Here is a 57,024-nt window from a genome sequence, read left to right as displayed (position 1 = left end):
CCGGGCCCGGTAGAGGGAACTGGGCCAGTCGGCGCCGATCTCCAGCTTCCAGTCGCGCGTGGCCGTACCGGAGAAGAGGACGCGCTCGTCGGCGGCGTCGGTGACCTCGACGTCGGCGGGCGCGGAGAGCGTGAACCGCAGCGAGGACCCCTGCGCGCAGGAGGTGGCGGCGGCGTAGGCGCTGACGGTCATCGGCGGGCCGTCTCGACCAGCAGGGACTCCAGGTCCAGCAGGTAGCGCTCCATGGCGGCGCGCGGCAGGTAGCGGGTGTCGGCGGTCAGCGAGACGCCCTCGCCGGTCACGTGCACGCAGAACCTGCAGTTGAGCATGTCCTGGCTCATCGGCCACTCCAGCGCGCTGTCCTCCAGCGCCTTGTCCAGTTCGGCGGCCGTGCAGGGCGCCGGGCCAGGGTCGGCCAGGCGCATGTCGTTGAAGCAGCAGTTGGGGTGGACGGGCTCGCCCCTGCGCTCGCTCTCGGCCGAGACCACGCGCGTCCGGTCGGCCGGGTCGTGGTAGGCGGAGCGGTAGGCGCGCATCGCGGCCGGTCCGGCGGCGCGCAGCACGTCGGTGAACTCGCCGCTCACGTCCAGCGTGAACAGGCCCTCCTGGGAGAGCGTGCTGACGATGCCGAGGCTGTCGCGGCGGAAGCGGTTGGCCACGATGGGCAGCATCGCGCAGGTGTCGTGGCCGGAGTGCCGCCCGGCGAGCAGGGCGGTGGCGGCCAGCAGGACGGTCGAGGTGGAGGTGTGCCGGGCGTGCGCGATCGCGCGGACGGCCAGGCCCAGCGCGGGGGAGTGGAGCATGGCCCGCCAGATGGGCGGCGTGCTCCCGTCGCCGCCCGGCTCGGCGAACATCGTGGACGGCGCGCGGCGGTGCTCCTCCGCCCAGTGCGCGGCGGCCGCCTCGGCGACCCGGCGGCCTTCCGCGCCTTCCTGCCATTGGGCCAGTTCGAGCGGCTGCGGGGCGCGGGGACCGGCCACGTGGCCGCGCAGGATCAGCGCGCGCAGGTCGCGTACGGCGATCTCGGCGCCGAGCCCGTCGGCGGCGAGGTGGCAGAAGACCAGCACCACGTGGGTGACCGCGTCGTCGTCGGCCACGAGCGCGACCCGCATCGGCCACTCGGCGGAGTAGTCGAAGCGGGTCGCGGCCAGCTCGTCCAGCACCTTGTCCGGGTCGCCGGCGACGACCTCGACGGGCAGGCGGCCCTTGGCGAAGAGCCGCTGCTCGGCCCGGTCGCCGAGGCGGGTGCGCAGGGCGCCGTGCCGTTCCGCCAGAGCGCCCAGCGCGCGCGTGACCTCGGCGGCCGGGCGCCGGCCGGGCACTTTGAGCACCCGGCCGAAGTTGAAGTAGTGGTCGTCGGGGGCGGTGCGCTGGATCGCCTCCCAGATAGCACGCTGCCCCCAGGTCAGCGGCGCCGTGCCCGAGTCGCACGCGGCGAAGTCGGCGCTCATCGCGCGGCCAGCCGCCCGGCCAGCGCGTCGAGGTCGTCGAGCAGCGCGACGCCCTCGTCGGTGAGGTCGATCTCGACGCCGAACTCCGACTCGATCGCGTCGATCAGGCGTAACTGCGCGATGGAGGTGAGTCCGAGCGCGCTGAGCGGTACTCCCGCCGTCAACGCCTCCTGGGCGCTGATCTCGCCGTCGGATGACTCCGCGACGAGCTCGGCGAGCCTTTCCTTGATCATCACTTGCCCGGCCTCCCGGATGGAGAGAGCACCTTACTGGAAAGATTCTTTACTGTTGAGTGTTCCATGGATCTTCCGAAGACCGCAAGGCCAGCAGTGCAAGGGTTCGGGGCTTGTCTCCGCCGCGGCAGCATGCGAGACTGACGCTCATTGAAATAAAAGGAAAGTTTACTAATAGAAAGACGTACGAGCCTGGGGGCGATCGTGAGCGTGACGCTTCCATCCCTTCTCCGCGCGCGAGCCGCCGCGGACCCCGGTCGCGTGGCGATGACCGTCCACGGCACGGGCTCGCTGACCTTCGGTGAGTGGGAGACCAGGTCGACCGACCTGGCCGCCGCGCTGGTCGAACGGGGAGTCCGCGAGGGTGACCGGGTGGGGCTGGTCTATGGCAACGGCGACTGGCTCGACTATGCCGTCGCCTTCTTCGGGGCGGTGAAGGCGGGCGGCGTGGCCGTACCGCTGTCCGACCGGCTCGCGCGGGCCGACATCGACGCGATGCTCGCCCACTGCGGCGCGAGCACGGTCTTACGCCCGGGTGAGGTCCCGCGTGTCCTGGCGGCCGCCGCCGCGCCGCCGCCGCCCACAGCCGGGTCCCTCGCCCAGATCCTCTACACCTCCGGCACCACGGGACGCCCCAAGGGCGTCTCAGCCACCCACGCCAACCTCGCCCACGGCTGCGGCGGCCGGCGCCGCCCCTTCGCCCACAGCAAGCACCTGGCCCACGCCTTCCCGATCGGCACCAACGCCGGTCAGTGGATGCTGGTCAACGCGGTGGACGCGCACCCCGAGACGGTGACGCTGCCCCGCTTCACACCCGGCCGCTTCGCCCAGCTCATCCAGCACTACGAGGCCGGCACGGTCTTCCTGGTCCCCGCCATGGCCATCGAGATGCTCGCCGCCCGCGTGCACGAGCGCCACGATTTGTCGAGCGTGCTGCTGCTCGGCTCGGCCGCCGCGCCGCTGCCCGCCAAGATCGCCGTGGGGCTGGGCGACGCCTTCCCCAACGCCACGATCACCAACTACTACACCTCCACCGAGGCCGCGCCCGCCCAGACCGTCATGATCTTCGATCCTGACCGGCCGTCCAGCGTGGGCCGACCGGCCTCGGGCGGCGCCGTGAAGATCGCCACCGCGCAGGGCGAACCCCTGCCGACCGGCACCACGGGCGAGGTCTGGATGCGCTCACCGGCCGCGGTCCGCGCCTACTACGGCGACGCCGAGGCCACCGGCGAGGTCTTCCGCGCCGGCTGGGTCCGCATGGGCGACCTCGGCTACATCGACGAGGACGGCTACCTCTACCTGGTCGACCGCGAGAGCGACGTCATCAAGTCCGGCGCCTACAAGGTCTCCACCATCCACATCGAGGACGCCGTCTACCAGCACCCCGACGTCACCGAGGCGGCCGCCTTCGACGTGGCGCACGCGACGCTCGGCAAGGCCGTCGCGGTCGCCGTCGTCGGCCCGGTGACCCACGAGGAGCTGCGGATCTTCCTCAAGGAGCGCCTGGCTCCCCACGAACTGCCCGTCCGCCTCATCTCCCTCGACGCTCTGCCGCGCAACCACAACGGCAAAGTGGACAAACACGCACTTCGAGAGGTTGTTAGATGACCGAAGCGACCTTCACCCAGCACGGCATGTGGATCATGGAGACCATGGGCGCCGGGTCGGCTTACCACATGCCATTGACCGTCCGCTTCGCCGCACCGCCCGACCCTGAGCGCCTGGCCGCCGCCGTGACCAGGCTCGTGGAACGGCATCCGCTGCTGGCCTGCGCCGTCGAGGAGCGCTCCGGCGTGCCCCACCTGATCCCGGCGGCCCTGCGGCCCGCGCTCGACGCGCAGCCCGTCGACGGGCCCTTCGACCTGGAGAAGGGGCCGCTGATCCGCTTCACGCTGGCCGGTGACCGCCTGCTGGTCCTCGCCCACCACCTGGTCTTCGACGGCCAGTCCAAGGACGTGCTGGTCGCCGACCTCGCCGCGTTCTACGAGGGCCGCGAGCCCGGCCCCCTGCAGGCACTCGACGTCGCCGCCGACCAGCGTGAGCGCGTGGCGGCCCAACTGGAGGACGCCAAGGCGTTCTGGTCGGCGCGCTGGCGGGAGCCGGGCGAGGTGGCGGTGCCCGGCGGACGGCTGCGCTCACGCCGCGCGAGCGAGGGCGGCGTGCTGGAGTTCACGCTCGAACCGCCGGAGCTGCCCGGCCTGACCAGGTTCGAGGTCGTCCTGGCCGCCTTGCACACGCTGCTGCGCTCCTATGGCAACGAGCACGTCGTGACCGCGGTCGACCTGTCCACCCGCACGCCTGCCGAGACCGGGCGGATCGGGGCGTTCGTCAACGAGGTGCCGGTCTTCGGCGAGCCGTCTCCTGACGCGTCCTTCGCCGACTTCGCCGCCGCTCTGCGTGCTGAGCTGCGTCTCGTGTACGGCTATCGCGAAGTGCCCGTGGCGCGTGCCGTACCGGGAATCAGGCCGCACGCGGCGCTGGCCCCCGTCAGCGTCAGCTACCGCAAGGCCGGACCCGAGATCCCGGGCTGGCAGGTCGAATGGCTGGCCTTCAACCAGGCCGTACGCGGCGCCCTGCAGCTCCAGCTCCTCGACGGACCCGGAGGCCTGACCGCCAGCCTGCGCCACGACCCGCAGGAACTGCCCGACCCCGGCCGCGTCGCCGCCGACCTCCAGGCGCTCCTGGCCCGCATCGAGCCCGGCCGCTCCCTGAAGGACCTGGCCCCCTTCCACGACCTGGCCGCCGCCACTCCCGAGGCGTCCCGGCAGGAAGCCGCCGAGGCCGCGCCCGACGACCCGCTGCTCGCGGAGATCACCGCGATCTGGGAGGAAGTGCTCAAGTTCTCGCCGGTCGAGCCGCACGACGACATCTTCGACCTCGGCGGGCACTCGCTGACCATCACCCAGATCATCGCCCGCATCCGCAAGCGCCTCGGCGTCGAGATCGAGCTGGACGACTTCTTCGACAACCCGACCATCGCCGGGCTCGTCGAGGTGATGCGCCGATGACCACCACGCTCGACCGGGCGCTGGTGCCGAAGCTCGACGACGCGGACCTGACCCTCATGCTGGAGATCAGGGCGTTCGAGCTGAAGCTGCTCGACCTGTTCTCCCAGGGCCTGCTCAACGGCACCACGCACACCTGCCTCGGCCAGGAGTACGTGCCCGTGGCCCTGCGCCCGCTGCTCACCCCCGGCGACCACGTCTTCAGCAACCACCGGGGCCACGGCCACTACCTGGCCCGCTTCGGCGACCTCGAAGGGCTGCTGGCCGAGATCATGGGCCGCGAGGGCGCCGTCTGCGCGGGCGTCGGCGGCAGCCAGCACATCCGCCGCGACGGCTACCTGTCCACCGGCGTCCAGGGCGAGAGCCTGCCCGTCGCCGCCGGCGTCGCCCTGCACCTCGCGCGGGCGGGCTCCGGCGCGCTCGCGCTCGTCTACATCGGCGACGGCACCTTCGGCGAAGGCGCCGTCTACGAAGCGCTCAACATCATCGCGCTCTGGCGGCTGCCCGTCCTCGTCGTGGTCGAGAACAACGGCATCGCCCAGTCCACCCCGATCGCCGCGAACCTGGCCGGCACGATCGCCGGCCGGGCCGCCGCCTTCGGCATCGGCCACCACCTGGTGGAGGGCTTCGACCTGCCGGCCATCCGCACCGCGCTCGAACCGCTCATCGCGCGGGTACGGCAGGGCGAGCCGCTCATCGCCGAGTTCGCCACCCACCGGATCGGCCCGCACAGCAAGGGCGACGACACCCGCCCGCCCGAGGTCCTGAGCGAACTGCGTGACTGGCGAGCCCTCTACGCCGCCGCCCACCCCGAGCAGTCGGAACGCCTCGACCAGGCCGCCCGCGCCCGCGTCGAGGCCGTCGCCGCCGACGTCATCGCCCGCCCGCCGTCCCGATGGGCGGGCCCATGAGAGTCGCCGAGAACCTCAACAGCGCCCTCCACACCCTCATGGACACCCGCCAGGACCTCTACCTGCTCGGCGAGGACGTCCTCGACCCCTACGGCGGCGCCTTCAAGGTGACCCGCGGCCTGTCCACCCGCCACCCGGGCCGCGTGCTGACCACCCCGATCAGCGAGAGCGCGATCACCGGCGTCGCCGCCGGCCTGGCCCTGTGCGGCGACAGCGCCATCGTGGAGATCATGTTCGGCGACTTCGCCGCGCTCGCCTTCGACCAACTGCTCAACTTCGCCTCCAAATCCGTCTCCATGTACGGCTCGCGCGTACCCATGCGCATGATCGTGCGCTGCCCCGTCGGCGGCGGCAGAGGCTACGGCCCCACCCACAGCCAGAGCCTGCAGAAGCACTTCGTCGGCATCCCCGGCCTCGCGTTGTACGAGATGTCGCACCTGCACGACAACCTCGCCGTCCTGGAGGAGATGCTGGCCCGCGAGGAGCCGTGCATCCTGTTCGAGGACAAGGTCCTCTACACCCGCCCCATGCACGCCGTCCGGCCGCCCTTCACCGTCGAGAACACCGGCGGCGTCGCCCGCGTCTCCCTCGACACCCGGCCCGACTGCGTGATCGTCGCACCCGGCGGCATGGCCCACCGGGCGCTGGCCGCCATGTACTCGCTGCTGATGGAAGAGGAGATCTCCTGCACCCTGCTGGTCCCCTCGCGCCTCTACCCGTTCGACGTCGACGTGCCCGCCGCGCCGCACGTCTTCGTCGTCGAGGAGAGCACCGCGGGCGGCACCTGGGGGGCGGAGGTCGCCCACGCCGTCCACCGGCGGCACTGGGACCGGCTGGCCGGCCCGGTGACGCTCGTCCACTCCGCGGACTCCGTCATCCCCACCGCCGCCCACCTGGAGCGCGAAGTGGTCGTGGACGAGACCGTGATCCACCGCGTCATCAGAGAGGTCATCCGTGGCTGAGCTGCGCGTGCCCAAGCTGAACAACAACGACACCGAGTACATGATCGTCGAGTGGCTGGTTCCCGACGGGGCCGAGGTGCACGAGGACGACGCGGTCGTGCTCGTGGAGACCTCCAAGGCGACCGAGGAACTACCCGCCGACACCACCGGCGTCCTGCGCCACGCGATGAAGGCCGGCGCCTGGTGCCGCCCCGACGAGGTGATCGCCACCATCGGCCTCGACGCCCCCGTTCCGACCCCCACCACCGTTGACGTCCTTCCCGCGCCCGCCGTGCCTTCCGTTGGTGCGCCTTCCGGGGGTGACGAGGTGGGCGGGCCGTTGGTGACCGCGCCCGCCCAGGTCCTCATCGACCAGCACGGCATCACGCCCGAGCAGGTCGCGAGCCTGGGCGTGCATCTGGTACGGCGGGCCGACGTGGAACGCCTGCTGACCCAAGAGGACAGGCGCGAACTGCCCCGCGTGCAGCGTGCCGTGGCCAGGGCCGTGGAGCTGTCCCACCAGACCATCCCGGCCGCCTACGTCGCGGTGCGCATGAACCTGACGCCCGCGCTGGAGCGAGCCCGCGCCCTGACCAGGGAGGTCCGGCGACCGGTAGGCGTGGCCGAGATCTTCGTCCAGGCGGTCGCGGGGCTGCACGGGGAGTTCCCGCTGTTCTTCGCCAGGCTTGATGGCTCTCATGCGGTTCTGTCCACCACGCCGGACATCGGGGTGACGGTGGACCTGGGGGAGGGTCTGTACGTGCCGGTGGTGCACGACGCGGCCGGCCGTACCCTCAAGGACCTCGCGGGGACGCTCATGAAGCACCGGCTGGCCGCCACGACCGGCGACTTCAAGGAGGCCGACCTCACCGGCGCCAACTTCGTCGTGACCCTGCACACCGAGGGGGAGGTCGAGATGGCGATCCCGTTCGTCTTCCCCGGGACGGCCGGCGCGCTGGCCGTGACATCACCGGCCGACGGGACTCCGGCGCTGATCGGGCTGGCCTACGACCACCGGCTGATCAACGGCCGGGACGCCTCGCTGTTCCTCGCCGCGTTGCGGACGGCCGTGACCGGCTGGACGGGCGGGACGCTCGCGTAGCGGGCCCAGGTCCCCGGGCCCAGGGGTTCGGGCCCGGAGGGCAGGCGTTCAGGCGGCGTGCACGCAAACCCGCCGCCTGAACGCCGACCCACTTACACAAGCCAAAGACACCAAGCATCACCCTGAAGTCCGACCCCCACATAGACCGTCGGGGCCGGGAGCCTGTCGCTGTCATCCCCCCGGTCACATCAGGGGTGGGATGTCAGGCGGTGAGGAGTTCGACGGCGGCCATCGCGTTGGCTCTGGCCGCGCCGTACGTGGCGATGTAGGCGGCGCTGTCGGGCTGCCACACGGGCAGGCCCATCTCGATCACCGTGGTGTCGGGCCGGGCGGTCACCAGCATGGTCACCAGCCGCCGGCTGGCCGTGTGCCGGTGCGCGTCCTTGACGACGACGATGAGCGAGCGGCCTCTGGCGCGTTCCAAGATCTCCAGGGCGTCCGCTTCGTCCGGCTTCAGCCTGACCGTCTCCGCCTCGGGCAGTTCCAGGCCCCAGGGCACGTCGCCGACGGCGATCGTGGGCGGGGTGTCGAGTTCGACCACGAGGGGGTTGGTGAGCGGGTTCGTGGCGCCGGTCAGGCGGACCGCGCGGCGTGCGGCGGCCAGGCCGATGACGTTCAGCTCGGCTGTGGGGGCGGTGCCTGAGCCGAACCACTCGCGCAGCGCGGCCACCCGGGCCGCCGCCTCCTCCAGCCGTTCGACCGGCACGGTGGCGGCGATCTCGGCGATGACGCGCTGGACGTCGTCGTAGCCGGGGACGGGGCCCAGGCACAGCATGTCGGCACCGGCGGCCAGCGAGCGCGCGGCGCCCCCGGCCAGGCCCACGCTCTTGGTGATCGCGTGCATGTCCAGGGCGTCGGAGACGACGACTCCGTCGTACCCGAGCTCCTGGCGGAGCAGCACGCTCAGCGCGGCGGCCGACAGGGTGGCGGGGGTGTCGCCGGTGAGCGCGGGCACCGCGACGTGCGCGGTCATGATGGACTTGGCGCCCGCCTGGATGGCCGCCTGGAAGGGCGCGAGCTCGCGTTCGTACAGGACGTCCATGGTGACGTCCACGACGGGGATGGCCAGGTGCGAGTCCATGCGGGTCGCGCCGTGGCCGGGGAAGTGCTTGACGCAGGCGGCCACGTTCACCGACTGCAGGCCGCGTACGGCGGCCACGGTGTGGCGGGCCACCAGCGCGGTGTCGCTGCCGAACGAGCGGGTGCCGATGACGGGGTTGTCGTCGGCGGTGTTGACGTCGGCGTCGGGGGCCATGTCCAGGTTGATCCCGCACGCGGCGAGTTCCGAGCCGATCGCCCGGTAGACCCGGTGCGTCAGCTCGACGTCGTCCACCGCGCCCAGAGCGGCGTTGCCCGGGTAAGGGCTGCCGACGTGGTAGGCGAGACGGGTGACGTCGCCGCCTTCCTCGTCCAGCGAGATGACGGGCTCCCCGGCGGCCCGCAGGCTGCCGGTCAGCTCCGCCACCTGGGCGGGGTTGCCGACGTTGAAACCGAAGAGCGTGACGCCGCCGAGGCCTTGCTCCAGTTCCCTCAGCACCCAGTCGGGCGCAGTGGTGCCCTGGAAGGCGACGAGCAGTGTGCCGGCCGCCAGGCGGCGCAGCCCCCGATCACTCTGACTCATATCTCCTCATCACGGAGGTTGGTAGCTCGCGCCGCGGCCTGTACGGCGGGCGGCGCGAGCCGCTTGCGGGGTGCTAGCCCTTGACGGCCCCGGCCACCAGGCCGGAGACCATGCGGCGCTGCACCAGCAGGAAGAAGATCAGGACCGGGATCGTCATCAGTGTCGACGCGGCCATGATGCCGCCCCAGTCCGTCGAGCGCTGCCCGACGAAGAACGACAGCGCCCTGGGCATCGTGAACTTGTCGGAGTCCTCGATCAGCGTGAGCGCGAAGACGAACTCGTTCCAGGCGGTGATGAACGAGAAGATGCTCGTGGCCACCAGGCCTGGCGCGACCAGCGGGAACAGGACCCGCCAGAAGGTGGTGAAGCGGCTTGCGCCGTCGATCCAGGACGCCTCTTCCAGTTCCTTCGGGACGGCGGCCACGAAGGTGCGCAGCATCCACACGGAGAACGGCAGTGTCAGGCCGACGTTGATGACGATCAGGCCGAGCAGCTCGTTGTAGAGGCCCATCTGGCGCACGTTCAGGAACAGCGGGATGAGCAGCGCCTCGGACGGCACCATCTGCACGATCAGCAGCAGGATGAGGAAGCTCGTCCGGAAGCGGAACCGGAAGCGCGCGACCGCGGTGGCGGCCAGCAGCGCGAACACGGCCCCGATGATGATCGTGCTCACCGACACGATCACGCTGTTCATCATGTAGGTCCAGATGGAGTTGCCGTTGATGCCCTTGGTGAAGGCACGCTCGACGTGCTCGAGCGTCGGCGGCATCGGGAACGGGATGAACGTGGTGCTGTTGAGCTGGTCGTTGGGCTTGAAGGCAGCCGTGATCATCCAGTAGACCGGGAAGATCGCGAACAGGAAGACGGCGATCCCGGCCGCGTTGAGCCCGAACTTGCCGAGCTTGCGCCGCGTCTTGGGGTTCATCGCACGTCCTCCGTCTTCACGATCTGCCGGACGTACACGAACGTGATCAGCAGCAGGATCACGGTCAGCACGACGGCGATGGCCGAGCCCAGGCCCATGTCGGGCGGCGGGCTGAAGGCCTCGATGTAGCTCCACACCGAGAAGTTGAAGGCCTCACGGGGCATGTTGGTGCCGCCGGCCAGGATGAACAGCTGGGTGAAGACCTTGAAGTCCCAGATGATGGAGAGCACGACCAGGACCGAGAAGACCGGCCGCAGCAGCGGGAAGGTGATCTTCCTGAAGGTCTGGAAGGCGGTGGAGCCGTCCACTCGGGCGGCCTCGTACAGCTCGCTCGGGATGCTCTTCAGACCGGCCAGGATCGAGACCCCGATGAAGGGGAACGACGCCCACACCACGGTGACGACCAGCACGAAGTAGATGTCGAGCGGGTCGTTCAGCCATGGCACGCCGGCCCACTCCGCGCGGCCGAAGACCAGTTGCGAGAACCAGTCGGGCAGCATGTTGAGGAACCAGTTGACCACGCCGGCGTCGGCGTCGAAGAGCCACTTCCAGACCACGGCGGCCGACGTCGGCGGAACCGCCCAAGCGGCCATGGTGCCGACGATGACGGTCGTCGACATCTTCGGGCCGAGCTTGTGCAGGAGCAGCCCGACAAGCGTGCCGAGGATCAACGTCAGCGCCACGGTGACGACCGCGAAGATCACTGTGTTGCGTACGGACACGCCGAAAAGGTCGGACTGCAACGCCGCCGTGTAGTTGTCGGCGCCGACGAACTCCGCGGGCAGCGGGTTCCTCGGCCGGATCTGCCGCAGCCCGACCTTGTGGAAGGACATGTCGACCATCTGGTACAGCGGATAGAGCAACAGCACCGCGATGACCAATAGGCCGGGCAGGAGCAGGGCGTACGGGACAAACCGCAGAGGCAGTCCGCTGGGCCGGCGCGGGGGCTTGGCCCGCCGCGCCGAGGCGGAGGCGCGGTGGCCCCCGCCTCGGGCGATGGTTGACGTATCACTCATCGTTACTGCTGGTTGAGGATGGACTCGAGCTCGGTGTTGGCGGCGGCCAGAGCCTCGTCGACGGTCGCCTCGCCCTTGATCACCTTGCGCGCCGCGTTCTGCAGCACGGCCTTGGTGTCGTTGGCCTCAGCCCAGTTGGGGCTGGCCGGGAAGCCCTTGGCGACCGCGAAGGTGTCGGTGAACGCCTTCTGCATCGGGTCCTCGCCGAGCTTGGCCAGAGCCTCGGGGTAGAGCGGGAGCAGGCCCTCCGAGGTGGCGTAGGTGGTGCCGAACTCCTTGCCGGCGGCGAGCTTGATGTACTCGGCCGCGAGCTCGGGGTTCTTGGTGTCCTTCCAGATGGCGATGTCGTTGCCGCCCTGGAAGGCCGGGGCCGGTCCGCTGCCGTCCTTGTTGGGGAGCGAGAAGAAGGCCATCTTCGACTCGTCGATCTTGCCCTTGCTCTGTTCCTTGACGGTCGTGATGTCCCAGCCGCCCGTGACGAACATGCCGACCTTGTTGGCGGCGAAGCGCTGGCCGATCTCAATCGAGTTCAGGTTGAGCCTGGACTTGCCGGACACGCCTTCCTTGGCGACCAGGTCCGTGTAGAACTGGAAGCCTTCCTTGAAGCCGGGGTCGGTCAGCTTGCCGACCCACTTGCCGCCCTCGGAGGCGGCGAAGTCGCCACCTGCCGACCACACGAACGGGGAGAGGGACATGTTGGCGTCGGAGCCGCCGTTGAAGGCGAAGCCGTCGACGTCCTTGCCCTTCTTCTCCTGGATCTTCTTGGCGGCCGCGACGATGTCCGCCCAGGTCTTGGGCGTCTCGATCTTGAGCTCGTCGAACCAGTCCTTGCGGTAGAGGACAGCGCGGGTGCCGCCGCCCCACGGCACGCCGTAGATCTTCCCGTCGATCGTCTCGTAGCTCCACAGGTTCTGCGGGATCGACTGGAAGTCGGGGGTCGACTTGGCGAGGTCGGTGATGTCCTGCAGCGCGTCCTGCTTGACCCAGGCGGCGACCTGGTCGTTGCCGAACTCGGTCACGTCGGGGCCCTCGCCGGCGGCCAGGGCGGTCGTCCACTTCTTCTGGGCGTCGGGCCACGGCACGAACTCGACCTTGACGTCAGCGCCGGTGAGCTCCTTGAACTTGGCGTTGATGTCGTTCATGAGCTTGGTCGAGACGTCCTTCGGCGTGCCCAGACGCCACATCGTGAGCGTCTGACCCGCGAACTTCTGGCCCGGGGCGGCGCTCGACGCGCCTTCGGACGGTGCCGCGGAAGGCTTCGGCGCCTCGGAGCCTCCACAGGCGGCCACGCCAAGAGCCAGAGCGGCTGTGGTGACCGTAGTGGCTGTGATCTTCGCGATCCTCACAGGGTTCTCCCTTCCATGGTGCTGGCCTACGGTCGGCACCAGGCTGGCTGATCGTCAGTCCGAACGATTGCTGCTAAACTAACAAGAAACTTTATTAAAAGAAACAGACCGTTAGCCGATCGTGACGAGAGGAGGCGCATTCATGAGCCGAAGCCCGGGAACCCCGCGGCTGCTGCGCCGGCTGAACGACAGATCGGCACTCGAACTGCTCCTTTACCAAGGACCGTTGACCCGCGCCGAGCTGGGGGAACAGACGGGGCTCTCCAAGGTAACCGCAGGTCAGCTTCTCGCCCGACTGGAAGATCGCGGACTCGTGGAGGTGGTCGGCGAACGCGCCGGAGGAAGAGGTCCGCACGCCGCCTTGTACGCCGTGGTTCCGTCGAGCGCCTACGTCGCCGGATTGGAAGTCCTGCCCGACAGCCTGACCGTCGGTGTGGCCGACATCACAGGTAAAATCGTGGTCGAGGTCACGGTCAATCCGCGGGGCACCAAGGATCCGGTCAAAGCGGTGCACTCTGCCGTACAACGGGCGTGTGCTTCCGCCAACATCAGCCAGTCGCAGCTGCGCTCGTTCGTCATCGGCACCCGCGGCGTCGTCGATCCCCGCTCGGGCGACGTGCGCTTCTCCCACGACCTGCCCGACTGGCACGTCGGCGTGCTGGCCAGCCTGCGCCACACCCTCGGCGCCTCGGTGACGATAGAGAACGACGTCAACCTCGTCGCGCTGGCCGAGCACCGCTACGGCGCCGCCGCCGGGCACGACGACTTCGCGGTCATCTGGGCCGGCATCGGCCAGGGCCTCGGCGTCATGCTCGGGGGCCGGCTGCACCGCGGCCTCACCGGCGGCGCGGGCGAGATCGGCTGGCTGCCCGTCCCCGGCGAACCGCTGCCCACCGACGTACGCCACCCGCAGTCCGGCTCGTTCCAGCGGCTCGTCGGCCACGAGGCGCTGGAGGGCCTGGCCAAGCACCACAACGTGAGCGGCCTGTCCGTCGCCGACCAGGTCCGCAACGGCGGCGACCGCTACCTGGACGAGGTGGCCGCCCGGCTGGCCGTCGGCTGCGCCGCCATCGCCGTCGTGCTCGACCCGGGGCTGATCGTGCTCAGCGGCGACATCGGCCGCGCGGGCGGGGCTCGCCTCGCGGCCAAGGTGGAGCAGGCCGTGGCCCGCGTCTGCCCGTCGCCGTCCCGGGTCGTGACCACCGGCGTGGCCGGCAATCCGGTGCTGCGCGGCGCGCTCGTCGCCGCGCTGGAGCAGGCCCGTGAACAGGTCTTCTCCGACACTGTGTGAGAATTTATGCCCATGGCGGCTGACATCGTGCTGATTTCGGACCCTCGGGTGGCGGCGATTCCGGTTCGGGAGAGCGGAGAGCCACTCGCCGACGTACGCGGGCGGCTGCGCGTGGACGACCGGCTGGCCGACGCGATCGGCGCGTACGCGCACCTGCGCTCCGGGCTGCTGGCCAGGCTGGAGAAGGCCGAGAACCTCCTGCCGTCCGGCTACCACCTGCTGATCGTCGAGGGCTATCGCCCGATCCCCACCCAGCGGCACTACTTCGACGAGTACCGCGACCAGCTCCAGGCCTCCTTCCCGGAGATGACGCCCGCGGAGGCGCACGTCGCGGCCAGCCGCTACGTCTCGCCGGTCGAGGTCGCGCCGCACACCGCCGGGGCCGCCGTGGACCTGACGCTGTGCTCGCCGGAAGGCGTCGAGTACGACATGGGCACCGCCGTCAACGACAACCCCGAGCAGAGCGACGGCGCCTGCTACACCGCCGCCGCCAACATCGGCCCCGAGGCCCGCGAGCACCGCGCCATCCTGGGCAAGGCGCTCGCGGAGGCCGGGCTCATCAACTACCCGACCGAGTGGTGGCACTGGTCCTACGGCGACCGCTACTGGGCCTTCACCACCGGCGCCTCCTTCGCCCTCTACGGGCCTACGCCTTTCTGAGGTTTCCCAGCAGCACGTCCAGGTCGGCGGCGTAGGCGGCCAGCCGCTCCGGCCGCATCCCCTCGAACAGCGCGGCCGCCGCCGCCGCGCGTCCTTCCTCCATGGCGCGCACGGCCGCCGTGCCCCGCCCGGTCAGCGTGACGAGCGTGGCCCGCCGGTCGTCGGGGTGCGGCTCACGGGTCACGAACCCGGTGGCCGCGAGCCCGTCCACCAGGCCGGTGATGTTGCGCGCGCTCACCGCCAGCGTGCCCGCCAGCTCCCGCTGCTGCAGCGGTCCGCGCCGGCCGAGCTCGCGCAGCACCTGCGCGCGGGACGGCGTCAGGCCGTCGGCCGCGAGCCTGCGCTCCATCTCCTCGCCGAGCAGCACGGCCAGCTCCAGCGTCCGCTCGAATGCTTCGATGGTCATATAGTGATGCACCTTCACTATGTGTTAGATTCACGATATGCGAAACCTACCATTCGAGCGTCCTGCCCCGTTCGGCCCGACGCCGGTCCACGACGAGCTGCGCCGTACCGGACCCATCGCGAGAGTCGTGACCGCGGACGGTCAGCCCGCGTGGGTGGTCGTCGGGGCGGCGCTGGCCCGCCAGGTGCTGTCCGACGCGCGCTTCACGATGGCCCCGCCCGGCACGCCCGAAGGGCCCGCCTCGCTGCTCAGCGACGGCGCGCCGCACGCGCGCCTGCGCCGCCTGCTCTCCCGCGCCTTCACCCCCCGCAATCTGGAACGGCTGCGCCCCGCCGTCACCACGCTGGCCGGCGAGCTCGTGGCCGACCTGCGGAAGGCCGGACCCGGCTCCGACCTGGTCTCCATCGTGGGCCGCCCGCTGCCGCTGGGGGTGACCAGCCACATGCTCGGCATCAGCGTCACCGACCGCGAACGTTTCTACACCTGGGCCGACGCCGCCTCCGGCATCACCGGCGGCGGCGAGGGCTTCGAGCGGGCGTGGGGCGAGCTCACCGCCTACTTCCCGAGCCTGATCGCGGCCAAGCGCGCCGACCCGGGTCCCGACCTGCTGAGCGAGGTCATCGCCGTACGCGACGCCGAGGACGGCCGCCTCAGCGACGAGGAACTGCTCACCACCGCCATCTCGCTGGTCTTCGGCGGCTACCTCACCGTGGCCAACACGCTGTCGATCGGCATCGTCCACCTCGGCCAGGCCGGCGGGCTCGCCCGGATCGAGGACGTCCCCACGGCCGTGGAGGAGATGCTGCGCTACTCCGCCGGCCTCCACGGCGAGGCCTTCGCGCGCTACGCGCGGACGGACATCGACCTCGACGGAGTACGGCTGGCCGCCGGCGACCAGGTCCTCGTCCGCCTGGAGGCCGCCAACCAGGACCCCGATCTCATCCCCGACCCGGCCCGCTTCGACCCCGCCCGCACGCCGAACCCGCACCTGGCCTTCGGCCACGGACCCCACCACTGCATCGGCGCCGCGCTGGGCCGCATGGAGCTGGTCGCCGTCGTCGGCGCGCTGGCCGAGCAGCTGCCGGGCCTGCGGCCGGCCTGCGCCCCCGAGGACGTCCCGTGGACCGGCAACCCCCTCGACAACGGCCCCGCCAGCCTTCCCGTCACCTGGTGACCGGCTGGTGGGCCGGGAACCCTTTTGAACGGGGCTTGCGATTTTTGAATGGCCGTTTAAACTTCTGAACGTGCCATCAGAAAGCCGGACGTTCATTGAAGAGGCGCGCCGCGCGCAGATCATCGACTGCGCCATCGACGCACTGGCGACGCTCGGCTATCAGCAGGCATCGATGACCAAGATCGCCAAGCTGGCCAAGATCAGCCCGGGCGTCATCTCCTACCACTTCGGCGGCAAGGACGAGCTGATCAAGGCCGTCGTCACCCACGTGGTCGAGCTCGCCGTCGGCCTGATGGTTCCCCGCATCATGGCGCAGACCACCGCGGCCGCCGCGCTGACCGCCTACATCGAGTCCAACCTCGAGTTCATGCGCCTGCACCGCAACCCGCTGATCGCCCTGGTGGAGGTCATCCTCCACGACCGCGACGGCCCTTACTCGGGCCAGCAGGAGACCGCCCTCACCGACCTGGAGAAGGTCCTCGACTGGGGCCAGCAGACCGGCGAGTTCCGCGACTTCGACCAGCGCTCCATGGCGATCGCCATCCGCGGCGCCATCGACGCCGTCCCCACCTACCTGATCAGCAACCCGGACTACGACCTCGGAGCCCTCACCACCGAGCTGACCACCATCTTCTCCCTCGCCACCAGGAGGCCGGCATGACGCCCGCACTGGACATCAACGCTCTGACCAAGCGATTCGGCGACAAGCTCGCGGTCGACGACATCGCGCTGGCCGTGCCCCAAGGCTCGTTCTACGGCCTCGTCGGCCAGAACGGCGCCGGCAAGACCACCGCCCTGTCCATGGCCGTCGGCCTGCTGCGTCCCGACAGCGGCAGTGCCCGGATCTTCGGCCAGGACGTCTGGGCCGACCCCGAGCAGGCCAAGGCGCTGGTCGGCGTGCTGCCCGACGGCCTGGCCATGCCCGAACGGCTCACCGGGCGCGAGGTGCTCACCTACCTCGGGCTGCTGCGCGGCCTGGCCAAGGACGTCGTCACCGCGCGGGCCGAGGAACTGCTGGCCGTACTCGAACTGGATCAGGCGGAGAAGACGCTGGTCATCGAGTACTCCACCGGCATGCGCAAGAAGATCGGCCTGGCCACCGCGCTGCTCCACGCGCCGCGCCTGCTCGTGCTGGACGAACCGTTCGAGGCCGTGGACCCCGTCTCCGCCGCGACGATCAAGACGATCCTGCGCGGCTTCGTCGCGGGCGGCGGTTCGATCGTGCTGTCCAGCCACGTGATGGCGCTGGTCGAGCAGCTCTGCGACCACGTCGCGGTGATCGACAAGGGCCGCGTGGCCGCCGCGGGCCCGCTCGACGAGGTTCGCGGCGCGCGGTCGCTGGAGGACACGTTCGTCGAGCTCGTCGGTGACCAGAGCAACGGGATCAAGGAGCTGTCGTGGCTGTCGCGCTGACCATGGCCCAGATGAAGATCGCGGTCCTGCGCCACTCCCTGCGCGGCGAGCGCGCCCAGATGGCCGGGACCGGCGCCGCCCTCGGCGCGTGCCTCGCCGCCGGCACCGTCTACCTGGGCTTCCAGGGCGCAGACCTGCTCGCCGCCGGCTACGCCGTGTGGATGCTCGGCTGGATGCTCGGCCCCGTCTTCATGGGCGGCGGCGACGAGACGCTCCGCCCCGAATACTTCTCCCTGCTCGGCCTGCCCCCGCGCCGCCTGGCCGCCGGCCTGCTGGTGGCCGCCTTCGTCGGCCTCTCGCCGCTCGTCAGCCTGGTCGCACTGCTCGGTCTCGTGATCTTGGGAGTACGGCTCGGCGTGGCCAACACCCTGATCGCGTTACCCGCGGCGGTGCTGCAGCTGGCCGTGTTCGTGCTGCTGTCCAAGGTGTCGGTGGGCCTCGTCGGCCTGGCCCTGCGCTCGCGGGCCGGGGCCATCGGCTCCGGCCTGCTCAACGGCGCCATCCTGGCCGGGCTCGGTCAGATCTGGGTGTTCTTCTGGGCCTTCGGGCAGATCGGGGTGCCCTCGGCCGTCTGGTACCTGCCGTCCGGCTGGGGCGTCCTCGCCGTCCAAGGCCAATGGTGGGCGCTGGGCGCGCTGGCCGTCCTCGTCTTCCTGCTGCTGGGCGCATGGGCCGCGCTGCTCAACCGCCGGGCCGGCGCCGTACGCCCCGCCACCCGCGGCCGCCGCCCCATGACCGCCTCCACCCCCGGCGGCGCGATCGTCGCCAAGGAACTACGCACCTGGTCCCGCGACCTGGCCCGCAACCACCAGCTCACCTTCGCGCTCTCCTACGGCATCTGCTTCGCCGCCAGCCCCCTGATCCTCGGCTGGAACGGCATGCTGCCCTTCGCCGGCCCGATCTTCGTCGTCATGGCCGCGGCCATGGCCGCCAACCTCTACGGCACCGACGGCACCGCCCTCTGGCTCACCCTCATGACCCCCGGCACCGGCGACGTACGCGGCCGCCAGCTCGCCTGGCTCTCCACCCAGGCTCCCATCGCCATCCTGCTGACCGTGGCCTTCACCAGCATCACCGGCGGCCCCTGGCCCCTGATCCTCGCCCTCCTCGCGGCACTGCTGGGCGGCGCCGCGGGTTTGGTCCCCCTGATCTCCCTCTACGCCCTGGTCCCCGGCACCGACCCCCACCGCCGCGCCGGCAACCCGCTCCGCACCACCGAAGACGACGGCGGATTGACCGGCCTCGCCTACGTGATGCTCGCCCTGGTGGCCCTGACCGGCGCCCCCGCGGCCCTGATAGCCCTCCGATACGGCTGGATAGGCGTACCCGCCGGCATCCTCACCGGCGCCCTGTACTACTGGGGCTTCGGCAGGCTGGCGGAACGCCGCCTGCGCACCCACGGCCCCGAACTCCTCAACACCATGCGCACCGGCCGCAAGGCCGAAACCACGGTGACCTCCCGCTACGACTCCCTGTCCAAGAAGCAGAAGACCATCGCCTGGTGGTGCCTCGGCTTCGGCGCCATCCCGTTGTTCCCGCAGGGCATCGTGGCCGCCGTCTTCGTCGCCAACGACATGCTCCGCCACACCTGGTTCCTGGCCACCTACATGCCCCCCGGCCTCCGCTACCCGGTAGCCGCCGCCATGATCGCCCTAGGCCTAACCATGTACACCGTAGGCGCCTGGATCCTAAAGAGCCCCAAACCCCCCAAAACCCCCTAGCCACCCCATACCGCTCCCACCCCCCACCCACGGCTTTCCTGCCTGCGGCTCCCGCCCACCTCCCACGACCACCGCCCACAGCCCACCGCCCACCTCCCATGGCCCTCCTCCCACGACCACCGCCCACCGCCCACCGCCCACCTCCCATGGCCCACCTCTCGGGGTTCACCTCCCGCGGCCCACACCCGCGGCCCACACTGCCGTGGGCCGCGGCCCGCGGCCTACGGCCACTGCCCGCGGCCTACGGCCACTGCCCGCGGCCTACGGCCACCGCCCACCCGCCCCATCCCACGCCGCACACCGCCACCACGGCCTGCGACCCGCTAGCCAACGGCACCCCCCGTCCCGGACCCCGGGCTCCGCGCACCCCGGTCGTACGCCTCAGCACACTGTCCGAAGCCCACTGTCCGACCGCCCGTGGACTGTCGAGCCTGGGTAGGTCAGTCCCACAGGAGGTCGAACCTGGGTGGGGTGGGCCGGGGGAGGTTGGGCCCGGGTGGGGTGGCCCACGGTGGGCCGGTGATGCCGGGGCGGTGGGGGTGGGGGTGGGGGTGGGGGTGGGGGTGGGGGTGGAGCTAGGCGACGGTGGCGACGATGAGGTCGTCGACCACGTCGGCGAGGTCGTGGTCGCGCTGGTGGACGCTGCGCTGGCGGACCGCTCCGGAGCCGCGGCGCATCAGCCGGTCCAGGCCCTCCTCGACGAACGGGAGGTCGCCCGCGTCGCCGACCGCCGGCCGTACATGATGGAGGAGGCGGCGCGCCATCTCCGGGGCCGGAACCAGCTCGCCCGCCCGCAGATCGAGACAGGCGCCTTCAAGCCCGTCGCGCGCCGCACGCCAGTACGCGGCGCGCATCACCTCAGCGCCGATCGGCAGCCCGCGATCGCCCCGCGCCACCTCGCCCAGCGCCGTGACCACCAGCCCCCGGATCAGCCCGACGATCGTGAGGCTGTCGTTGACGTCGAGTGGCACGTCGGCGACGCGTACCTCGATGGTGGGCAGGATGGAGGAGGGACGGGCGTCCCAGTAGAGGGTCTTGATGTCCATGAGCGCGCCCGACTCCCACAGCGTGCCGACCGCCCGCTCATAGTGCTCAAAGCTGGCAAAGTACGGCGGAGCCCCCGAAACCGGCCACCGGCTCCAGCTGATCACCCGCCAGGAGGCGTAGCCCGTGTCCCGGCCGACGAAGAACGGGGAGTTGGCCGCGAGCGCGATGAGCGTGGGCAGCCAGGGCCGTAGATGGTTGCCGACGTAGACGGCAAGCTCCTCGTCCGGCACGTCCACATGTACGTGGAGAGCGCAGATGCATAGTTCGTCCTGGAGAGCCCGATAGCGCACCTGCCCGTTCTCGTACCGTGGATCGTTGGTGAGCGGAAGCGGCCCCGGCTGGCCCAGTACCGGCATCGCGCTGGCGACCAGCGCCAGCCCGCATTCCTGTGCCGCCTTCGCCACCTCCGTGCGGGCGGCGCGCAGTCTCGCCCCCAACTCGGAGAGGTCGCTCGACGGCGCGGTACGGGCTTCGATCTGGAACTGGCTGATCTCCTGGGTGATGTCCTCACCCATCACGTTCGTCGCTGCGGCCAGAACATCCGCCGCCCGGGGTGCCACATGTCGTGTGTGGGGATCGACGATTAGGTACTCCTCCTCGATCCCGATGAGGGGAGTCACGAGTGGTTTATACCCATTTCAACCCTTACGGCAACGTCACCATCCTGAGCCCGCCCCCACCACCCCCTGACCAGCCCCAACACCACACCGACCCGCCCACACCCCATGCCCACACCTCACGGCCCTGCTCCACGGTGGCACCCCAAGGCCGCGCCGCACGCCCGCACCCCCACTGCCGCACCTCACGCCCGCGCGCCAAGAGCCGGGTCAAGCGCACGCACATGACCCGGTCTTGCGCACACACGCCCAACCAAGCACGGTGCCTTCCCGGCCCCGGCACACAGACGCAGGCGACAACCGGCGTCGGCCGCAGCGAGGCCGAGACCGCCTGCCCCTCCAAAAGCGCAGGCGACGGCAGCCTCGCAGGGCCCAGGCGACAACCGTCTCGCCGGTCACACGCGCAGGCGGAGGCTGGGAACCCGCGGTCCCGGTCAGGCGCGCAGCCGCAACCCCCGGGGAGTCGGGTGGAATCCGGCGGACTCCAGGGCGGCCGCCAGTGGCGAGTCGTTGATGTGGCCGCCGTCGGCCCGCTCCACCGTCAGCTTGCCCAACGCCCCATCCCGCACCGCAAGAGCCAGCGCGTCCACGGCAGGCTGCAGCCGGGTGTCGTCGGCGAAGGAGAGCAGCGTCGTGCCGCCCCGCTCCACGTAAAGCGCCAGGTGCCCGTCCACCAGCACCACCAGCGCGCCCGCCTTCCGGCCTGGTTTGTGGCCGCCGGGATGCGCGGGCCAGGGGAGGGCCGCGCCGTAGGGATTGGCGGGGTCGGCGGCGGCCAGGACCACCGCGCGCCGGGCCCGCTCGGCTTCTGACCCGCGGCGCGCATCGACGTGCGGGCCGGACAGGGGTTCGGGGCGGGGCTCGGGTTCGGCGGACATCGCGCGCATCCGGTCGACCGCGCCGGGCAACGCGAACTGGGCGCCGCCCAGCCCCTCCACGAAGTAGCCGCGGCGGCAGCGCCCGCTCTCCTCGTACGCCCGCAGCACCTGGTAAATAGGCGTGAACCCACCGGGCAGGCGCTCCGAGGTGACGGCGCCCCTGGTGACGACCCCGTGGCGTTCGAGCATGACCTCGGCCTGTGCCTGAGCCCGCTGGGCCGGCTGGTCGGAGGGGGCGGGCAGCAGCCACCAGCGCCCGGCGACCGTGGGCGGCCCGCTCCGGCTGGGCAGTACGGCCCGCCGCCGCCGGTTCGTCGCCGGCCGGTGCGCGGGACGCCCGGTGCCCAGGGCGGCGCGCATCGGGGCCAGCGTGTCGCCGGAGACCCGCCCCGCCCACACCAGGTCCCACAGCGCGGTGGCCAGCGCCCCGTCATCCAGCGACCCCAGCTGATCGGACAACCCGCGGAAGAACAACGCGCCACCCCCGCCGAGCGCCCCGAGGATCTGCTCGTGCAGCGGCGTCAGGGTGATCTCGGCGGGTTCCGGCATGAGGAGGGGAGCCGTGTCGGTGAAGTAGAGGGAGATCCAGCCGTCGCCGCCGGGCAGCGAACCCTGGCCTGACCAGATCACCTCGCCGGCCGCCGTCAGCTCGTCGAGCAGCGCGGGCGAGTAACCGGGGACGCGGGCCGGAAGCATGAGCGTCTCCAGAGCCGAGGCCGGGACCGCCGCCCCCTGCAACTGGTCGAGCGCGCCGACCAGGGCATCCATCGCCCGCGCCGCGCCACCGCCGTCACGCCCAGGACCGGGGCCGGGGGAGGTGATGCCATGCCAGGCGGGCAGGAAACGACCCAAAGTCTCGGGTGAGACCGGTTCGACCTCCTTGCGCAGCCGGGCCAGCGACCTGCGCCGCAACATCCGCAGGACGCCCGAGTCGCACCACTCCTCCCCCCGGCCGCCGGGACGGAACTCGCCGCTGACCACCCGCCCGGTCGTCGCCAGCCGCCGCAGCGCGTCGGTGACCACGGCGACGCCTAGGCCGAAGCGGGCGGCAGCCGTACCGGCGTGGAAGGGGCCGCGGGTGCGGGCGTGTCTGGCCACGAGGTCGGCCAGGGGGTCGGCGACCGGTTCGAGGAAGACGTGCGGGACGCCGACGGGCAGCGGCGCGCCGAGCGCGTCGCGCACCCGGGCGGCGTCCTCGATCGCGACCCACTGCTCCTCGCCGGCGATCCGCACCGGGAGGGCGCGGCGGGCGCTCTCGAGCGCGGTCAGCCAGGCGGGGTCGCCGCCGCGCACGCTGACGTCGGCGGCGAGCAGCGGACCGTGGGAACGCAGCAGGTCGGCGAGGTCTTCCTGGTCACGCAGCGGCCGGTCGAGCCGGGCCAGCTCCCGCTCGGTGTCGGCGATCACGTCGGGGTCGAGTAGTTCGCGCAGGTCGGCCTGGCCGAGCAGTTCGGCCAGCAGGGAGGTGTCGAGGGCCAGCGCCTGGGCGCGGCGCTCGGCCAGCGGGGCGTCGCCTTCGTACATGAACGCGCCGATGTAGTGGAAGAGCAGCGAGGCCGCGAACGGCGAGGCCTGCGAGGTCTCCACCTCCACCACCCGCACCTTCCTGGCGGCGATGTCGCGCATGAGCGCCACCAGGCCGGGCACGTCGAAGACGTCCTGCAGGCACTCGCGCATGGTCTCCAGCACGATCGGGAACGAGGCGTATTGGCTGGCCACGCCCAGCAGATGCGCGGCGCGCTGGCGCTGCTGCCACAGCGGGCTGCGCCGGCCGGGCACCCGCCTGGGCAGCAGCAGCGCCCGGCCCGCGCACTCGCGGAACCGCGCGGCGAACAGCGCGGAACCGCCCAGCTCCTCGGTGACGAGCTGCTCGATCTCCTCGGCGTCGAAGGCGGCCACGTCGGTGGGCGGCTCCGCCAGCGTGTCGGGGATGCGCAGCACGATGCCGTCGTCGGAGTGGACCGCCTGCACGTCGACGCCGTAGCGCTCGCGCAGCCTCCGGTTGATCGCCAGCGCCCACGGGGCGTGCACGCGCGCGCCGTAGGGGGAGTGGATCACCACGCGCCAGTCGCCCAGCTCGTCGTGGAAACGCTCGACCAGCAGCGTGCGGTCGTCCGGGACGTAGCCGGTGGCCTCGCGCTGCTCGGCCAGGTAGGACAGCAGGTTCGCCGAGGCGAACGCGTCGAGCCCGGCCGCCCGCATCCGCTCCTCCTCGGGCTTGCGCAGGAACTCGCCGATCGCCCTGCCCAGCTCGGCGGGACGGCCGGCGGTGTCGCCGTGCCAGAACGGCAGCTTGCCCGGCTGGCCGGGCGCGGGGGAGACCAGCACGCGGTCGGCGGTGATGTCCTCGATGCGCCAGGAGGTCGCGCCCAGCACGAACACGTCGCCGACGCGCGACTCGTAGACCATCTCCTCATCCAGCTCGCCCACCCGCGAGGCCTTCTCGCCGACGAGGAAGACGCCGAACAGGCCGCGGTCGGGGATCGTGCCGCCGTTGGTGACGGCCAGCCGCTGCGCGCCGGGCCGCCCCTGCAGGGTGCCGGTCACGCGGTCCCACACGACGCGCGGGCGCAGCTCGGCGAACTCCTCGCTCGGGTAGCGGCCGGCGAGCATGTCGAGCGTCGCCTCCAGCGCCGTGCGAGGGAGGGTGGAGTACGGCGCCGCCTGCCGTACCAGAGCTTCGAGCTCGTCGACCGTCCACTCGTCGAGCGCGGTCATCGCCACGATCTGCTGGGCCAGGACGTCGAGCGGGTTGCGCGGATAGCGCAACTCCTCGATCTGGCCCGCCTTCATGCGCTCGGCCACGACGGCGGTCTGCACCAGATCGCCGCGGTACTTCGGGAAGATGACGCCCCGGGAGACCGCGCCCACCTGGTGGCCCGCGCGGCCGATGCGCTGCAGCCCGCTGGCCACGCTCGGCGGCGCCTCCACGCAGGCGACCAGGTCGACGGCGCCCATGTCGATGCCCAGCTCCAGGCTGGAGGTGGCGACCACGGCGGGCAGCCGGCCCGACTTCAGCGCCTCCTCGATCTGGGCGCGCTCCTCCTTGGAGACCGAGCCGTGGTGGGCGCGGACGATCTCGGGGATCGCGCCCTTGCTCGCCCCGGCCTGCGCCATCATCTGCGCGGGCATGTCGAAACCGGTCAGATCAAGCGTCTCGGGGCCCTGCGCGCGCTCGTAGGCCAGCTCGTTGAGCCGGGTGCACAGGCGCTCGGCCAGCCGCCGCGAGTTGGCGAAGACGATCGTGGAGCTGTGGGCCTCGATCAGGTCGAACAGCTTGTCTTCAACATGCGGCCAGATCGAGCGGTTGACCGGCTCGGCGAAGTCGTCCTGCGGCTCGCCGGGGCGCGCCTCCATCTCCGTCATGTCCTCGACGGGGACGACGACCTCGACCTCGATCCGCTTGTCGGACGGCGGCTGGACCACCGCGGCCGGGCGCGCGCCGCCCAGGAAGGCGGCCACCTCGCTCACCGGCCGCACGGTCGCCGACAGCCCGATGCGCTGGGCGGGCCGCTCCAGCAGGGCGTCGAGGCGTTCGAGGCTGAGCGCCAGGTGCGCGCCGCGCTTGGTCGCCGCCACCGCGTGCACTTCGTCGACGATCACCGTCTCGACGCCGCGCAGCGCCTCCCGCGCCTGGCTGGTCAGCAGCAGGAACAGCGACTCCGGCGTGGTGATGAGAATGTCGGAGGGTTTGCTGGCGAACCTGCGCCGCTCGTCGGCCGGCGTGTCGCCCGACCTGATCGACACGGAGATCTCCGGCACCGGCAGGCCCAGCCGCCGCGCCGTCTGCTTCATGCCGGCCAGCGGCGCGCGCAGGTTGCGCTCGACGTCGACGGCCAGCGCCTTGAGCGGCGAGACGTAGAGCACCTTGGTGCCCTTGGCCTCCTGCGGGCGCGTGGCCAGGCGGTCGAGCGACCACAGGAAGGCGGCGAGCGTCTTGCCCGACCCGGTCGGCGCCACGACGAGCGTGTTGTCGCCACGGGCGATGGACGCCCACGCCCCCTCCTGGGCGGCGGTGGGCGCGACGAAGGCGCCGGTGAACCATTGGCTGGTCAGCGGGCTGAAATGGGCTAGCGAGCTCACGTGCACATCCTGCCTCGCCGCACCGACAGAAAACGCATTGCCGCCGTTCGGGGTGGTTGAGTGACGTCCAAACGGAGATACACCGACTGTGACCACCGACCACGCGGCCATCGACGCGCAACGGGACCGGCTGAGAGAGAAGTACCTCTTACCGCACCGGCCGTCCAGCAGCGCCCGCGGCCTGCACCACTTCGCGCTCGTCTCCTCGGACGTGGAGCGGACGATCCGCTTCTACCAGGAGCTTCTGGAGTTCCCGCTCACGGAGATCTTCGAGAACCGCGACTACCGCGGCTCCAACCACTTCTTCTTCGACATCGGCAACGGGAACCTGCTGGCCTTCTTCGACTTCCCCGGCCTCGACCTCGGACCGTACCAGGAAGTGCTCGGCGGTCTGCACCACATCGCGATCTCCGTCGACCCCGCGACGTGGGAACGGCTGCGCGGGAAGCTGGAGATGGCCGGCGTGCCGCACCAGATCGAGAGCGGCGCCTCCATTTACTTCAAAGACCCGGACGGCGCCAGGCTGGAGCTGCTCGCCGACCATCTCGGTGAGATGTACGGCTCGCGGGTGATGTGACGGTCAGCGCCGCGACGCCCGCCGGGTGCGCGGCCTGCCCGCACGGGGTTCGCGCCGGATTCCCGCGTGCCGTTCGGATCGATCTGCTTTCTCCTGTTGTACGGCGGAGCGAAGTAAGACGAGCAGATGGCGGCGCTTAGCGCGAAGAGCCCGCTTCCTGGGGGATGTGGGGGGTCTGGGGGATGAAGACTTGGAGGCCTTTGGCATGCGGGTGTCTTACCCATGCCTCAGCTCGTCGATACTTGGTGCATGCGCCTGACCGAATTCTGGAGAAGGATGCGCGTGCACTTCGGTGACGTGTACGCCGACTCGTGGGCCCACGACTACGTGCTGGCCCCGCTCGGCGGTCGCACGGTCGTGCAGGCGCTCGCCGACGGCGAGAGCGTCAAGTCCGTCTGGCGGGCCGTCTGCCAGGTCGAGAGCGTCTCACCCAAGCTCCACTGACAGTGTGTCCCTGAGCGACCTGGCCGTCTGATCCAGATCGTCGGCGCTGCCCTGCCCGCCGGGCGACCACAGGAACATCCAGCCCCGGTGCGCGGGCGTGGCGAAGATGATCGTCTGCTTGCCGCTGCGCGGATGCCAGGCCCACAGGACCGGATCGTCGCCGCCGACCATGCGACCCACCAGCCCGTGCGCGGGCAGCAGCTCGGCCAGTGCCTCCAGATGGGTGCGCCGTTCCCCGGTGTACGTGCTCGCCACGTCGCCGCCCTTCGACCGTTCTCCTCAGGATCTCCCCAGCTCACGGGGCATGGCAACAGGGCTGGCACAATGCCCGGGAATGTCCTATCGGTTCAGGCACGTGACACCCCCGCGTCGCCGGACGGACACTGGCGGCGAGGAGGGTGCAACCATGACAAGCATCGACAGGCGCCGCTTCTTACGCACCGCGGCGATCGGCGCGGCCGCCGGCGGACCGCTCGCCGCGCTCTCGGCGCGCACGGCCGACGCCACGACGATGGTGAAACACCCGTTCAGCGTCGACTACGGCCCACTCCGTCCCGTACGCGACCGCACGACCGGTCTCGAACTGCTCAAACTGCCGGAAGGCTTCTCCTACGTCTCCCACGGCTGGACCGGCGACCGCATGACCGACGGCCGCCCCACCCCCGCCCTGCACGACGGAATGGCCGCCTTCCGCCCGCGATGGGGTTTCCGGTACGGCGGCGCGCACACCACCATCCTGGTCCGCAACCACGAGGTCGGCGACCTGACCGGCGCCTACTTCTCGCCCAACTACGACCCCCAGGCCGGCGGCGGCACCACCAACCTCGCCTTCGACACCCGCAGGGGCGCCTTCCTGGCGTCGTGGGCCTCGCTGTCGGGAACCGTGCGCAACTGCGCCGGCGGACCCACGCCGTGGGGGACCTGGCTGTCGTGCGAGGAGACCACGCTGGTCAACGGGGAGGTGCGGCACGGGTACATCTTCGAGGTGCCGCATGACGGGGTTTCGGACGCGGTGCCGTACAAGGCGATGGGGCGTTTCTCGCACGAGGCCGTCGCGGTGGACCCCGCGACCGGGTACGTGTACGAGACGGAGGACGCCACCCCCAGCGGGCTCTACCGCTTCCGCCCGCGCGTGCGCGGCAAACTGGCCAGGGGCGGCAGGCTGGAGATGCTGACCATCGGCGACGGCCCCTACACGACCTATGCCGACGGGACGGGGACGGTTTATCCGGAGATCGGGTGGGTGACCATCGACGAGCCGGACCCGGGGCCCGGCGAGACCTCCGTGGTGGATCAGGGGATCGCCAAGGGCGGCGCCTCCTTCCGCAGGCTCGAAGGCGCCTGGTACCACCATCGCAAGATCTACATCGTCAGCACCAGCGGCGGGCCCGCGGGCCAGGGGCAGGTGTTCGAGTACGACCTTCGGCGCGACAAGATGCGCGTGCTGTTCGCCTCGCCGAACGCCTCGGTGCTGAACAACCCGGACAACATCTGCGTGAGCCCGCGCGGCGGGATCGTGCTGTGCGAGGACGGGAGCGGCGCCGAGTATCTGCACGGGCTCACCACGGACGGCGAGATCTTCCCGTTCGCGGAGAACGCTGTGGTGATCCCGGAGGGCGGCGTGCCAGGCAAGAGCGTCCCGGCCGGGGACTACCGGGGCTCCGAGTGGTGCGGATCGGTCTTCGACCCCAGCGGGAAGTGGCTTTTCGCCAACATCCAGACGCCGGGCATCACCTTCGCCATCACGGGTCCTTGGCGACGTGGTTCGTTGTAGCGTGTTCCGGAGTTGATCGAACAGTCGTTCGGCTACTATGAAACACGCCGGACCGCGACTTCGTGGCGACGGCGGGAAATTGTCGGTGGCAGCCCGTAGCTTTCACTCGACCGACCGACCACGACCCTTCAGGGGAGTTCCCATGGCTATCAACGACCGCGAGAAGGCCCTTGAGACTGCCCTCGCGCAAATCGAGCGGCAGTTCGGCAAGGGCTCCGTCATGCGCCTCGGTGACGACGCCCGCGCGCCGATCGAGGTGATCCCGACGGGGTCGATCGCGCTCGACGTGGCCCTCGGCATCGGCGGGCTCCCCCGAGGCAGGATCGTCGAGGTCTACGGCCCGGAGTCCTCGGGCAAGACGACGGTCGCCCTGCACGCCGTGGCCAACGCCCAGCGCGCGGGCGGCATCGCCGCCTTCATCGACGCCGAGCACGCCCTCGACCCCGAATACGCCAAGAAGCTCGGCGTCGACACCGACGCCCTCCTGGTCTCCCAGCCCGACACCGGCGAGCAGGCGCTCGAGATCGCCGACATGCTGATCAGGTCGGGCGCCGTCGACATCATCGTCATCGACTCGGTCGCCGCCCTGGTGCCCAAGGCGGAGATCGAGGGCGAGATGGGCGACAGCCACGTGGGTCTGCAGGCCCGCCTGATGTCCCAGGCGCTGCGCAAGGTCGCCGGCGCCCTCAGCAACACCGGCACCACCGCCATCTTCATCAACCAGCTGCGCGAGAAGATCGGCGTCATGTTCGGCTCGCCCGAGACCACGACCGGTGGCAAGGCACTGAAGTTCTACGCCTCGGTCCGCCTCGACATCCGCCGCATCGAGACCCTGAAGGACGGCACGGAGGCGGTCGGCAACCGTACCCGGGTGAAGGTCGTGAAGAACAAGATGGCCCCGCCGTTCCGCGTGGCCGACTTCGACATCCTTTACGGCGTGGGCGTCTCGCGCGAGGGCGGCCTGATCGACATGGGTGTGGAAAACGGCTTCGTCCGCAAGTCCGGCGCCTGGTACACCTACGAGGGCGAGCAGCTTGGCCAGGGCAAGGAAAACGCGCGTAACTTCCTGAAGAGTCACCCCGACATGGCCAACGAGCTCGAGAAGAAGATCAAGGACAAGCTGGGGGTCGGTCCGCGCCTGGACGCCCCGGCCGAGGCCGCCGCTCCGCCGGCCGCCGCCGCTGCTCCGGCCACGGCGCCCGCAGCGCCCACGGGCCGCGCCAAGGCCGCGGCCGCGCCGAAGCCCGGTGACGTCTGATCGGTCGGCACGTGAGCGACGACGACCCGGCACGGGCGCCTCACCCCAACGACTGGGGCGCCTGGCCGGACGGTCCTGCGCGGGGCCGGGGCAAGGGCTCGGCCCGTCGCGGCAAGCCCGCGGACGGCTGGCCGGCCTCGCTGGACGAGGTACGCGCCACCCGGCAGCCGCCGACCCCGCCTGCCGGGCCGGAGCCCGGTGTCTTCGACGAACCCCCCGGTGGCCCGGCACCCTGGACCAGTTGGGGAGCTCCTGACGTACCGGCCGAACCACCCAGGTCCGAGCCGCCGCCCAGGCCCAAGGCGCCCACGCCAGAGGGGCCGCCCAGGCCTGAGCCGTCCATGCCCGAGGCGGGCACGGCGGGGCATGACCGGGGGTTCTTCGCCGAGCCCGCGGGGGAGTCCGAACGAGGTGGGAAGCGGGGATCGCGGCGTGGCGGGCGGTCCGGGCGGGGGGCCAAGGGCTCCAAGGGCTCCGGACGTGGCGGCCGACGACGGTCGGAGGACGGTTCGGGCGGCGGGTGGCTGCCGGACGGGCCGGACGAGGGCAGTGGTGCCGCCGGGCCACCGGCCAATCCCGAGGCGGTGGCGCGGGCCGTCTGCCTGCGGATGCTCACACTGGCGCCCAAGACCCGGGCACAGCTGGCCGAGGCCCTGCGCAAGCGGGAGATACCGGAAGAGGCGGCCGATGCCGTGCTCGACCGGTTCACCGAGCTCGGGCTGATCAACGACGAGGCGTTCGCGGAGGCTTGGGTCGACTCCCGGCACCACGGTCGCGGCCTGGCCCGGCGGGCTCTGGCCGCGGAGCTTCGCCATCGTGGCGTCGACAACGACACGGTCAAGGACGCGGTCGAACGCCTTGACCCCGACCAGGAGGCGGAGACCGCTCGCCGGCTGGTCGATCGCAAGCTGTCCTCCACCCGGGGGCTCGACCCTCAGGTCCGTACCCGGCGGCTCGCGGGGATGCTGGCGCGCAAGGGGTACTCGGGCGGGCTGGCGTTCCGGGTGATCCGGGAGGCGCTGGAGCAGGAGGGCGTGGAGATAGAGGATGACTTCTCCTAGCCGGGGGCCAGAAGGCCGCCTGCTGGGGCGTCCCCGGGGTGGCGATGGGCGCGTGGTTGGGACATTGGGGGTCTTTGGGGTGTTGAGCGCGATAACTGTCTGAATTGGTATGCAGTGGTCGGTAAGACACGCTTGATGGTGCGTTTGCTTGCTCGTGACTTGTTCGACGCATAACCTCGACGGCAGTGAGGAGTTACTCCGCGCAGCGCGGATTGCCATACCGGTGAACGTACGAGCGAGCTCGATTGACCGAGACAGGCGAGGTGTTGGCCACGTGGGCCGACGCCCGGTCGGTCTTGGCTTGATATCGGTCCATACGCCGATCGGGCTGTCCGTGCCGCGCACGTGACCCCTCCCGTTTTTCAGTCCGCGTTTTGAAATTCTTGTGACGCGAGGAGGGCGGGGAGCACATGGATCCGCTGGTCGTGGTGTTGCTGGTGGCTGTGCTCCTGTTGGTGTTCGTGACGATGGCGACGCTGGTGATAGTGCTGCGGCGAACGTCCGGGCACGTTTCAGGCACGGCGAAGCCGTCCCCCGAGCAGGAGGCCGCCGTCCACGAGGAACTGGAGCAGGCGCGCCTGGAGGCCGGGGAGATCCGGGCCAAGGCGGAGACCGACGCCGAGGACATTCTGCGCAGATCTGAGCAGGCGGCGGCGAGCGCGACGCAGCTGCGGCGCGAGGTCGAGGAAGAGAGCCGGATCCTGAAGACCGAGCTCAAGGAACTGCGCACCGACCTCGAACGCCGGGAAGGCCGGCTGGCCGAGCGTGAGCAGCGGCTGGACGAGGAGGCGCGCCGCCAGAGCGAACGCGACCGCAAGCTGGCCGAGACCGAGACCGAGCTGGCCGGGCGGCGCGAAGAACTGCTGCAGGTCGAGGACGAGCGCCGGGCCATTCTGGAGCGGGTGTCCGGGTTCAGCGCGGATCAGGCCAAGTCCGAGCTGGTCAAGGAGATCGAGAACCAGGCCAAGCGCGAGGCGGCGCTGATCATCCGGGACATCGAGGGCACCGCCCGCAAGGAGGGCGAGAAGCGGGCTACCAAGATCGTGACGCTGGCCGTACAGCGGGTGGCGGCCGAGCAGACGGCCGAGTCGGTCGTCAGCGTGCTGCACCTGCCGGGCGACGAGATGAAGGGCCGCATCATCGGCCGCGAGGGGCGCAACATCCGCGCGTTCGAATCCACGACCGGCGTGAACCTCATCATCGACGACACCCCGGAAGCGGTGCTGCTCTCATGTTTTGACCCGGTACGCCGGGAAACGGCAAGGCTCACCCTCGAAAAGCTCGTGCTCGACGGGCGTATCCACCCGCAACGCATCGAAGAGGCGCACGACCGCAGCCGCCAGGAGGTCGCCGACCTGTGCGCCCGAGCCGGCGAGGACGCCCTGGTCGAGCTGGGCATCACGGACATGCACCCCGAGCTCACCCTGCTGCTCGGCCAGCTCCGCTACCGCACCTCGTACGGACAGAACGTCCTGAAGCACCTCATCGAGTCCGCGCACATCGCCGGCATCATGGCCGCCGAACTCAAGATGGACCAGACGCTCATGAAGCGCTGCGCCCTGCTGCACGACATCGGCAAGGCCCTGACGCACGAGGTGGAAGGCTCACACGCGCTGATCGGCGCGGAGATCGCCCGGCGTTATGGCGAGGACGAGGACGTGGTGCACGCCATCGAGGCCCACCACAACGAGGTTGAGGTCCGGACCGTCGAGGCCGTGCTGACCCAGGCCGCCGACGCCATCTCCGGCAGCCGCCCGGGAGCGCGCCGCGAGTCGCTGGAGGCCTACGTCAAGCGGCTGGAGCGGCTGGAGGAGATCGCCCAGTCGTACGACGGCGTGGACAAGGTGTTCGCCATGCAGGCCGGGCGGGAGATCCGCGTGATGGTGAAGCCGGACGCGATCGACGACATCCAGGCCCAGGTGATCGCCCGCGACGTGGCCAAGCAGGTCGAAGAAGAACTCACCTACCCGGGGCAGATCCGCATCACCGTCGTCCGCGAGTCCCGCGCCACCGAGTTCGCCCGCTGAGGGGTCTAGGCGCGGCTTGCCCGCCGTTTCTCGACCCACTCGTCCGTTCGTGCGATGACAAGCCCCCTTTCTGTTACGGCCAGCCACCGCCACCCCCACCCGCCGACGTGCGCCGGGGCAGGTCGGGGGGATCGCTTCTCACGTCGGACGTGGCACCCGCCGCAACGACCCTTCGTCAACCTCCCGCGCGGCCTCGATTGCCCAGACACCGCATGCCACCACCTGGAGGGTGAGGGTCCGAGAGCGGGGGGTGGGAGGCGGGCCTTGGGATGTGGCCCGGGTGGCGGGGACCGTGAGGCGTGGGACCGTCAGGCGTGGGACCGGGTGGTGGGGAGCGTGAGGCGTGGGACCGTCAGGCGTGGGACCGGGTGGTGGGGAGCGTGAGGCGTGGGACCGTCAGGCGTGGGACCGGGTGGTGGGGAGCGTGTGAGACCGGTGGGGTCGGGGTGTTAGGGGGTGTGGAGGGCTGTTAGGAGGTGGTCGGCTTGGATGGTTATGGGGGGTAGGGCGGCGGTGGGGTCGGGGGAGCGGGCCAGGAGCATGCCGGCCTCGCACAGGGCGCCGAACATCAGTTGTCCTCGGATTGCCAAGGTGTCCGCGGGGAGCGTCTCGTCGGTTGCGCGCATGGCGTTCAGCAGGACGCGGAGGGTGTGGGCGTGCTGGATCTGGCGTACCTCTTCCCAGCCCAGCACCGATGGCGCGTCAAGCAGGACGATGCGGCGGAAGCCCGGGTCCAGGCAGTGTTCCAGGAAGGTGCGGCAGCCGTCTCGCAGGGCCGTCCATGGGTCGGGGGATGCGGCGCCCACCTCTTCCAGGCGGGTGGCGATCTCTTCCTGTTCGCGGGTGAAGGCGGCTCGGAACAGGCCGGGTTTCCCGGCGAAGTGGTGGTAGGCGGCGCCTTTGGTGACTCCGGCCGTGGCGGCCACGGCGTCGATGGAGGTGGCGGCGTAGCCGTACTCGCCGAACAGCTTTCGCGCCGCGCTGATCAGCTGCGACGTGGTCGTGTCCGAGCGCTCCGCCTGCGTGCGGCGCGTCATCTTCGTGCTCCCCATTGACTTGCATACTCGCGGTACGTAACTTCGAAGGCAAGTTACCTACCGTCAGTATGAAACACGGAGGCGCGTCGTGAACATCGCCGTCTACGGAGCCACCGGCCACACCGGCCGCCTGGCCACCGCCGAGTTACGTGCCCGGGGCGCCGAGGTCATCCTGGCCGGGCGCGACGAGGGCAAGCTCAAAGCCATGGCCGACGAGCTCGGGGGCGCCCGGGTCCGCCAGGCCGCGCTGGACGACCCGGCGGCCCTGCGGAAGCTGGCCGCCGAGGCTGACGTACTGATCCATTGCGCGGGGCCGTTCACCCACACCGGACGGCCGGTCGCGCAGGCCGCCGCCGACGGCGGCTGCCACTACGTCGACCACGCGCTGGAGCAGCACCACACGGCCTGGATGTACGCGGAGATGGACGCCCGTGCCCAGAGCGCCGGCATCACCATGGTCACCGCGATGAGCTTCTACGGCGGGCTGGGCGACCTGCTCGCCGGTGCCGTGGCCGCCGGGATGAGCGAGGTCGACCGGGTCACCGTCGCCTACGCGGTGAGCGACTGGATGCTGACGACCGGCGCGAAGGGGACGGCCGAGCTGCTGTTCGCCGACACGCGGCGCATCACCTACACCGACGGCGCCTTCCACGTCGGCGACGTCGAACCGCGCAACGCCGTCTACCCCTTCCCGCCGCCGCTGGGGCCGCGGAGCATGATCGCCCCGCTGCCGTCGTCGGACGTCGTCACCATCCCCCGCCACGTGACCGCCCGCCGGGTGGAGGCGCAGCTGACGGCCGACACGTTCAGCGACGAACGCGCGTTCACCAACGAACACGTCGACGCCGCCACCCGGGCCGGATCCCACTTCACCGTGGCCGTCCAGGTGGTGACGGCCGACGGCAACCGGGCCGGTCAGGCCAGTGGGCGTGACCTGTGGAAGGAGAGCGCGGTGGCCTCGGTGGAGGCCGCCGTCCGTCTGGCCGACGGCCGCGGCCCTGACCGTCCGGGCGTCTACGGCCCCGCTCAGGCGTTCGCCGCCGCGCCGTTCCTGCGCGATCTGGAACGGCTCGGCCTTCTCACCCTGACCCTGCCCGAACCCCCCGCCCCTTCCTGACCACCCGATGGGCGGAGGGAGGTGCACTACACAGGAGAAACGCCGCACAGACCACGCCACGCGGGCAGACGCACAACACCCTCCCAAGGCCCGCTACGCGGGTCAGAAGCGGGGTGGAGGCGCTGCGCGCAGGTGCGCCGGACGGGGCACTGCGTGGGGCAGTGGTGCCACGCCGACCGAGGTCCGCTACGCGGGTGTGTCGAGCGGGTGGCAGCGCGTGGGCAGAGGGGTCGCCTACGCGCAGGCGCTGCGCGCAGGTGCCCCGCGTGGAGGACTGCGTGGGCAGCGGTGCCACGCCGACCGAGGTCCGCTGCGCGGGTCAGGCGAGCGGATGGCAGCGCGTAGGTAGAGGGGTCGCGCACGCACAGGGGCTGCGCGGTGTCTGCCGAGTGGGTGGAGGACAGCGCACGGGCGGTGGGGTGTGGGTGGATCGGTTGGGCTACCAGAGGAGGGTGTCGGGATGATTCTTGTTACCGGAGCCGCAGGTGGTTCCCAGGGTGGTACCGGGCGAATGGTCGCCGAATTACTACTTGAGCGTGGTCACCACGTGAGGGCGTTCGTGCGCCAGGACGACCACCGCGCCGAGGAGCTGAGGAAGCGGGGCGCCGAGGTGGTGGTCGGGGATCTGAGGGAGATCTCCCAGGTGGTCAAGGCGTTCGACGGGGTCTCGCGGGTCTACTTCACGTACCCGGTGACCGCGGGTCTCCTGGACGCCACCGCCTCGGTGGCCGCCGCGGCCAGGCGGGCGGGGGTGGAGCGGGTGGTGGAGGTGTCGCAGCTCGACGCCTCACCCGAGGCGTTCACCCCGCGCATGCGCCGCCACTGGCTGTCGGAGCAGGTCTTCGACTGGGCCGAGGTCGGCGCGGTGCACCTGCGGGCGGCGGTCTTCTTCGAAAATCTCGAGGTGGCGGCCGACGAAGGGGAGCTGGCCCTTCCGCTGGGAGCGCCGGACACGAAGATTCCGCTCATCGCCGCCGAAGACGTGGCCAGGGTGGCGGCCGGGTTCCTGGAGGAGGCGGGGCCGGTCGACCGGGTGGTGCCGCTGACGGGGCAGATGGCGACGGCCCAGGAAGCGGCGGCGGCGCTCGGGCTGGAGTATGTGGACGTCGCGCCGGAGGTCTGGGAGGAGCGGGCGATGGAGCGGTACGGGGACCCGTACACGGTGGAGCATCTGACCCATCTGTGGGGGATCTTCCGGCTCATCGGTGCGGGCGATCACCCGCTCTACCGCGTCACCGACGTGATCGAGCGGGTCGGTGGGCGGGCGCCGCTGGTCATCGGGTCTCGGTGAAGATCTGCTGGTAGAAGGCGAGCTCGGCGGCAAGGGCGGTGGTGCGGGTCTCGGCCCGGCGGAAGCCGTGGGATTCGCCGTCGAACGCCAGGTACGTGCACGCGATCCCCCGCTCCAACAGCGCGTCGGCGAACGCGCTCGACTGCTCCGGGGGCACGATCGGGTCCTCGAGCCCCTGGAGCAGCAACATCGGGCAGGACACCCCGGACACCAGGGCGAGCGGCTCGCGCTCGGCGTAGACGGACTCGTCGGCGCCGACCAGCCACTCCATGTAGCGCGACTCGAAGTCATGGGTGTGGGCGATGAGCGGGGCGAGCGCGCTGACGCCGTAATAGGAGACGCCGCCGGCGAAGACGTCCGAACGGCAGCAGGCGGCCATGACCGTCCAGCCGCCGGCGCTGCCGCCGCGCACCGCGATCTTGGCCGGGTCGGCGAGGCCCTCGGCGGCCAGCCATTCGGCGGCGGCGACCGTGTCCTCGACGTCGACGACGCCCCACTGGCCTTTGAGCCGGTCGCGGTAGGCCCTGCCGTACGCGCTGGAGCCGCCGTAGTTGACGTCGAGCACCCCGATGCCGCGCGAGGTGAAGAACGCCTTCTCCAGGTCCAGCTCCGACTGCGCGTGCCCGGTGGGGCCGCCGTGCACGAACACGACGTACGGCGTGCGGCCCTCCTGCGGCACCTCCGGGTTGGCGGGCGGGTAGAGGAAGCCGTGCACGTGCCGTCCGAACCTGCCCTGGAACTCCACCGGGCGCGCCTTGGGCAGGTAGGCGATGTCGGGCAGTTCGTCGATGCCGCGCCGCAGTGCCTCCACCCGGCCGGTGACCGTGTCGATCCTGACCACCGATCGGGGGACGGCGCCGCCGTACCCGAGACCGACGAGGGAGGTGCCGTCGGCGGCGAGCTTGGGCTCCCACCCGTCGTAGGGGACGTCGAGGTCGGTGAGCTCGCCGGAGTCGGGGTCGAGCAGCGCCAGGCGCAGGTCCCCGCGGCCGTGCACGACCGCGAGCCGTCCGTCGCCGAGCGGCAGGTACGGCCGGCCGCCCAGCACCCACAGCGGCCAGGCGAACTCCTCCTCGGCGGGGAAGAGCGCCTGTGAGGAGGTGCCGTACATGGTGATCTGGTAGAGATTCCACCAGCCCGACCAGTCGGAGACCAGATAGAGGGTCTGGTCGTCCTTCCACTGCGGGGACAGGACCGACTCGGACGAGCCGCCCTTGACCGTCCAGGAGGAGCCGTCCTCAAGGCGGAGCACGCGCAGTTCGGTGCCGTTCCAGGGCATGCGCGGGTGGTTCCAGCAGATGTAGGCCAGGTGGCGGCCGTCGGGGGAGAGGTCGGGGGCGGCGTAGAAGTCGGCGCCGGTGACCCATTCGCGCGGCTCGCCGCCCGCTAAGGGGACCGAGACGATGGCGCGCACGACCTTGCCGTCGCCGGTGTGGCGCTCGCGTACGCACCAGACCTGGTCGTCGCGGACGAGCAGGTCGGCGTAGCGGGCGCCGTCGTCGGGCGTGAGCGGCCGTGGCTCGCCGTCGAGGAGGTAGAGGCGCTGGTCGGCCTGGTGGGTGAAGACGATCCGGTCGTCGGCGGTGACGGCGTAGGGGCGGCCGCCGTATTCGTGGACGCGGGTGCGGGCGTTCCAGGGGGCGGGCAGCAGCTCACTCCGTGCGCCGTCGGCGGCCCTGTGCATGATCGTCGTGCGGCCGCCCTCGTCGGGACGGTCCTCTGTCCACCACACCTGGCCGGACTGGGCGCTGGGCCAGCCCAGCCGCAGGGCCGCTCGCGCGACGTCGGTGGTGGAGATGGGGGAAGGCCACGGCATAGCGGCATCCTGCCGGAAAACGTCCGCTCGTGAGGGGTGGTCGGGTGGAACCACCCCTCACGAACTCAGGTCATCTCGGTGGTGAGCGCCACCGGCTTGGCCGCGGTCTTGCGGCTGCGGCGGCTACGCCGCTCCAGCCAGTTGGCGAACCAGCTGAGCAGCATGTTGAGCCCGATGTAGAAGACGCCGATGAAGATGGCTGCGACCAGCTTCGTGCCGAAATGCACTGAAGGCAGGATCTTGAAGCCCATGTTCAGCAGGTCGATGTAGGTGATGATGTAGCCGAGCGCGGTGTCCTTGAGCAGGACCACGAGCTGGCTCACCACCGCGGGCATCATCGCGGTGAGCGCCTGCGGGAGCAGGATCAGCCGCATCACGCTGCTCTTGCGCATGCCGATCGCGTAGGCGGCCTCCGACTGGCCCTTCGGCACGGCGAGCACGCCGGCCCGTACCACCTCGGCCAGCACCGACCCGTTGTACAGGGTCAGGCCGATCACCAGCGCCAGCAGGCCGTAGTCGCCGCCGCCCATGAGGTCGGGCGCCAGGAACCAGATGAAGAAGATCAGCAGCAGCAGCGGGATGGCGCGGAAGACCTCCACCACCCAGCCCGCCGGGATTCTGATCCACTTGTGGTCGGAGAGCCTGGCCAGGCCGAAGACGGAGCCGAAGATCAGCGCGAAGATCGAGGCCAGCACCGCCGCCGTCAGCGTGCCCTGCACGCCGGGGATCAGGTACTGGTTCCAGGTCTCCCACTCGAAGAAGGGCGCCCAGATGTTGCCGGCGAACTGCCCCTTGTCGTTCAGCTTGACCACCACGAACGCGGCGACGCCCAGCAGGGCGACCACGGTGATCATCGTGTAGATGTTGTTGCGCAGCCGCGCCTTGGGGCCGGGGGCGTCGTAGAGGACGGTTGCCTGCGGCTTGGTCATCGCGCCACCGCCAGTCGCTTGGCCAGCCAGCCGGTGAACCAGCCGATCGGGAGAGTGACCGCCATGAAGGCGATGACGAGCCCGATGAAGATCGGGATGGAGACGCCCGTGGTGTCGAAGGTGTCGTACATCACGAACGCCGCGTCGGCCAGCAGACCGCCCGCCTGGGCCACCGTGGTGTTCTTGATCAGGGCGATGACGACGCTGCCCAGCGGCGCGATGACCGCGCGGAACGCCTGCGGGAGGATGATCAGCCGCAACGTCTGCATGAAGGTCAGCCCGACCGCGCGCGCCGCCTCCGCCTGGCCCATGGGCACGGTGTTGATGCCCGAGCGCAGCGCCTCGCAGACGAACGTCGCGGCGTAGATGGACATGGCCATCACGACCAGCCAGAACGCGTTGTCGTACGGCTCGTCCGAGAACGTGAGCCCGAGCGTGTCGCTGAGACCCAGTGCGCTGAAGGCCAGCAGCAGGGTCAGCGGCGTGTTCCTGATGACGTTGACGACGGTCGTGCCCGCGGCCCGGAGAACCGGGATGGGGGAGACCCGCATCGCCACCAGGATCGTGCCCAGGACCAGCGCCAGGACCGTGCAGATCGCCGACAGTTGCAGGTTGACCAGGAAGCCTTTGAGAAGGTCCGGCCCGTATTCAATGAGTTCGTCCATTGTGCTCCACCGCATATAGCAGCGGCGGCCGGATCACCGGCCGCCGCGACATGGGCGTGTCCTTACGCGCAACCCTCGGCGGGCGGCGGCGCGGTGGGCGCCGTCAGGCCCTTGGCGTCGCCGAACCACGTGGTCCAGATCTTCTGGGCCTCGCCCTTCTGGTACAGCGCGGTGACGGCCTTGTTGACCGCCTCGCAGGTCTTGGTGTCGCCCTTCTTCAGGCCGATGCCGTACTTCTCGTCGGTGAACGGGTCACCGAGGATCTTGAAGTTGCCCCCGGCCTGCTTGGCGAAGCCCGCCAGGATCAGGTCGTCGGTGGTGACCGCGTCGAGGTTCGAGCCGCTCAGCTTCTGCACGCACTCCGAGTAGTTGCTCGCGCCGACCAGCTTGGCCGGCAGGCCCAGCTTGCCGTCGGGCGGCGGGTCGGTGATGCGCTTGTAGGAGTTGGAGCCCGCGGCCTGGCAGATCCGCTTGTCCTTGAGGTCCATCGCCTTGGCGATCGCCGCGTCGTCCGCGCGCACCATGGTGTCCTGGTGGGCGACGATGTACGGCCCGGCGAAGGAGACCTTGCCCTTGCGCTCCTCGGTGATGGAGTACGTGGCGAAGATGATGTCAACGGTGCCGTTCTGGAGAAGGGCCTCGCGGTTCTTGGAAGGCGCCTCCTTCCAGGTGATCTTGACTTCCTTGCCGGCGGCCAGTTCCTTGATGACGGCCTTGGCCATGTCGACGTCATAGCCGACGGGCTCGTTGCCGGTCTTCAGGCCCAGGCTGGGCTGGTCCCACTTGGTGCCCACGATGATCTCGCTGGCACCGGTCACCTTGTCGACCACGGTCGAGTAGCTGCCGCCCCCGCCGCCGCCACAGGCCGCCAGTCCGACCGCGAGTGCGGCCACGGCGCCCGCGGCGCCGATTCGACGCTTGTACATGAGTCTCTACCTCAATCTTCAGTGCGTGAGGATCTTCGACAGGAAGTCCCGCGCCCGGTCGGTCTGGGCGTTGGTGAAGAACTCGTCAGGGGTGTTCTCTTCGACGATCTGCCCGTCGGCCATGAACACGACCCGGTTTGCCGCCCTGCGTGCGAACCCCATCTCGTGCGTGACGACCATCATGGTCATCCCGTCGCGCGCGAGCCCGATCATGACGTCGAGAACCTCCTGGACCATCTCCGGGTCCAGGGCCGAGGTGGGCTCGTCGAAAAGGATCATCTTCGGATCCATCGCGAGCGCTCTGGCAATCGCGACGCGCTGCTGCTGCCCACCCGAGAGCTGCGCGGGGTACTTGTCCGCCTGCGTGGCGATGCCCACCCGCTCCAACAGCTCCATCGCCCGCTTGTCGGCCTGATCCTTCGCCGTGCCGCGCACCTTGGTGGGGCCCAGGGTGACGTTCTCGCGGATCGTCTTGTGGGCGAACAGGTTGAACGACTGGAACACCATCCCGACCTCGGACCGGAGCTTGGCCAGCGCCTTGCCCTCGTCCGGAAGCACCTGCCCGTCAAAGACGATCTTCCCGGCGTCGATGGTCTCAAGCCGGTTGATGGTACGGCAGAGCGTCGACTTCCCTCCACCGGAAGGGCCGATCACGACCAGAACCTCGCCACGGGAGACGGTCAGGTTGATGTCCCTCAGGACGTGCAGCGCCCCGAAGTGCTTGTTGACGTTCTCCATTTGTACTAGTGGAGACGCGTGCCCGTTCTCCGTCATGGATGCAACCTAAAGGGCGTAAGGACGCTGGTCACTAACCGGGCGGTACCGATCCGATCACATCACGCCACCAAGCTGGAGTTTTAGCCAGTGAGGGGGACGGCGCAAGCCGTACAACGACTACCCTTGAACGTGCGATGACTGTTACCCAGGAGAGCGCCCGCACCTACGAAGTGCGCACATACGGGTGCCAGATGAACGTGCACGACTCCGAGCGGCTGTCGGGCCTGCTGGAAGACGCGGGCTACGTGGCCGCGACCGATGGCGAGACCGCCGACGTGGTCGTCTTCAACACCTGCGCCGTCAGGGAAAACGCCGACAACCGCCTCTACGGCAACCTCGGCCACCTGCGTCCCGCCAAGGTCAAGAACCCGGACATGCAGATCGCCGTCGGCGGCTGCCTGGCGCAGAAGGACCAGGGCGAGATCGTTCGCAAGGCGCCGTGGGTGGACGTCGTGTTCGGCACCCACAACATCGGATCACTGCCGGTGCTGCTGGAGCGGGCGCGGATCGCCGGCGAGGCGCAGGTCGAGCTCAAGGAGTCGCTGGAGGTCTTCCCGTCGACGCTGCCGACCAAGCGCGAGTCGGCCTACGCGGCGTGGGTGTCGGTCTCGGTCGGCTGCAACAACACGTGCACGTTCTGCATCGTGCCGGCGCTGCGCGGCAAGGAGAAGGACCGTCGCCCCGGCGACGTGCTGAACGAGGTCCGGACCCTGGTCGACCAGGGCGTCCTCGAAGTCACCCTGCTGGGCCAGAACGTCAACACCTACGGTGTGGAGTTCGGCGACCGGCTCGCCTTCGGCAAGCTGCTGCGCGCCTGCGGCACCGTCGAGGGGCTGGAGCGGGTCCGCTTCACCTCGCCGCACCCGGCCGCGTTCACCGACGACGTGATCGCCGCCATGGCCGAGACGCCCAACGTGATGCACCAGCTGCACATGCCGCTGCAGTCGGGTTCCGACCGGGTGCTGAAGGCGATGCGCCGTTCGTACCGGGCCGAGCGCTACCTCGGCATCATCTCCCGGGTCCGCGACGCCATGCCCGACGCCGCGATCTCCACCGACATCATCGTCGGCTTCCCCGGCGAGACCGAAGAGGACTTCCAGGCCACGCTCGACGTGGTGCGCGAGTCGCGCTTCGCCAACGCCTTCACCTTCCAATACTCCATCCGCCCCGGCACGCCCGCCGCCACCATGCCCGACCAGCTGCCCAAGGAAGTGGTGCAGGAGCGCTACGAGCGGCTGGTGGCCCTGCAGGAGGAGATCTCCTGGGCGGAGAACAAGAAGCAGGTCGGGCGGACGCTGGAGGTGCTGGTCGCGGAGGGCGAGGGCCGCAAGGACGCGGCCACGCTGCGGCTGAGCGGGCGCGCCGGCGACAACCGGCTGGTGCACTTCGCGGTGGGCGACGAGACGCCGCGGCCCGGTGACATGGTGACGGTCGAGGTCACTTACGCTGCGCCGCACCACCTGGTGGCCGACGGGGCTCTCCGCTCTCTCCGCCGCACCCGCGCCGGCGATGCCTGGGCGGCGCGACAGGGCTTTTCCACGCCCAAGGGGATCTCGCTCGGCATGCCCACCATCGGCCGTCCCGCGCCTCTTCCTCCCGCCGTCTGCTCCCCCTCCTAGACCCTCTTTGTTGTGGGTCGTTGCTGTTCGGTTCTCTGTCCGCCCTCTATCCGTTACGGCAAGCCGCCGCCCACACCGCCCGCCGACACCGGCGGGCGGCCCTGTCCGGTGGCCGGCAGTCGGACGTGGTCCCCGCCGCTACAACGCACGTAGACCCCCTGTTCCGGGGTCAGCTGGGCCTGCCGAGCAGTCGGTCGCAGTAGTCCCGGCGGAAGTCCTGGAACGTGGCACACGGGTTGTGACCTGGGTTCGGTGCCGGGTCGGGGGCCTGCTGTGCAGGTTGGGCGGGGGTTTCGGTGTTGGCCGGGGAGACGCTCGGCGCCGGTGGGTTGCTGCTTGCCGGAGGGCCGCTCTGTGCCGGGGGATTGGCCTTGCTGGCGCTGTCCTGGCGGGGGTGGTTCCGAGGGGAGTACGTGGCGCTGGGCAGGGTCGGGGGGAAGCCGTCTGCCGGGGGAGGGCCCAGGCTTGTTGCCCGGGGCAGAGGTGTTGTCGTGCCGGGGGCGGGGACCAACTGGATCCAGGCGGCGTTGGCGTTGCCGGTTGGGGGTGGTGGTGGGGAAAGGGGCGTTACCCGATAGTGGAGTTCGGGTGATCGTTCGGAAGGCCCGAATGCCAGCAGAATGCCGAAACCGGCCACGGCCAAGACGATCACCACGGATATGGCGGACGTTAGCCGACCCCGCCCACCTGGGCGAATGGCTCCAAAGCGTGACAAGTCGTGATTCCTTAGTGAATGTTGCTGTGAATGGTGTGCGAGCATTCCACTGCTGCGGCTAGTGTGGTCCATCACCCGCGGAAGCCGGCGAGCTTTCCCGATACGACCGCAGGGAGCTGTCCCCCATGCATCATCCGACCGAGCCGGACAGGCCTGAGATCCTCACCGGACCGGGCGAGGAGCCTCGGCCCGCACGCCGTACCCCCTCCAAGAAGAGCAAGACGGTCATCATCGTCGCGTCGGCCCTGGTGGTCGCGTTCGCGGCGGGAGGCGCCGGCTTCTTCCTGGCCAGCGGCGACAAGTCCCCGGCCGGGGGCGCCCAGCCGCAGACCGGCCAGCAGACGCAGCAGCAGAAGCCGGATCCGCGGCTGGCCGAGGACGAGGACGCCTCGGTGGGCGACGTCAGCACCGACGCTCCCACGGACGGCGATGTCGGGAACGAGAACCTGCCCCAGGACGTCGTCCCCCAGAACCCCAACCCCCAGGTCCCGGCCAAGCCGAACACCGCCAACCCGGTGACGCCCAAGCCCGGAACCGGTAAGCCCAGCACGGACAAGCCTGGGTCGGCGGGGACCAACACCACCGCCCCGGACAATCCGGCGGATGGCCCGGCCGGCGAGCTGACCGGCCAGTGCGCGAAGTCCGGCTGCTGACCCGCCGCACCCCCAAACTGGAGTGGTCGGGCGGTTCTTGGGGTTAATGGACCTACTGGGGTGGCCTGGGGCCGCTCTAGGTTGCGGGTATGACGAGTCAGAAGGCCGCTGTCCTGCGAGCTCTGCACGTGCCCGGTGATCCCCTGATCCTGCCCAACGTCTGGGACGCCGCGTCGGCGCGGGCCGTCCGGGAGGCGGGGTTCGCCGTGGTGGCCACCGGGAGTGCGGCGATCGCGCGGGTGCTGGGCTACGACGACGGTGAGGCCACGCCGGTGGCCGAGATGCTGGCCGCGGTGGGGCGGATCGCGCGGGTCGTGGACGTGCCGGTGACCGCCGACGTCGAACGAGGCTACGGGCTCAAGCCGGCCGAGCTGGTCGAGCGGCTGCTGGCCACAGGCGCGGTTGGCTGCAATCTGGAGGATTCCGATCCCCGCACCGGCCGGATGATCGACCCGGGGGAGCAGGCGGACTTCCTGGCCGAGGTACGGGCCGCCGCCGGGGCGGAGCTGGTGGTCAACGCCCGGGTCGACACCTTCCTGGGCGGCGACAAGACGCGCGAGGACGCTGTGGCCAGGGCCCATCGGTACCTGGAGGCGGGCGCCGACTGCGTTTACCCGATCCTCGCGCCGGACCCTGCCGGCCTGGTAGCTGAGATCGACGGCCCGGTGAACGTGATCTTCCACAAGGGCTCACCGGGCCTGGCCGAACTGGGCGCGATGGGGGTGGCCCGGATCAGCTTCGGTCACGGGTTGCACGCGGCGGCCCATGCCCACGCCGTTCAGCTGTTCGAGCGGGTCCGCGAAGGGCGCAACCCCTATCTGTAGGTGAAGCGCCGGCGGGCCTTCGCATAACCTGGCGGCGTGCTTGTCGCCGCGGCCGTCTGCCCGCATCCTCCGCTGATCGTGCCCGAGTTCGCCGGTGCCGCCGCCCCCGAGCTCGACGGTCTGCGCGCCGCCTGCGCGGAGGCCGTGGCCGCCCTGCGTGCCGCCGCGCCCGACCTGCTGCTCGTCGTCGGCGGTGACGACACCACACGCGAGTACGGCCCGCGCTCGGCGGGTTCGCTGGCCCCCTGGGGCGTGGACGTCAGGACCGGTGAGGGCGATCCGGTGCTGCCGTTGTCCCTGACGATCGGCCGATGGCTGCTGGGCGGCGACCCGGACGGGTTCCGGGCGGTGGCAGTGGACGCGAGTCCCGCCGAGTGCGTGGAGCTGGGGGGACGGCTGGCTTCCGGGGCCCGGGTGGCGCTGCTGGTCATGGCGGACGGCTCGGCCAAGCTGACCGGCAAGTCCCCCGGTTACCTGGATCCCGCGGCGGAGCCGTACCAGAGAAGGCTGGTCAAGGCGCTCGCCGAGGCGGACCTCGCGGCGATCGCGGAGCTCGACCCCACTGAGGCGGCGGAGCTTTGGGTCGGCGGGCGGGCGCCGCTGCAGGTGCTGGCCGGAGCGGCGGCGGGGGTGGAGTTGCGGCCGGAACTGGTTCTGGAGTGCGCGCCCTACGGGGTTGGTTATGTCGTGGCTGTGTGGCGCTAGGGGCGTTTCGGGACCTGGACGGTCATGAGGTCGCGGGCCACGATCACGTCGCCGTCGAAGACCGCGCGGGCCTCCTCCAGGAAGACCGGCTCGGCGTCGAGGCCGTAGCGCTCGGAGAAGTGGGTCAGGACCAGGCGGCGCGCGCCCGACTCCTTGGCCACGAGCGCGGCGTCCTGCGCGGTCAGATGGCCGTAGTCCTTGGCCAGGGCGGCTTCCGCCGACAGGAACGTGGACTCGATGACCAGCAGGTCCACGCCGTCGGCCAGGGTGAAGACGTTCTCGCACAGGCGGGTGTCCATGATGAACGCGGCCGACTGGCCGGGGCGTGGCACGCTGCACATCTCCAGCGTGACGCCGCGCAGCGCGCCTTCCTCCTGCAGGACGCGCACGTCGGGGCCGGTGATGCCGTGCTTTCTGAGGCGTTCCGGGAGCATGCGGCGGCCGTCGGGTTCCTGCAGGCGGTAGCCGTAGGACTCGACGGGGTGGGACAGACGGCGCGCGGTCAGCGGCGGCAGCGTGGCGGTGTCGCCGGAGACGGGGTGTTCGGTGATGGTCTCGGTGTCGGTGAAGACCGCGGCGTGGCGCAGCCGGTTCCAGTATTCCTGGCCGCTGGCCGGGTAGACCGCCTTGACCTCGTGTTTCACCCGGTCGCGGGCGATGCGCTGGACGATGCCGGGCACGCCGAGGCAGTGGTCGCCGTGGAAATGCGTGACGCAGATCCAGTGCAGCTGGCTGGAGCTGAGCCCGGCGTGCAGGAGCTGGCGCTGGCTGCCCTCGCCGGGATCGAACAGGTAGCCCTGGCCATCCCACCGCAAAACATAGCCATTGTGATTACGGTGTCGGGTAGGGACCGCGCTTGAGGTCCCCAGCACGACCAGTTCACGAGAGGACACGATGCTCACCGTCGCCTACGCTCAGCTGCCGACGCCCGTCGGCGCCTTCCACGTGGCCGTCACCGAGGACGGGCTGGTCGCGACGGGCTGGCGGCCGCTCCAGGTCGGCCTCGACGAGATTCATGACCCGGATCGTACGGCTTTCGTGCTCGATGAGCTGAAGCTTTATTTCGCCGGTGAGCTCAAGACGTTCGAGACGCCCATCGACTGGAGTCTCATGGCCGGGTCGCGGCGGGCGGTGCTACGTGCTCTGCACCGCGTGCCGTACGGGAAGGTCGTCACCTACGGCGAGCTCGCCCTGCTGAGCGGCACGAGCGTGCCCGCACGCGGGATCGGGTCGATCATGGGCTCGAACCCGATCCCGATCGTGGTGCCCTGCCACCGCGTGCTCGCGGCGGCGGGCCTGGGCGGCTTCAGCGGTGGTATCGGCGTGGAGACCAAACGCTGGCTGCTCACCCACGAGGGCTATCTGCAGCCCACGCTGCTGGATCTCTAGCCTTCCTTGCCGTCGATCTTGTCGGCGGCGTCCTTGGCCATGTCGGTGCCCCTGGCGATGTGCTCGTCGTACTTGCCGCCGGTGGCGTCGCTCGCGGCCGTCGAGGCCTTGTCGATGCCCTGGTTGGCGGCGTCCTCGGCCTTCTCGCGCAGGTTGTCCATCATGCCGCCCGCCGAGTCCTGAGTCTGACCGGCGGTGTCTTTGGCCTGTTCGGGGATGTTCTTCAGCTTCTCGTCGTGCCCGCCGAACATCTCCTTGACCTTGTCGAAAATCGACATGTCTTCCCCCGATGTCTCATTGACGGCCCCCCCGAGCCGTCGTCTCCTTCATACCCCTTGTGTTGACACACTTATCGGTGTGCGCAAGCAGCCTGTCATCGCCGTCGTGGGGCCCACCGCGGCCGGAAAGTCCGATCTCGCCGTGGATCTGGCCCTCCGGCTGGGGGGCGAATGCATCAATGCCGACTCCATGCAGCTTTACCGAGGAATGAACATTGGAACGGCGAAACTCTCCCAAACCGAACAACGAGGTGTTCCTCACCATCTGCTGGACATCTGGGATGTGACCGTCACCGCCAGCGTGGCCGAGTACCAGCGGCTGGTCCGGCCGCTGCTGGACAAGCTGGAGGTGCCGATCCTCGTCGGCGGGAGCGGCCTGTACGTGCGCGCCGCCCTCGACGACCTCGACTTCCCCGGAACCGACCCGGTGGTCCGCGCCCGGCTGGAGGCGGAGCTGGCCCAGGTGGGGCCCGCCGTCCTATATGAGCGGCTCCGGGCCAGCGACCCCAAGGCCGCCGAGGCGATCCTGCCCGGCAACGGCCGGCGGATCGTGCGCGCGCTGGAGGTCATCGAGTTCTCCGGCCGTCCCTTCTCGGCGACGATGCCCTCCTACGAGGCGCTCTACCCGAGTGTCCAGATCGGCCTCGACGTGCCGCGCCCCGAACTGGACGCCCGCATCGAGCTGCGGGTCGGGCGGATGTGGGAGGCGGGCCTGGTGGACGAGGTGCGGGTCCTGCTCGACCAGGGCCTGGCCGACGGCCGTACGGCGGGCCGCGCGCTCGGCTACGCCCAGGTCATGAAATATCTGGCGGGAGAATGGACGGAGGAGGAGGCGATCGCCGAGACCGTCCGGGCCACCCGGCGCTTCGCCCGCCGCCAGGAGTCGTGGTTCCGCCGCGACCCCCGCGTGGTCTGGCTGCCCTACGACGCGCCCGATCTGCTGGGGCTTGCGGTCGATAAGCTTGGGTCATGAAGTTTCTGAAGGGCCACGGTACTGAGAACGACTTCGTCATCATCCCCGACCCGGATGGCGAGATCGACCTGTCGGCCGCGCTTGTGGCCGAGATCTGCGACCGCCGCACCGGCCTCGGCGCCGACGGCGTGCTCCGCGTGGTCCGCAGCAAGGTCAGCCCCGAGGTCTCCGAGCAGGCCGGGCAGACCGAGTGGTTCATGGATTACCGCAATGCCGACGGCAGCATGGCCGAGATGTGCGGCAACGGCGTACGTGTCTTCGCCCGCTACCTGGTCGACGCCGGGCTGGCCGAGCCGGGCGAGTTCGGCATCGCCACCCGGGGCGGCATCCGCAAGGTCCGCCTCCAGGCCGAGGGCGACGTGACGATCGACATGGGCAGGCCCACGGTTTACGGCGAGAGCGTCACCACCGTCGCCGGCCAGGAATACACCGGCCTCCACGTCGACATGGGCAACCCCCACCTGGCCTGCGCCATCGGCGACCCCGTCGTCCAGCTCGACCTGACCCACCAGCCGGCCTTCGACCCCGGCGTCTTCCCCAGCGGCGTCAACATCGAGCTGTTCAACGCCGTGGGCCCGCGCCGCGCGGTCATGCGCGTCTTCGAGCGCGGCTCCGGCGAGACCCGCTCGTGCGGCACCGGCGCGGTGGCCACCGCCGTCGCCGCCGCCCACCTGAGCGGCGAGGTCACCGGCGAGTGGATCGTGGAGGTCGCCGGCGGCAGGCTCACGGTCACCCTCGACGAGGAGACCAGCTACCTGAGCGGACCGGCGGTGATCGTCGCCTCCGGCGACCTGACCCTTGCAGAATAATGTTCTCCTGGGCGATGCTGGGCGCATGGCTGATCCACAGACCACCGCGATCGAGGTCAAAGCACCCATCGGCGTCCTGGGCGGCAACTTCATGCTGTCCAGGGAGGCCAAGGCACTCTGCGAGGAGTACGGCCTCGGCCCGCGCGAGCTCTACTTCCGCGGGCGCTGCGGCGTGCTCGGCGAGTGCGAGGCGGACGTGGTCACCTCCGTGGCCGTCTTCTTCCCGCCCGAGCACGTCTCGCAGAGCTGGGACGGCGGCCGCAAGATGCCCGTCGAGCAGGCGGTCGAGCTCTATACCGGCGCCTGCCACGCGTGGGGACGCCGCAAGCTCGGCGGCTTCGACGGCTGCGCCAGGATCGCCGAGCTGCTCGAACCGGTCGTGGAGAAGGCTTCGCCGGTCGGGGCGCCCTTGTTCGCCGGGTGGCGGGCCGTACCCCTTCCCGATGACGCGCCCGCGCGGGCGACACAGCTCATGCACGTCGTGCGGGAGCTACGGGGCGGTCTGCATGCGAATGCGGTGATCGCGGAGGGAATGCATCCGCTGGACGCCGTCCTCGCCGCCTCGCACGAGGGCACCCCGTTCGGACGCGCCAGCGGAGAGTCGATCGCGCGGTTCTTCACCTGGCCGGAGCCCTATCCGCAACTTCCGGCCGAGGTGATCGAGCGCCGGGCGAAGATCGAAGAGACGACCGATCGGCTCATGGCTCCGGTATTTTCTGTCCTGAACGCGGCTGAATCGGATGAGCTGATAGGGCTTCTCCGTTTGGGGCACGCCCATTGACCTGGCAGACTGACTCCCCATGGACGTGGACATCTGGGCCTGGGTCGGCGACACCCAGCAGCAGCTTTCTGAGGCGGGCAACGTTGGCCTCGCCATGGCGCTGGGAGACCTCCCCGCACAGGCCTACGAGGGCCGCTATCCCCAGCTGGACGTGATGGCCCCGGCCATCGCCCAGCAGGCGGAGGCTCTCGGCCTGCCCTGGCTCGAGTTCTACGCCCGCTATTGGCATCTCGTGGGCCGGGTCGGCGACCGGGCCCAGGGCGCGGTGGCGATCGGCGACGCGGAGGAGCTGCTCGCGTTCGCCCAGCGCGAAGAGGTGCGTGACTGCCCCGCGGCCCCGGCAGCCGTCGAGACGCTCGCCCTCGCCTGGGCCAACGCCGACGGCCCCGGCTACGCCGAGCAGCGGCTGGAGAAGCTGGGCGCGGCCATCGAGGGCCTGCCCGCCGACCAGCCCGCCTACACCGGCCTGGTGACGCAATATGTCGCGGCCCTGGTCGACGCCGGGCGCGCCGACGAGGCGATCACCTACGCCGAGTCCGCCGTCGAGCAGCTGCGCGCCGTCGACAAGCCGGCCAGCTGGGAGCTCGGCGCCGCCAGCGCCCGCGCGCTGCTGGCCGCCGGTCGCGCCGACGCCGCGCTGACCGCGCTGCAGGCAGCCGCCGACTTCCCGGCCGACGACCCGCCCGCCAAGCCCCACCGCGACGGTGTGCGCCGCGCGCGCATCCTGGCCGAGCTCGGCCGCACCGCCGAGGCCGTGGACGCGCTGCCCGACCTCGACGTCGTGGGCAACCACCCGCGCGACTTCGTCGAGTGGGCGCAGGTCGTGCTCAAGCTGGCCGGTTCCTCGCAGATCACCAACACCTGGCAGCTCGGCCGCGTCCTGCGCCAGTGGATCGACTACTTCAGCATGATGGGCGGCTACCAGGCCCGCGTGGAGCTGGCCCTGGTCGCCGGTGACCTGGCCATCGCGCGTCAGGGTGTGTGGCAGGCGCGGCTGCTGGCCGACCTCGCCGAGCAGTTCTCCGTCGAGCTGCGCGACGCGGAGAGCGTCGCCGGGCGCATCGCCGCCCTGCGCGCCGCCGCCGACACCACCTCCGAGCCGGATGCCCCCGGCTCCGAGGACGAGCGGGTCGCCTACTTCGACGCCGCCGACGGCTTCAACGCCGACCCCGAGAAGTGGGTCGGCTGGCTGGCCCCGATCTCCGGCTCCGACCTGGAGGCCACCCGCCGCCACACCACCACGCTCGGCTTCCTCGGCTACCCGGCCACCGGCGCCGACATCTACTGGAAGATGCTCGTCGACTCCGGCGACATCGCCACGGCCGACCCCGACGACGTCGCGTACCTGACCACGCTGCTCATCGAGGCCCGCCAGGACGAGCGCCTCGAGCAGATGGCCGCGATGCTGCCGCACGCCGTCCAGCACCTCACCCTCGCCCGCCTGCACAGCGCCCGCGAGCGCTGGGCCGAGACCGCCGCCGAGGGCGAGCACGCCATCGCCGCCGGCGCCGGCACCGAGGCGCGCCGCCTGGTCTCGGGCGCCGCGCAGCAGCTCGACGACAACGCCCGCGGCGCCCAGGTGCTGCTGGAGGTCCTCGACGAGCTCAACGACGAGGACGTCTGGCGCATGGTCGTGATGGCCACCGCAGCCGAAGACTGGGACACCGTCCGCAAGGGCGCGGCCAAGATCGGGATGCCGATCCAGTCCACCGAGGGCCCGATCGAGGAGGAGATGGGCCTGATCCGGGTCATCCTCCCGGCGCCCGACGGCGGTCAGCGGCAGGTGCTGTCCATCCGCACCGGCCCGGCCACGGCGCGCCTGGCGCTGCCGCAGCCGCGTGGCATGGAATACAACGCCGGCGACCTGGTCGTCTTCGACCCGCAGCTGCTGGAGCCCATCCCCGACGACCCCAAGGAGCAGGAAAACTTCGTGCCGCCGTTCGCGGCCGTGAGCATCCTGCGCCCCGGCGGATACGTCAGCTACTTCTTCGACGGCGCCGCGCCGTCCGAGAGCGACTGGGCCGAGTTCACCGAGGTCATGGCCGAGCGCGGCTGGCCGATGTGGGTCTACTCGGAGGAAAACTACACCGTCACCCACCCGACCTCCGGCGAGACGCTGCCCGGCGTCTACGGCTGGGTCGCCGTCCCGCCGGACGTCGCGGCCACCGACGTCGACGCCCTGCTCGACGACGCCACCGAGCGCTGGTCGCACCCGCTGGCCTGGCTCGACCTGGCCCGCGAGATCGACGTCGAGGTCGAGCGGCACGAGCGCATCGTCAAGGAATACGGTCTCTGATGATCGACAAGTTCAGGCTCGACGGGAAGGTGGCCATCGTCACCGGGGCCTCGTCGGGCCTGGGCGTGGCCTTCGCCCGCGGGCTGGCGCAGGCGGGGGCCGACATCGCGATCGGCGCCCGGCGGGCCGACCGGCTCGACGGGACCCGGAAGCTGGTCGAGGAGGCCGGGCGGCGTTGCCTGGCCGTCGCGACCGACGTGACCGTGGTCGAGCAGTGCCAGGCGCTGGTCGAGGCGGCTGTGGCGGAGTTCGGGCAGGTCGATGTCCTGATCAACAACGCTGGGGTGGGCACGGCCGTACCGGCGCTGCGGGAGAGTCCCGAGGAGTTCCGGCGGGTGATCGACATCAACCTGCACGGGAGCTACTGGATGGCGCAGGCGTGCGCGCGGGTCATGCGGCCCGGGTCGTCCATCGTCAACATCGGCAGCATCCTCGGCGAGACCACGGCGGGGCTGCCGCAGGCGGCCTACAGCGCGTCGAAGGCCGGGGTCATCGGGCTCACCCGTGACCTCGCGCAGCAGTGGACGGGTCGGCGCGGGATCCGGGTCAACTGCCTGGAGCCCGGCTTCTTCGCCTCGGAGATGACGGAGGAGTACAGCGCCGGCTATTTGGAGCGCATGCTGGAGCAGCGGGTGGTGATGGGCCGGGTGGGCGAGGCCGATGAACTCGTGGCGGCGGCGGTGTTTCTGGCGAGCGACGCTTCGTCGTACATCACGGGCGTGACGCTGCCGGTTGACGGTGGCATTCTGCTGACCTGATAGTTTGCTCTCTGATCTTCACGTTTCGGAGGGATTTATGGGCGACATCGACCGTCTTGCGGCAGTTATTCGGGACGAGCGGCCTTGGGGTGGGTTCGAGCGCTTCACCCTCAACGAGACGTCGACGGTGAAGATCATCGATGTGGCGCCTGGCCAGCGGCTCAGCCTCCAGCGGCACAAGTCGCGGGACGAGCTGTGGGTGGCACTGGACCCGGGCTGCGTGTTCGAGATCGACGGCGAGCGCACGGAGCCCGACGTCGGTGACCGGGTCCTGATCCGCGCCGGCCAAACCCACCGCCTCAGCAGCTCCGGCCCCGCCACCCGCATCCTCGAAATCGCCTTCGGCCACTTTGACGAGGACGACATTGAGCGTCTTGAGGATGCTTACGGGCGTTCCTGAAAGGCCTTTTTATCTGTTGCGGCGGCTTCTTCTGTGACGCGAGCTCTATCTGTTGCGGCGGCTTCTTCTGTGACGCGAGCTCTATCTGTTGCGGCGGCTTCTTCTGTGACGCAAGCTCTATCTGTTACGGCAAGCCTGGCTGACGCCACCCGCCGTCGCCGGTTGGCGCCGATCGGGGGGATCGCTTCTCACGTCGGACGTGGTCCCCACCGCAACGGCCCCCGTTAACCGGCTCCTGGGCTGACTGCCCCGTTAATCGGCTCCCGGGGTCACTGCCCGGCTGGCGGGCTTCCGGTCTCGCCACCCGCCTTTGCTCTTCCCCATCGAGCACCTGGTCCCCAGTGAGCGCCTGCGGCCGCGCTCGCGCCCTGTCTTGGGGCCTTCCGCCTCGGGTGCTTGTGGACCCCCTCTGTCGCGTGTCCCGATCTTGTGCGCCCTCCCGGCCCGGCTACGGCTCCCTGTCCTGGGTCCCCTTCGGTCTTTGTCGCCTTCTGGCCTGTGGGTGTCGTGGTTTTTCGGGCTGTCTGGGTTGGTGTCGTGGTTGGGTTGGTGGCTGTGGGGCTCTTGTTTGGGGGTCGGGTGGGCTCTATGTTCGTTGCGTAGTCCGGTGCGTGTTGCGTATTAGGGAACAACCGGAGGGCGCATGGTGTCCCGGCCGCGGTTAGTGATCATTGGAGCCGGCATTGTGGGCTGTGCCCTGGCCGACGAGCTCACCGGGCGGGGGTGGACCGACGTCACCGTGGTCGAGCAGGGGCCCTTGTTCGCCGCCGGAGGGTCGAGTTCGCATGCGCCTGGGCTGGTGTTCCAGACCAATCCGTCCAAGACGATGACGGAGTTCGCCACTTACACGGTCAACAAGTACAGCGGGCTGTCGCTCGATGGGCAGTGGTGCTTCAAGCAGGTGGGCGGGCTGGAAGTGGCTACCACGCCTGAGCGGCTCATCGACCTGCGGCGGCGTCAGGGGTGGGCCGAGGCGTGGGGTGTGCACGGTGAGGTGATCAGTCCCGAGCGGTGCCTTGAGCTCTGGTCTCTGCTCGATCCTGCTCGGGTGCTCGGCGGGTACTTCGTGCCTACCGACGGGCTGGCCAACTCGCTGCGGTGTGGTGAGGCTCAGGCGCGGCGCGCTATCGAGCGAGGGGCTCGGTTTCTGGCGCACCACACCGTCGTGGGGATCGAGCAGCAGGGCGGGCGCGTCACGGGGGTGGCGGTTGAGGTTGGTGCTGAGGGGCTCGAATATCGGGTCGTGCCTGCTGATGTGGTCGTCAGCGCCGCGGGATTCTGGGGGCCGAGCATCGGGGCGATGGCGGGCGTGAGTGTGCCGTTGCTGCCGCTGGCTCATCAGTACGCGCGGTCGGAGCCGCTGGCCGTACTGGAGGGAAATCCTGAAGCGGTACGGCCCATCCTGCGGCACCAGGACAGAGACCTGTATTTCCGGGAACACGGGGATCAGATCGGCGTCGGGTCCTATGCGCACCGGCCGATGCCGGTCCGGCAGGAGGAGATCGGGCCCAACGGCACCACGATGCCGTCGGTGCAGGCGTTCACCGAGGACGACTTCGAGCCTGCCTGGCGGGACGCCGTCGAACTGCTGCCCGCGCTCAAGGAGTCGGCCTACACCGGCGGGATCAACGGGATCTTCTCCTTCACACCGGACGGGCTCCCGCTGATCGGGGAGGCGCCGCAGCTCGACGGGTTCTGGCTGGCGGAGGCGGTGTGGGTGACGCATTCGGCCGGGGTGGCCAAGGCGCTGGCGGAGGTGCTGGTCGACGGGCGTTCCAGCGTCGACCTGCACGAGTGCGAGCTGAACCGGTTCGAGCCCGTCCACCTCGCGCCCGCCTTCGTCGAGGAGCGCGGCAAGCAGAACTTCGTCGAGGTCTACGACATCATCCATCCGCTCCAGCCGATGGAATCGCCCCGTCCCATGCGGACCAGTCCGTTCTATCCGCGTCAGCGGGAGCTTGGGGCGTTCTTCCTGGAGGGGGCGGGGTGGGAGCGTCCGCAGTGGTTCACGGCCAACAGCCCGCTTTCCGGTGATCCGGGGCGGCTGGGCCTGACCGAGCGGGATGACTGGGCGGCGCGCTACTGGTCGCCGATCGCCGCTGCCGAGTCCCACTACACGCGTGAGCAGGTCGCCCTTTACGACATGACGCCGCTCAAGCGGATCGAGGTGACGGGGGCGGGGGCGGCGGCGTTCTTGCAGCGGATGACGACGAACAATGTCGACAAGAAGCCCGGTTCCGTGACGTACACGCTGCTGCTCGATGCCGGTGGTGGGGTGCGGTCCGATCTCACGGTCGCGCGGCTGACCGAGGAGCGGTTCCAGGTCGGGGCGAACGGGAATCTCGACCTCGACTGGCTGCAGCGGCACGCGCCGGGCGACGTTCAGGTTCGGGACATCACGCCTGGGACGTGCTGTGTGGGCGTTTGGGGGCCGCGGGCCCGCGAACTGGTGCAGCCGCTTACGGACCTGGACATGTCTCACGAGGGGTTCCGGTATTTCACCTGTAAGCAGGGATATATCGGGCAGGTGCCGGTGACGGCCATGCGGGTGTCGTATGTGGGGGAACTGGGCTGGGAGCTCTACACCACCGCCGATCTGGGCCTCAAACTCTGGGACACGCTCTGGGCGACGGGGCTGCCCATCGCGGGTGGGCGGGCGGCGTTCAACAGCCTGCGCCTGGAGAAGGGGTACCGGCTGTGGGGGGTGGACATGACGCCTGAGCACAACCCGTACGAGGCGGGGCTGGCCTTCGCCGTCCGGGAGGACAAGGACTTCCTCGGCCGGGAGGCGCTGTCCAAGGAGATCACGCGCAAGCTCGTGCCGCTGCTGACGGCCGAGGTCGTGACGGGCAAGGAGCCGGTACGGCACGGCGGCGCCACGGTCGGCTACACCACCAGCGCCGCCTACGGCCACACCATCGGCCGCCCGATCGCCTACGCCTGGTTGCCGATCGGCCTCACCACTCCCGGCACGGAGGTGGAGGTCGCCTACTTCGGCCGCCCCGTCCCGGCCGAGGTGGCGGCCGAGCCCCTGTTCGACGCCAAGATGGAGAAGATCCGACGATGACCCGATCGACGGAACCCCCACCAACCCCACCCCACCCCGTAACCCCGGCCCAGAGCCTCCCAAACCCCGACCGCTCAGACCTGAGGTTGTCGGACCCTGGTCGGCCAGACCGGAGGTGGTCAGACTCCGGTCGCTCGGACTTGGGTGGGTCGTGCCAAGGGCCATCGGTCCGGGGTGTGTCGGACCGGAGGTTGTCGGTCCGGGGTGTGTCGGACCG

General features: G+C 70.4%; 50 protein-coding genes (1 of these 50 only partly in view). 31 read left to right on the top strand and 19 right to left on the bottom strand.

From position 1 onward, the window contains the following. The 3 genes in view from HNR40_RS28910 to HNR40_RS28900 are tightly spaced (each overlapping or abutting the next) and all read right to left on the bottom strand, a layout consistent with a single transcriptional unit that may run on beyond the window. Positions 1-192, bottom strand: partial view of a N,N-dimethylformamidase beta subunit family domain-containing protein gene (locus HNR40_RS28910; protein WP_184966780.1) — the 5' portion only. Its footprint begins 1,659 nt before the window's first position; the window shows 192 of its 1,851 coding nt (coding positions 1-192); its start codon is at positions 190-192; its stop codon lies beyond the left edge, outside the window. Then, a complete protein-coding gene (locus HNR40_RS28905) occupies positions 189-1,451 on the bottom strand; it encodes a condensation domain-containing protein (protein ID WP_184966778.1) in 1,263 nt (420 codons plus the stop codon). Before HNR40_RS28905 ends, HNR40_RS28910 begins: the two co-directional genes overlap by 4 nt. Continuing rightward, positions 1,448-1,684 (bottom strand): acyl carrier protein, encoded by a 237-nt coding sequence (locus HNR40_RS28900; RefSeq protein WP_184966776.1) that lies wholly within the window; start codon positions 1,682-1,684, stop codon positions 1,448-1,450. The genes HNR40_RS28905 and HNR40_RS28900 overlap by 4 nt, the downstream gene beginning before the upstream one ends. A 204-nt stretch (positions 1,685-1,888) precedes the next feature. On the opposite strand from HNR40_RS28900, the gene HNR40_RS28895 reads away from it, so the two are divergent. Genes HNR40_RS28895 through HNR40_RS28875 form a run of 5 tightly spaced genes read left to right on the top strand, consistent with a single transcriptional unit; the run spans position 1,889 to position 7,643 of the window. Continuing rightward, complete coding sequence (locus HNR40_RS28895) at positions 1,889-3,292, top strand: class I adenylate-forming enzyme family protein (RefSeq protein WP_312896548.1); 1,404 nt, start codon at positions 1,889-1,891, stop codon at positions 3,290-3,292. Next, a complete protein-coding gene (locus HNR40_RS53755; RefSeq protein ID WP_221340946.1) occupies positions 3,289-4,692 on the top strand; it encodes a condensation domain-containing protein in 1,404 nt (467 codons plus the stop codon). Before HNR40_RS28895 ends, HNR40_RS53755 begins: the two co-directional genes overlap by 4 nt. Continuing rightward, a complete protein-coding gene (locus tag HNR40_RS28885; RefSeq protein ID WP_184966774.1) occupies positions 4,689-5,600 on the top strand; it encodes a thiamine pyrophosphate-dependent dehydrogenase E1 component subunit alpha in 912 nt (303 codons plus the stop codon). The genes HNR40_RS53755 and HNR40_RS28885 overlap by 4 nt, the downstream gene beginning before the upstream one ends. Beyond that, positions 5,597-6,562 carry an alpha-ketoacid dehydrogenase subunit beta gene (locus tag HNR40_RS28880; RefSeq protein WP_184966772.1) on the top strand — a complete coding sequence of 322 codons (966 nt, stop codon included), beginning with the start codon at positions 5,597-5,599 and terminating at the stop codon, positions 6,560-6,562. The genes HNR40_RS28885 and HNR40_RS28880 overlap by 4 nt, the downstream gene beginning before the upstream one ends. Next, a complete protein-coding gene (locus tag HNR40_RS28875; protein ID WP_184966770.1) occupies positions 6,555-7,643 on the top strand; it encodes a 2-oxo acid dehydrogenase subunit E2 in 1,089 nt (362 codons plus the stop codon). Before HNR40_RS28880 ends, HNR40_RS28875 begins: the two co-directional genes overlap by 8 nt. A 202-nt stretch (positions 7,644-7,845) precedes the next feature. Here HNR40_RS28875 and HNR40_RS28870 read toward each other — a convergent pair whose 3' ends face one another. The 4 genes from HNR40_RS28870 to HNR40_RS28855 all read right to left on the bottom strand — a co-directional run bounded on the left by HNR40_RS28870 (position 7,846) and on the right by HNR40_RS28855 (position 12,551). After that, positions 7,846-9,264, bottom strand: coding sequence for a glycoside hydrolase family 3 protein (locus tag HNR40_RS28870; RefSeq protein WP_184966767.1), 1,419 nt, complete (start codon positions 9,262-9,264; stop codon positions 7,846-7,848). A 73-nt stretch (positions 9,265-9,337) separates the two neighbouring features. Beyond that, positions 9,338-10,189, bottom strand: coding sequence for a carbohydrate ABC transporter permease (locus HNR40_RS28865; RefSeq protein ID WP_184966765.1), 852 nt, complete (start codon positions 10,187-10,189; stop codon positions 9,338-9,340). Next, the gene (locus HNR40_RS28860; protein WP_184966763.1) at positions 10,186-11,205 is read right to left on the bottom strand and encodes a carbohydrate ABC transporter permease; all 1,020 of its coding nucleotides are present in this window, start codon (positions 11,203-11,205) and stop codon (positions 10,186-10,188) included. Before HNR40_RS28860 ends, HNR40_RS28865 begins: the two co-directional genes overlap by 4 nt. Positions 11,206-11,207: 2 nt before the next feature. Continuing rightward, the gene (locus HNR40_RS28855) at positions 11,208-12,551 is read right to left on the bottom strand and encodes an extracellular solute-binding protein (protein WP_184966761.1); all 1,344 of its coding nucleotides are present in this window, start codon (positions 12,549-12,551) and stop codon (positions 11,208-11,210) included. A 142-nt stretch (positions 12,552-12,693) separates the two neighbouring features. Here HNR40_RS28855 and HNR40_RS28850 point away from each other — a divergent pair, with 142 nt between their 5' ends. Next, positions 12,694-13,842 (top strand): ROK family transcriptional regulator, encoded by a 1,149-nt coding sequence (locus tag HNR40_RS28850; protein ID WP_184966759.1) that lies wholly within the window; start codon positions 12,694-12,696, stop codon positions 13,840-13,842. A 12-nt stretch (positions 13,843-13,854) separates the two neighbouring features. Beyond that, positions 13,855-14,502 carry a M15 family metallopeptidase gene (locus tag HNR40_RS28845; RefSeq protein ID WP_246509579.1) on the top strand — a complete coding sequence of 216 codons (648 nt, stop codon included), beginning with the start codon at positions 13,855-13,857 and terminating at the stop codon, positions 14,500-14,502. On the opposite strand, the gene HNR40_RS28840 is transcribed toward HNR40_RS28845, so the two are convergent. After that, a complete protein-coding gene (locus HNR40_RS28840; RefSeq protein WP_184966755.1) occupies positions 14,489-14,908 on the bottom strand; it encodes a MarR family winged helix-turn-helix transcriptional regulator in 420 nt (139 codons plus the stop codon). The genes HNR40_RS28845 and HNR40_RS28840 overlap by 14 nt on opposite strands. A 37-nt stretch (positions 14,909-14,945) precedes the next feature. Here HNR40_RS28840 and HNR40_RS28835 point away from each other — a divergent pair, with 37 nt between their 5' ends. The 4 genes from HNR40_RS28835 to HNR40_RS28820 all read left to right on the top strand — a co-directional run bounded on the left by HNR40_RS28835 (position 14,946) and on the right by HNR40_RS28820 (position 19,216). Then, positions 14,946-16,082 (top strand): cytochrome P450, encoded by a 1,137-nt coding sequence (locus HNR40_RS28835; protein ID WP_184966753.1) that lies wholly within the window; start codon positions 14,946-14,948, stop codon positions 16,080-16,082. A 70-nt stretch (positions 16,083-16,152) separates the two neighbouring features. Further along, complete coding sequence (locus HNR40_RS28830) at positions 16,153-16,743, top strand: TetR/AcrR family transcriptional regulator (protein ID WP_184966751.1); 591 nt, start codon at positions 16,153-16,155, stop codon at positions 16,741-16,743. Continuing rightward, a complete protein-coding gene (locus tag HNR40_RS28825; protein WP_184966748.1) occupies positions 16,740-17,495 on the top strand; it encodes an ABC transporter ATP-binding protein in 756 nt (251 codons plus the stop codon). Before HNR40_RS28830 ends, HNR40_RS28825 begins: the two co-directional genes overlap by 4 nt. Then, entirely contained in the window at positions 17,480-19,216 is a 1,737-nt protein-coding gene (locus HNR40_RS28820) for a hypothetical protein (RefSeq protein ID WP_184966746.1), read from the top strand. Before HNR40_RS28825 ends, HNR40_RS28820 begins: the two co-directional genes overlap by 16 nt. A 575-nt stretch (positions 19,217-19,791) precedes the next feature. On the opposite strand, the gene HNR40_RS28815 is transcribed toward HNR40_RS28820, so the two are convergent. Beyond that, positions 19,792-20,883, bottom strand: coding sequence for a carboxylate-amine ligase (locus HNR40_RS28815; RefSeq protein WP_184966744.1), 1,092 nt, complete (start codon positions 20,881-20,883; stop codon positions 19,792-19,794). Positions 20,884-21,314: 431 nt separating this feature from the next. Next, positions 21,315-25,841 carry an ATP-dependent helicase gene (locus tag HNR40_RS28810; protein ID WP_312896547.1) on the bottom strand — a complete coding sequence of 1,509 codons (4,527 nt, stop codon included), beginning with the start codon at positions 25,839-25,841 and terminating at the stop codon, positions 21,315-21,317. A gap of 88 nt (positions 25,842-25,929) precedes the next feature. Here HNR40_RS28810 and HNR40_RS28805 point away from each other — a divergent pair, with 88 nt between their 5' ends. Both HNR40_RS28805 and HNR40_RS28800 read left to right on the top strand, forming a co-directional pair. Continuing rightward, positions 25,930-26,418, top strand: coding sequence for a VOC family protein (locus HNR40_RS28805; protein ID WP_184966740.1), 489 nt, complete (start codon positions 25,930-25,932; stop codon positions 26,416-26,418). Between the two features lie 249 nt (positions 26,419-26,667). After that, positions 26,668-26,862 (top strand): DUF3046 domain-containing protein, encoded by a 195-nt coding sequence (locus HNR40_RS28800; RefSeq protein ID WP_184966738.1) that lies wholly within the window; start codon positions 26,668-26,670, stop codon positions 26,860-26,862. Here the strand turns inward: HNR40_RS28800 and HNR40_RS28795 are convergent. Further along, positions 26,845-27,117, bottom strand: a complete 273-nt coding sequence (locus tag HNR40_RS28795; protein ID WP_184966736.1) for a hypothetical protein — start codon at positions 27,115-27,117, stop codon at positions 26,845-26,847. The genes HNR40_RS28800 and HNR40_RS28795 overlap by 18 nt on opposite strands. A gap of 151 nt (positions 27,118-27,268) precedes the next feature. Between HNR40_RS28795 and HNR40_RS28790 the strand changes: the two genes are divergently transcribed. From HNR40_RS28790 to rny, 4 genes are all read left to right on the top strand, one after another. Next, on the top strand, positions 27,269-28,636 hold the full coding sequence (locus HNR40_RS28790) for a PhoX family protein (protein WP_184966734.1): 1,368 nt from the start codon (positions 27,269-27,271) through the stop codon (positions 28,634-28,636). 142 nt (positions 28,637-28,778) lie between these two features. Beyond that, on the top strand, positions 28,779-29,894 hold the full coding sequence (gene recA / locus HNR40_RS28785) for a recombinase RecA (protein ID WP_184966732.1): 1,116 nt from the start codon (positions 28,779-28,781) through the stop codon (positions 29,892-29,894). Between the two features lie 11 nt (positions 29,895-29,905). Next, on the top strand, positions 29,906-30,955 hold the full coding sequence (gene recX, locus HNR40_RS28780; RefSeq protein ID WP_376773518.1) for a recombination regulator RecX: 1,050 nt from the start codon (positions 29,906-29,908) through the stop codon (positions 30,953-30,955). Positions 30,956-31,365: 410 nt separating this feature from the next. After that, positions 31,366-32,982, top strand: coding sequence for a ribonuclease Y (gene rny, locus HNR40_RS28775; protein ID WP_184966730.1), 1,617 nt, complete (start codon positions 31,366-31,368; stop codon positions 32,980-32,982). 449 nt (positions 32,983-33,431) lie between these two features. Here rny and HNR40_RS56575 read toward each other — a convergent pair whose 3' ends face one another. Next, positions 33,432-34,019, bottom strand: coding sequence for a TetR/AcrR family transcriptional regulator (locus HNR40_RS56575; RefSeq protein WP_184966728.1), 588 nt, complete (start codon positions 34,017-34,019; stop codon positions 33,432-33,434). Between the two features lie 88 nt (positions 34,020-34,107). Between HNR40_RS56575 and HNR40_RS28765 the strand changes: the two genes are divergently transcribed. Together HNR40_RS28765 and HNR40_RS28760 are read left to right on the top strand one after the other, a co-directional pair. Continuing rightward, entirely contained in the window at positions 34,108-35,136 is a 1,029-nt protein-coding gene (locus HNR40_RS28765; protein ID WP_184966726.1) for a saccharopine dehydrogenase NADP-binding domain-containing protein, read from the top strand. 460 nt (positions 35,137-35,596) lie between these two features. After that, a complete protein-coding gene (locus HNR40_RS28760; protein ID WP_281395542.1) occupies positions 35,597-36,427 on the top strand; it encodes an NAD(P)H-binding protein in 831 nt (276 codons plus the stop codon). On the opposite strand, the gene HNR40_RS28755 is transcribed toward HNR40_RS28760, so the two are convergent. The 5 genes from HNR40_RS28755 to HNR40_RS28735 form a co-directional block, all read right to left on the bottom strand. Beyond that, positions 36,411-38,243 (bottom strand): S9 family peptidase, encoded by a 1,833-nt coding sequence (locus tag HNR40_RS28755; protein WP_184966722.1) that lies wholly within the window; start codon positions 38,241-38,243, stop codon positions 36,411-36,413. The two genes, HNR40_RS28760 and HNR40_RS28755, sit on opposite strands and share 17 nt — an antisense overlap. A 65-nt stretch (positions 38,244-38,308) precedes the next feature. Beyond that, complete coding sequence (locus HNR40_RS28750) at positions 38,309-39,172, bottom strand: amino acid ABC transporter permease (RefSeq protein WP_184966721.1); 864 nt, start codon at positions 39,170-39,172, stop codon at positions 38,309-38,311. Then, complete coding sequence (locus HNR40_RS28745; RefSeq protein ID WP_184966719.1) at positions 39,169-39,837, bottom strand: amino acid ABC transporter permease; 669 nt, start codon at positions 39,835-39,837, stop codon at positions 39,169-39,171. Before HNR40_RS28745 ends, HNR40_RS28750 begins: the two co-directional genes overlap by 4 nt. 62 nt (positions 39,838-39,899) lie before the next feature. Continuing rightward, the gene (locus HNR40_RS28740) at positions 39,900-40,763 is read right to left on the bottom strand and encodes a glutamate ABC transporter substrate-binding protein (RefSeq protein ID WP_184966717.1); all 864 of its coding nucleotides are present in this window, start codon (positions 40,761-40,763) and stop codon (positions 39,900-39,902) included. A gap of 18 nt (positions 40,764-40,781) precedes the next feature. Next, on the bottom strand, positions 40,782-41,501 hold the full coding sequence (locus tag HNR40_RS28735) for an amino acid ABC transporter ATP-binding protein (protein WP_376773517.1): 720 nt from the start codon (positions 41,499-41,501) through the stop codon (positions 40,782-40,784). A gap of 173 nt (positions 41,502-41,674) precedes the next feature. Here HNR40_RS28735 and miaB point away from each other — a divergent pair, with 173 nt between their 5' ends. The 4 genes from miaB (at position 41,675) to HNR40_RS28715 (ending at position 46,056) form a co-directional block, all read left to right on the top strand. Then, complete coding sequence (gene miaB / locus HNR40_RS28730) at positions 41,675-43,159, top strand: tRNA (N6-isopentenyl adenosine(37)-C2)-methylthiotransferase MiaB (RefSeq protein WP_184966713.1); 1,485 nt, start codon at positions 41,675-41,677, stop codon at positions 43,157-43,159. Positions 43,160-43,999: 840 nt separating this feature from the next. Beyond that, entirely contained in the window at positions 44,000-44,527 is a 528-nt protein-coding gene (locus tag HNR40_RS28725; RefSeq protein WP_184966711.1) for a hypothetical protein, read from the top strand. Between the two features lie 89 nt (positions 44,528-44,616). After that, on the top strand, positions 44,617-45,351 hold the full coding sequence (locus HNR40_RS28720; RefSeq protein ID WP_184966709.1) for an isocitrate lyase/PEP mutase family protein: 735 nt from the start codon (positions 44,617-44,619) through the stop codon (positions 45,349-45,351). Positions 45,352-45,387: 36 nt separating this feature from the next. Then, a complete protein-coding gene (locus HNR40_RS28715; RefSeq protein WP_184966707.1) occupies positions 45,388-46,056 on the top strand; it encodes a class III extradiol ring-cleavage dioxygenase family protein in 669 nt (222 codons plus the stop codon). Here the strand turns inward: HNR40_RS28715 and HNR40_RS28710 are convergent. Next, on the bottom strand, positions 46,053-46,949 hold the full coding sequence (locus HNR40_RS28710; protein WP_184966705.1) for a ribonuclease Z: 897 nt from the start codon (positions 46,947-46,949) through the stop codon (positions 46,053-46,055). The two genes, HNR40_RS28715 and HNR40_RS28710, sit on opposite strands and share 4 nt — an antisense overlap. A gap of 1 nt (position 46,950) precedes the next feature. Here HNR40_RS28710 and HNR40_RS28705 point away from each other — a divergent pair, with 1 nt between their 5' ends. Then, positions 46,951-47,445: a methylated-DNA--[protein]-cysteine S-methyltransferase gene (locus tag HNR40_RS28705; RefSeq protein ID WP_184966703.1), complete on the top strand. Its 495-nt coding sequence runs from the start codon at positions 46,951-46,953 to the stop codon at positions 47,443-47,445. Here HNR40_RS28705 and HNR40_RS28700 read toward each other — a convergent pair. Beyond that, positions 47,442-47,723, bottom strand: a complete 282-nt coding sequence (locus HNR40_RS28700; RefSeq protein WP_184966701.1) for an antitoxin — start codon at positions 47,721-47,723, stop codon at positions 47,442-47,444. The genes HNR40_RS28705 and HNR40_RS28700 overlap by 4 nt on opposite strands. 79 nt (positions 47,724-47,802) lie before the next feature. On the opposite strand from HNR40_RS28700, the gene miaA reads away from it, so the two are divergent. The 7 genes from miaA (at position 47,803) to HNR40_RS28665 (ending at position 56,807) form a co-directional block, all read left to right on the top strand. Then, on the top strand, positions 47,803-48,696 hold the full coding sequence (gene miaA / locus HNR40_RS28695; protein WP_312896546.1) for a tRNA (adenosine(37)-N6)-dimethylallyltransferase MiaA: 894 nt from the start codon (positions 47,803-47,805) through the stop codon (positions 48,694-48,696). Then, on the top strand, positions 48,693-49,505 hold the full coding sequence (gene dapF / locus HNR40_RS28690; protein WP_184966698.1) for a diaminopimelate epimerase: 813 nt from the start codon (positions 48,693-48,695) through the stop codon (positions 49,503-49,505). The genes miaA and dapF overlap by 4 nt, the downstream gene beginning before the upstream one ends. A gap of 25 nt (positions 49,506-49,530) precedes the next feature. Beyond that, positions 49,531-50,286, top strand: coding sequence for an SCO6745 family protein (locus HNR40_RS28685; protein ID WP_246509578.1), 756 nt, complete (start codon positions 49,531-49,533; stop codon positions 50,284-50,286). 19 nt (positions 50,287-50,305) lie between these two features. After that, on the top strand, positions 50,306-52,582 hold the full coding sequence (locus HNR40_RS28680) for a tetratricopeptide repeat protein (protein WP_184966697.1): 2,277 nt from the start codon (positions 50,306-50,308) through the stop codon (positions 52,580-52,582). Next, complete coding sequence (locus HNR40_RS28675) at positions 52,582-53,340, top strand: SDR family NAD(P)-dependent oxidoreductase (RefSeq protein WP_184966696.1); 759 nt, start codon at positions 52,582-52,584, stop codon at positions 53,338-53,340. Before HNR40_RS28680 ends, HNR40_RS28675 begins: the two co-directional genes overlap by 1 nt. 37 nt (positions 53,341-53,377) lie before the next feature. Then, entirely contained in the window at positions 53,378-53,740 is a 363-nt protein-coding gene (locus HNR40_RS28670) for a phosphomannose isomerase type II C-terminal cupin domain (protein WP_184966695.1), read from the top strand. A 643-nt stretch (positions 53,741-54,383) separates the two neighbouring features. After that, positions 54,384-56,807 (top strand): GcvT family protein, encoded by a 2,424-nt coding sequence (locus tag HNR40_RS28665; protein WP_184966694.1) that lies wholly within the window; start codon positions 54,384-54,386, stop codon positions 56,805-56,807. Positions 56,808-57,024 lie beyond the last annotated feature (217 nt).

The sequence above is a fragment of the Nonomuraea endophytica genome, from assembly GCF_014203235.1.
GTDB lineage: Bacteria > Actinomycetota > Actinomycetes > Streptosporangiales > Streptosporangiaceae > Nonomuraea > Nonomuraea endophytica.
This window is presented reverse-complemented; position numbering and strand designations above follow the sequence as displayed.

Coding starts and splice junctions, on each gene's coding strand:
- HNR40_RS28705 (WP_184966703.1), top strand. CDS start 46,951: ATGCTCACCGTCGCCTACGCTCAGCTGCCGACGCCCGTCGGCGCCTTC.
- HNR40_RS28870 (WP_184966767.1), bottom strand. CDS start 9,264: ATGAGTCAGAGTGATCGGGGGCTGCGCCGCCTGGCGGCCGGCACACTG.
- HNR40_RS28835 (WP_184966753.1), top strand. CDS start 14,946: ATGCGAAACCTACCATTCGAGCGTCCTGCCCCGTTCGGCCCGACGCCG.
- HNR40_RS28725 (WP_184966711.1), top strand. CDS start 44,000: ATGCATCATCCGACCGAGCCGGACAGGCCTGAGATCCTCACCGGACCG.
- HNR40_RS28865 (WP_184966765.1), bottom strand. CDS start 10,189: ATGAACCCCAAGACGCGGCGCAAGCTCGGCAAGTTCGGGCTCAACGCG.
- HNR40_RS28750 (WP_184966721.1), bottom strand. CDS start 39,172: ATGACCAAGCCGCAGGCAACCGTCCTCTACGACGCCCCCGGCCCCAAG.
- HNR40_RS28840 (WP_184966755.1), bottom strand. CDS start 14,908: ATGACCATCGAAGCATTCGAGCGGACGCTGGAGCTGGCCGTGCTGCTC.
- HNR40_RS28745 (WP_184966719.1), bottom strand. CDS start 39,837: ATGGACGAACTCATTGAATACGGGCCGGACCTTCTCAAAGGCTTCCTG.
- HNR40_RS28735 (WP_376773517.1), bottom strand. CDS start 41,501: ATGGAGAACGTCAACAAGCACTTCGGGGCGCTGCACGTCCTGAGGGAC.
- rny (WP_184966730.1), top strand. CDS start 31,366: ATGGATCCGCTGGTCGTGGTGTTGCTGGTGGCTGTGCTCCTGTTGGTG.
- HNR40_RS28720 (WP_184966709.1), top strand. CDS start 44,617: ATGACGAGTCAGAAGGCCGCTGTCCTGCGAGCTCTGCACGTGCCCGGT.
- HNR40_RS28670 (WP_184966695.1), top strand. CDS start 53,378: ATGGGCGACATCGACCGTCTTGCGGCAGTTATTCGGGACGAGCGGCCT.
- HNR40_RS28885 (WP_184966774.1), top strand. CDS start 4,689: ATGACCACCACGCTCGACCGGGCGCTGGTGCCGAAGCTCGACGACGCG.
- recA (WP_184966732.1), top strand. CDS start 28,779: ATGGCTATCAACGACCGCGAGAAGGCCCTTGAGACTGCCCTCGCGCAA.
- HNR40_RS28880 (WP_184966772.1), top strand. CDS start 5,597: ATGAGAGTCGCCGAGAACCTCAACAGCGCCCTCCACACCCTCATGGAC.
- miaB (WP_184966713.1), top strand. CDS start 41,675: ATGACTGTTACCCAGGAGAGCGCCCGCACCTACGAAGTGCGCACATAC.
- dapF (WP_184966698.1), top strand. CDS start 48,693: ATGAAGTTTCTGAAGGGCCACGGTACTGAGAACGACTTCGTCATCATC.
- HNR40_RS28680 (WP_184966697.1), top strand. CDS start 50,306: ATGGACGTGGACATCTGGGCCTGGGTCGGCGACACCCAGCAGCAGCTT.
- HNR40_RS28665 (WP_184966694.1), top strand. CDS start 54,384: ATGGTGTCCCGGCCGCGGTTAGTGATCATTGGAGCCGGCATTGTGGGC.
- HNR40_RS28825 (WP_184966748.1), top strand. CDS start 16,740: ATGACGCCCGCACTGGACATCAACGCTCTGACCAAGCGATTCGGCGAC.
- HNR40_RS28860 (WP_184966763.1), bottom strand. CDS start 11,205: ATGAGTGATACGTCAACCATCGCCCGAGGCGGGGGCCACCGCGCCTCC.
- HNR40_RS28700 (WP_184966701.1), bottom strand. CDS start 47,723: ATGTCGATTTTCGACAAGGTCAAGGAGATGTTCGGCGGGCACGACGAG.
- HNR40_RS28900 (WP_184966776.1), bottom strand. CDS start 1,684: ATGATCAAGGAAAGGCTCGCCGAGCTCGTCGCGGAGTCATCCGACGGC.
- HNR40_RS28685 (WP_246509578.1), top strand. CDS start 49,531: ATGGCTGATCCACAGACCACCGCGATCGAGGTCAAAGCACCCATCGGC.
- HNR40_RS28790 (WP_184966734.1), top strand. CDS start 27,269: ATGACAAGCATCGACAGGCGCCGCTTCTTACGCACCGCGGCGATCGGC.
- HNR40_RS28755 (WP_184966722.1), bottom strand. CDS start 38,243: ATGCCGTGGCCTTCCCCCATCTCCACCACCGACGTCGCGCGAGCGGCC.
- HNR40_RS28850 (WP_184966759.1), top strand. CDS start 12,694: ATGAGCCGAAGCCCGGGAACCCCGCGGCTGCTGCGCCGGCTGAACGAC.
- HNR40_RS53755 (WP_221340946.1), top strand. CDS start 3,289: ATGACCGAAGCGACCTTCACCCAGCACGGCATGTGGATCATGGAGACC.
- HNR40_RS28905 (WP_184966778.1), bottom strand. CDS start 1,451: ATGAGCGCCGACTTCGCCGCGTGCGACTCGGGCACGGCGCCGCTGACC.
- HNR40_RS28675 (WP_184966696.1), top strand. CDS start 52,582: ATGATCGACAAGTTCAGGCTCGACGGGAAGGTGGCCATCGTCACCGGG.
- HNR40_RS56575 (WP_184966728.1), bottom strand. CDS start 34,019: ATGACGCGCCGCACGCAGGCGGAGCGCTCGGACACGACCACGTCGCAG.
- HNR40_RS28740 (WP_184966717.1), bottom strand. CDS start 40,763: ATGTACAAGCGTCGAATCGGCGCCGCGGGCGCCGTGGCCGCACTCGCG.
- HNR40_RS28800 (WP_184966738.1), top strand. CDS start 26,668: ATGCGCCTGACCGAATTCTGGAGAAGGATGCGCGTGCACTTCGGTGAC.
- HNR40_RS28845 (WP_246509579.1), top strand. CDS start 13,855: ATGGCGGCTGACATCGTGCTGATTTCGGACCCTCGGGTGGCGGCGATT.
- HNR40_RS28760 (WP_281395542.1), top strand. CDS start 35,597: ATGATTCTTGTTACCGGAGCCGCAGGTGGTTCCCAGGGTGGTACCGGG.